This is a genomic window from Lishizhenia tianjinensis, from assembly GCF_900116425.1.
Classification (GTDB): Bacteria; Bacteroidota; Bacteroidia; order Flavobacteriales_D; family Crocinitomicaceae; genus Lishizhenia; species Lishizhenia tianjinensis.
This window is the reverse complement of the sequence record NZ_FPAS01000001.1, coordinates 980,416-1,038,086: the sequence shown is the minus strand read 5'-3', so window position 1 is coordinate 1,038,086 and position 57,671 is coordinate 980,416. Positions and strand designations below refer to the sequence as shown.

The following is a 57,671-nucleotide window of genomic DNA, read 5'->3' as shown; positions in this document are numbered from 1 at the left end:
CAATATTGAAAAACTCTTCTCGTTCTACTCTAGGAACTAAGCGTATAATGGCGTATTCAAACTTCTCTTTACTTTGCATCTTTTGCTTCTTTAACGAGTTGGTCTAACATTCCTAATTTCGCGTTTAAATACTTAAGATAGGCAGCTCTCATTTCGTCGGGTGAAAGTGCAACGGCATCGTCTTCTAACCAGTATTCTGGAATGGATGCAATGATGTTTTCTAACGCTTCTGGGGTGAATTTTTCACCTATCATTTGCGCCGCATCCTCCAAGTGCTTGGCTTTGGCCAAAAGAACATGATCCTTTATTAATGGGAAGGTGCGTGTTAAATGATTCTCCCAGGTATCCCAATTGTGATGGAAGTAAAAACTCGCGCCATTATCTATCACCCACAATTCATTTTTCCACTCCAATAAATTGGTGTTTTTGGCAGTTCTGTCTATGTTGCTCATCAAACTGTCTAGCAATACAATTTTTGAGGCTGTAGGTGAATCTATCTCAGAAACAAGTGGGTCGTATGTGATGGCTCCGGATAAGAAATGTAAACCTAGGTTCAGTCCTACACTAAATTTTAGTAAATCCTGTATTTCTTCGTCGGGTTCGGTTTGACTAAAGGTGTCTTCCAAATTCATAAATACAAGTTCGGGTACTTTTAGTCCTAATAAACGGGCTAGTTCACCACCAATTAATTCGGCAATCAAAGCTTTTTTACCCTGACCAGCTCCCGTAAATTTTAAGACGTATAAAAAGTCGTCATCGGCTCTAACCAAACCTGGCATAGATCCTCCTTCGCGCAAAGGAGCGATGTATTGTACCACATCAACCGTTCTTATATCTAAAGAATTCATGGGGTGAAGATAGTAAAAATCAACTTTTGTTTTCTTTTCCTAAACGTGTTGCGATTATGCTAATAATGAAAAGTTGAAAGGCGTGGTAAAGCATAATTGGAAGTAAAACTATGCCCATGGCGTAAGTACTTGGAAATAGGATTTTTGAAAAAATAGTACCGTGTACTAATGATTTTTTAGAGGCACAAAACTGAGCGGTAATTTTATCCTCTTGTGAGAAGTTAAGTTTTTTGGAGAGAAAGCCGGATATAAAATATACACCATAAAAAAGGGCTAGTACTCCTAAAGCTACAAAGATTAAATCAAGAATTTTTACCGTGCTGAAAACCTTTTCTTGAAAGGAGTCTGAATAACTTTTGTAAATGATAAGTAGGATGACGGATTTGTCAAAAGTAGCTAGTTTTTTTGTGTGTTTTAGTGCGAATTGTCCCCAAAACCTGTGCATGAATACACCCAATATTACTGGAAGTAAAATTTCCTTCAAGAGCTTGATGTAGATATCTCCAAGTTCAAAATCTGAGCTTCCTTTCGAAAGGAAAAATCCCATCCATAAGGGGGTGATAACAATTCCTATCAAACCTGAAATACTTGCGTTAAATATAGCTGCGGGCACATTTCCCTTCGCCATGGATACCATTACCACCGAAGAGGAAACGGTAGAAGGCAAAGCGGCCAAAAAGAAAAAAGGTAGCCAAAAGGAAGTTTCACTTGTGGTTTCTGAAAAAGGGTGAAATGCTAAAACGAACAAAGGGAAGAGTAGGAAGGTGACCAATTGAATGAGGAGGTGTAATTTCCAGTTGGTCAAATCACTTTTTAATTTTTCCGGACTCAATTTTAAACCATAAAAGAAGAAAATGAGTGCTATACCTATGCTCGAAATTGTATCCAAGGGTAGGGGGCTAGATTTGCTTCCCCAAAAGGGAAAAAGGTAAGCCAATGAAATGGTGATCAATATGGCAAAAACAAAACGATCAATTTTAAACATCAGATATAAATTTCAGGGCCAAATTAAAGCTTTGAACTAAGATAACAAGATAGCTGAAGAGAAAAGTGTTTTCACTACTCAATACTCATTCTCAAAACTGTTCTTTTGCTGCTCCCTTCCAAGCGACTTGGATGGTCCTGCTATCCGCTACTAGTAGTCAAAATCTAAATAAAGTTGTAGCAAGCTCATCAAGCACTTCCGCTGGTCGTACTTTCTTTGCGCAACAACTAAATTTAGCTATTGGCTAGCTAACCGCTGCTATCAGTAGCAGATTTTGTTCTTGGTTATAGTAGCCGTTGATAGTGATGGTGTACTTAAAAGATCAAATCCGTACTTTTTAAGCTAAGGATAATTCAATTCTCCTAAAGGAAAGTGGTAGGGTCGTTTAAATTTATGTTCAATGAAAATCCTCAATACTCCCTACTCACACTCCAAACTCTTTTTTTTGCGCTTAATTTATTAGGCCAAAAAAAAAGGCTTCCAAATTGGAAGCCTTCTTGTGATCCCGCAGGGATTATTGTCATGATTCTTAATTAGGATTTATTACCCAAGCATAAAAGCCTTTGAGCAGTTGTCACTGCTATTGACTTTTTTATTTTCCAATTTATTTGAACAGGTTTCAAAACGTCATAAAATAAAAAAGCCTCTCACTATCGTGAAAGGCTTTCTTTTGTGATCCCGCAGGGATTCGAACCCTGGACCCATACATTAAAAGTGTATTGCTCTACCAGCTGAGCTACGGAATCTTAAGTCTTTTTGCAATCTCACTAACCGCGTTTGGTGTAGTGTTTTTGTGTTGTGATTGCGGGTGCAAATATAGAGAGTTTTTTCCTTTAAACAAGGGCGAATTGAACTTTTTTTGGAACTTTTTTTAAATCATTTTTGAATGCCTTGAAAATGAGCTGCTAGGAAAGTGAAATAATTTTAAATTTACGCCGCAATGGTAGAACAAAACGTAATTCTTATCGGATTTATGGGGGTAGGTAAAACTTCCCTGGGAAAGAAATTGGCGCGAAAATTAGAACTTGATTTCGTAGATACGGATGAAATCATTGAACAAAGAGAAGGCAAAACCATCTCAGTTATTTTCGAGCAGCAGGGAGAAGGGTACTTTAGAAATCTTGAGTTGAATTTAATAGATGAGCTTTTGAAGGAAAAAGGCAAGTCAGAGTCAAAGGTGATTTCTGTTGGAGGAGGGTTGCCTATTTATAATGGACTTTCTGATAAGCTCAATGCTTTAGGAGTGACCATATATCTACAACGTCCAGCTAAGGAGTTGTTCAATCGTTTGGTCAATGCAAAAGAGCAAAGACCTTTGGTGAAAAAACTCAAGGAAGATGAATTACTGTCCTATATAGAAAATACCTTAGAAATTAGAGAGCCTGTTTACAAGCAAGCGCATTTCGTTCTAGACAGAACGCAACAAGAGGTAAATACAATACTTAAAATACTAGAGGAGGCTTAAACCAAGTAAGCGTTCAATTCACCTTGCTCATCTCTTACTTCCACACGTTCTTGTAAAGTAGTAGAAAGTGTCAACCCCACAAAATCACATTTAATTGGGTAACGTCTATGCCTTCTGTCTACTAATGCAACGGTTTTAATAGTCTTGGTAGGTTGTTCTAATAATTTAACCAAGGCATATTGCATCGTTTTACCAGAGTTTACCACATCATCAATCAAGATCACGCAAGCATCATTGATGTTTTCCATGGCAAGTGTACTTTCTACCTTGTGATCGAAAGGGTAATCTTTGTTTAAGCTTAATTTGAAGTATTCAAACTTTTGATCGCTGTTGTTTTGAAGTACAGCAAGGATTTTTTCAGCTATACGCGCACCTTGACCTTCAATACCTGCAAGATAAATGGTCTCTTCCTCGAAATGGTTTTCCAATATTTGGTGCGCAATTCTATTGATCTTTTGTTCAATTTGAGTGTGAGATAAAACCAGTGTTTCCATATATCTTGCTTTAGGTTACAAATATAAATTTACTTTGAATTCTTTGTGCGACTTCCTTCATTTTTGTGATTAAATTTTTACTTTCGGAGGGAAAATTATCAACGATTAATCATCGAAATTGGTCATTTCATATATTAAGTGTAGAAAAGCGTATTATTTTGTATGTCATCTGCATTTTATACTTATTTTGACGATATTTGTTGGTTTTGAAAAATAAAGTGAACGTTTAGTGTAACAGGCTGTACATTTTTTCGTTCTACCAGTATATATATGAAATTAATTTTTGCCTTATTGACCATATTCATGGGTGTTCTTGCTTTCGGGCAAGGGGAAATTTCTGTGTTTATTGTTGGTTCTGTTTCTGACTTTGAAACAGGTAAAAACCTTGGAGGTGCGAAAGTCACACTTTACGTTGGAGGAAGTTCGGTTGGTTCATATACAACAGCTTCTAATGGAAAGTATGAATGTGAGATTTTAGCAGGTAAAGTTTACAAAATTGAGTATTCCAAAGCCGGATATGTTTCCAAAAGTATTCAAATAGATTTAACAGGTATCGATCCTGAAGATGTACAAGCGGGTAATAGAATTCCAGATACTAAAGTTCCTATTGAAATTTTTAAAGAAAAGTCAAATGTAGATTTTTCATTTCTAAAAAGTCAACCCGTTGCAGAGTTCCATTATGATCGTGGATTATATCAACTAAAGTATAATACGAAAAAAGCAAGTCAAGTTAAAAAGAAAATTGATGACCTTTTAAATCAAGCGGAAGCAAAAGCAAAAGACGACGAGGCAAAATATTCTACATTAATAGCACAAGGTGATAAACTGTACGATGAAGAAAGGTATGAAGAGGCCTTGGTGAAATACGAAGAAGCTATTTCTATTAAACCGGAAGAGGCTCATCCTAACGAAAGAATAGTAACCATAGAAGATTTGTTGGCAGCTATGCGTCGTAAGAAATTAGAAGAGGAGCAATCCAATGCAGCCTACAATAATCTAATTACTGCGGCTCAAAATTTATTAGATAAAGGAGAGTATGATAATGCTATCGACAAGTACTATGAAGCTTCTGAGTTAAAACCGGGAGATGATTACGCGCAAAATCAAATCGATAAAATTTACGACCTCAAAAAGAAGGCGGAAAACAAACGCTTGTACGATGAAGCTATAAAATTAGCCGACATGTACCTGAAGCAAAACTCTTCCAAAGCCGCGCTCGAAAAATACCAAGAAGCAAGTTTATTAGATCCGTCACAACAATATCCTAAAGATCAAATGAAAGCCTTAATGGCGGATGTTGAAGCACAAAAGCAAGCCCTATTAAACAAGCAAAAATACGAAACGGTTATTGCGGCTGCTGATAAGTTGTTTGTTGATAAGTCTTGGTTGGAGGCTAAAGCAAAATACCAGGAAGCCCTTACTTTAATAGATAATGATACCCATGCTAATTCTAGGTTGAAGGAAATTGACACTATTCTTAAGGAACTAGAAGAAGCAAAAGCGAAAGAAGAAGCGTATAAAAAGCTAATAGCAGAAGCAGATGCAGCCCTTGGGAAAAAGGAGTTGGATGCGGCAACGGCCAAATACCAGGAAGCATTGGGTATAAAGGCTGAGGATGAATACGCCAAAGCTAAAATCGTCGAGATCGAAGAAATGAAAAAAGCGGCGGAAGAAGCTGCAAAACAGAAAGAAATTGATGAAAACTTTGCTGCCCTCATAGCGGAAGGGGAAAATCTTCAATCCGAAAATAAATTGGCCGAAGCAAAGGCTAAATATGTAGCTGCTAAAGAAGTAAAGGCCGATCCTTTAGCTGATCAAAAAATTGCAGCTGTGGATGCTTTAATAGCTCAAGCAAGTGCCGAAGCGGAAAAAGAAGCGCAAATTCAAAGTTTGTTGAAGTCGGGTAATGAAAAATTAGGTGCTAAAAAATATAATGAAGCTATCGCTGATTTTGATAATGTATTGAATTTAGACGCAGCCAATGAAGAAGCGAAAACAAAAAAAGAAGAAGCGCAAGCTGCTTTAAAAGCTCAGGAAAATGCTGCTGCTCAAGCGGAGCAAATCGCTGCGTTGAAATCTGAAGGACAAACCGCTCTTACGAATAAGAAATACCAAGTAGCTATAGATAAATACAACCAGGTTCTGGCTATAGATGGAACAGACGAGGAAGCAAAATCGAAAGTTGAAGAAGCAAGTTCTGCTTTGAAAGCACAACAAGAGCAGGAGGCTGCAGAGAAAGCTTATCAGGATAAAATTCAAGCGGCAGATCAGGCAAGAGATAATGAAAAGTTGGATGAAGCCCTTGCTTTGTACACAGAGGCAAAGACAATGAAACCGTCAGAGACTTATCCAATAGACGAAATCGCTAAAATAGAAGCGAAAAAGAAAGAGTTGGCCGCTGCTGCAGATCAGGCAAAAATTGATGCGAGTTACCAAGAGAAAATTACGGCGGCTAGCACAGCCAAGGATAAAGAACAGTATGATTTAGCGTTGATCTTGTTTAAGGAAGCGCAAGAATTAAAACCAACTGAAACGCTTCCTCAACAGGAAATAGAGGCTATCAATGCTTTGTTAGAAGCTCAGCAGAAAGATAAAGATGCAGCAGCTGTTAAAGCGGCCTATGATGCAAAAATAACAGAAGCAGATGCTGTATTAGCACAAAAAGACTACGAAAAAGCGAAGGCTTTGTACAAGGAGGCAAAAGCAATTAAGTCAGATGAAAGCTATCCTGATGAACAGTTAACAAAAATAACTGAGTTAGAGCAGGAAGCAAGCAGAGCCCAAGAAGCCGTCGAGTTGCAAGCAAACTATGAGGCGAAAATGAAAGAGGCTTATGCCGCAAAAGAAAATGAACAATACCAAACAGCCATAGATTTATTTAAGGAGGCTATTGCTTTAAAGGGAGATGAAACAGAGCCCCAAAATCAGGTAAATGAGATTACAGCATTGTTGGCCAACCAAGATGCGGCAGCGCAACAAGCAGCAACTGATGAGGCGTATGCGAGTAAAATTAAACAGGCGGATGAAGCCTTTAAAGCAAAGGAATACCAAGAGGCAATTACTTTGTATAGTGCTGCGCAAGAAATAAAGTCAGATGAAAAGTATCCGAAAGAGCAAATAGAGAAGAGTCAACAAGAAATTGCTGCTATCGAAGCTCAAAATGCGAATGCGGCTCAGCAAGAGAAGTTCAACGCAAAATTCCAGGAAGGGATAACTGCCAAAGAGAGTGGAGATTATCAAATGGCCATTTCTAAATTCCAAGAAGCGCAAGCTATTTTACCGGAAGATAAATCTGCTCAAAAGGAAATTGATGCCATCAACAAGATGTTGACCGAGCAGAATGATGCTGAAAAAGAGGCGCAGGAAGCTTACCAAGAAGCTTTGGCAAAAGCCGATAAATTAAGAGATGAGGGAAGCTTTCAAAAAGCGATCGATGCTTATACTACTGCCAAAGAATTAAATGGATCGGATAATTACCCTCAGGAGGAAATCAATAAATTAAAGGCTAAAATTGCTGCATTGGAGGCGGAAAAAGGGGCTGCAGAAATTGAAAAGAAATACCAAGAGAAATTTACAGCAGCAAATAAAGCCAGAGACAAAGAACAATTTGATTTGGCGCTCATGCTTTACGGAGAAGCGCAAGAATTGAAACCCAATGCTGCTGAGCCAAAAGCGGAGATAAAGGCCATTAATGATATCTTGAAGGCGCGTAAAAATGCAGAATCTTTAGAGGAGCAAAAAGTGGCTTACCAGACAAAAATTATGGAGGCTGATAATGCTAAAAACAGCGAGAATTATCAGCAAGCGATAACCTTGTACGAAGAGGCAAGTGCCCTAGATGCTACCCAAGAATATCCAAAGCAACAAATAGAAAATGTTAATGCTTTAATTAAAGCGAAAGAAAACGAGCAAGCGGCTGCGGAAACACAGAAAGCCTTTCAAAATGCAATGGATAAAGCCAACGCATTATTCGATAACAAAGAGTATGAGGCGAGTGTAGATGCCTACCAAGAAGCGTTAACGATTAAGGAAGATGCTTACGCTAAAAGTCAAATAGAAAAGGCTAAAGCAGCAATCTTGGCCCAAGCTTCTGATGCAGAACAAAAAGCCCTGAACAGTGCTATTAATAATGCAGATGTAGCTTTCAAGAACAAGGAATTTGAGCGCGCAATTAATCTTTATAGGGAGGTTTTAAACCTTGATCCTGAAAACCAAAAGGCAAAGGATAGAATCGCAGAAGCGCAGCAAATTATTGACAATCAAGCGGCAAAAGAGTTGGCAAATAAGGAGCTGACTGAAAAATACAAAAAGGCAATAGGTAAGGCTGATGCTTTGTATAATGAAGGAAATTTATCTGATGCTAAATTAAAGTACCAAGAAGCGTTGACGGTAAAAAAAGGTGACCGTTACGCGCAGGGAAGGGTAGATGAAATTGAGAACACACTCAGAGATCAAGTAGCTGAAGAGAAAGAGGCAAATTACCGAAAATTGATTTCAACAGCCGATAACTATTTCAAACAAGAGAATTGGGAGAAAGCAAGAGAATTATACACTCGAGCGAATTCATTGAATCCAAGAGATGGTTACCCTAAAAAACAATTGGAAGCCATTGAAGCCAAACTCAACCCTGTTGTAGAAAATTCTGGTTCCTTGGAAAGTTTAGGAAAGGAAGAGGATATCTCCATAGAAGAAGGGGCTAGACTTTTATTGGAAGCCGAAAGACAAAGAGAGCAAAACAGAAGGAATGAATTAAGTGCTGAGGTGGAGAAAACAGAAGCTTTACCAAATGAACTTGCGACAAAAGATGCTGAAGAAAGACAACAAACTTTAGAGGAAGCAGAAGCCTTGCAAGAAGATTTAAAGGAGGATGCAGATCAAGCGGAGCAGCGAAGACAAGAGGGAATAGAATTGGTTAAGCAACGCGAGGAGGACATCCAAAATAAACAGGCTCAAGAAAAGGTATTTGCGGATGCAGAAAATTTAAGAACACAAGAAGACATAGATGCTACGAAAACTGAAGTCTCAGAAGCTGCTAAAGCAAAAGAAAAAGACTTACAGGATTTAACGCTTCAATTCGAAAAAGAGGCAGAATTGGCGAAGTCTCAAGCGGCCATGGAGCAAGCCCAATATGAGGATAGAACGCAAATCACGTATGATTTTATCCAAGATGAATTGGCTGATCAGGCAGAGAATGGAGATGCGCAAGCAGAGGTAATTGCTGCTCAGAAATTGTTAGAGAAGGTAAATGAACAAGAGCTTACGCAATACGAAAACTCTGTAGATCAACAGGCTATTTTAGACGCGAAAGCTTTAGTTGCAGAGGAACAAGCACGTATCGCACAAGCGGAAAGTGAAAAAGAAGCGGCTGCACAAAATCAAGTACTGGAAAGAACGAATACTCTGGCAGAAAATGCTCAGGAACAAAAGGCAGAAAAGGATAGAGAAGGTGAGCTCTTGCGTCAAGAAGTTATCAGTGAGGTAGATCAACAAAAAGAGGCTTTGGCACAAAAACAAGGTGTGGATGTAAAAAACGAAAAGCAAGAAGAGTTGAATACTGAAAGGTTCATAGAAGGTACCAAAAATGCAGTTGTAGATAAGGCGAAAGAACAAGAGGCGCTGCACCAAGGAAAACAACAATTGGTGGAGGATAAAGAAGATGCTGTGGAAAGAGCTAACGCTTTAAAAATGGAAGAGGATAAGCGTGCTGAAGCTCAAACTACTCAGAAATTAGAGGCTCAGAATAATCAAAGCGAATTAAACAGTGCCAAGCAAAATGAAAATGCAAACAGAATAAATGACGAAGTAACACAGGCGGTGGATATGACAGCTAATGCATCTAAAGAACGTTCGGATGCCGCGAAGTCAAGTACTCAATCGGCACAGACATATTTAGATGGTTTAGAAAACAACTCAGCGAAGTTTAACGAAACCGTGGCCAACGCCTTGGGTGAGGAGTTCCCTGAAGGTGTTACACAACAATCATTCGTTCGTAGAGATAGTGAAGGTTTACCAGTTAAAATTGTTACTCGAAGAATAGTTGTGCAAAACGGAAGAGGAGATGTTTACATGAGAATTCAAACTACCTATGGAACTTCATATTCTAAAAATGGTGCACAAATCACGAGTATAGTTTGGGATAAAGAAACAGACAATGGTAAACTGGTTAAACACTTCTAGTATACTGGCTTTCGCGCTAGTTCTAGTATCATCTTGTTCTTCCTCATCCAAGGAAGAGAAGTCAATATTGAATACGAAAGACAATTCCTTTTCTACGCAGGTTAGTATACAAGAAATTCAAGGGTATACGCAAGGTTCAACCTTTCAAATTAAAACCAGTGATGATAGTCTGCTTTTATCAACCTATGAAATTGAAAGTCTTTTTACAGGTTTTGATGCGGAGCTTTCAGGCTACATGGAAGAATCTTTAATATCTAAAGTGAATGCTTCATCAAAGGGAATGAAGATACCCGAAAATGCCTACTTTACACATTGTTTTAATAAGAGCCTGGAGGTGTTTAAAACCACGAATGGTGCTTTCGACCCTTCGGTTTTTCCAATGGTAAAAGCTTGGGGGTTTTTCAAGGATTCGAATTTAGTTTTGAGTCAACAAGAAGTGGACAGTTGTTTACAATTCATTTCTTTTGAACCGAATAAACTGTATCGTTTTACGGGAGATAGTTTGTTGAAAAAAGATACGCGTTTTTGTTTTGACTTCAATGCAATTGCACAAGGCTATTCAGTAGATGTGGTGGCCGATTTCTTAGATGCCAAAGGTCAAACCAATTACTTTATTGAAATAGGAGGAGAACTTAAAACAAAAGGAGTAAACAACGAAGGTAAACCTTGGTTTATAGGTATAGATGTTCCGCTAGAAAATAATGATGGATTAAATAAACGCAGCTTGGAAAATGCCATAGCGGTTGATAATAAAGCTTTGGCTACCTCTGGTAATTACAGGAAATATTATGTGGTGGATGGGCGTAAATATTCACATACGATAGACCCAAAAACGGGGTATTCTGTAAAACACAATTTATTAAGTGCAACGGTTATGGCTGATGACTGCGCAAGCGCGGATGCCTATGCTACTGCCTTTATGGTTATGGGGAAAGATGCAACCATGGAGTTTGTTGCCAACCACCCAGAATTGAACCTAGAAGTTTATTTACTATTTCAAAATGAAGAAGGTTTATTAGAGCGTGCCTACACCTCGGGTATTGCCTCATGTCTTCAATATTAAAAGCCTCAACACATGGATTTAGCCGCTATTTTTAGTTTAGATGGAATTGTTGCTCTTGTGAGTTTAACTTTTCTAGAAATTGTTTTAGGGATAGATAATATCATTTTTATCTCCATTGCCGCAGATGGTTTGGAAGGGAAAGAAAAGAAAAGAGCAACGAATATAGGTTTACTCTTGGCCATGGTGATGCGTATCGCCCTACTTTTTGGTATACAATATCTCATCATGATGAATGATGCTTGGTTTACCATAGACTGGTCTTTTCTTCATGTAGATGTAACTGGTCAAGCCGTAGTTCTTCTAGGCGGAGGATTGTTCTTGTTGTATAAATCAACCAAAGAAATTCATGAAAAAGTAGACCATAAAGGTGAAGAAGAGCACGAACTTAAAAAGAAGAAGTCATCGTCTTTAGGGAAAGCAATTACTCAAATAACCTTAATTAACGTAGTGTTTAGTTTCGATTCTATTCTTACTGCGGTAGGTATGACCAATGGATTAGAAGGTGCCTTAGTATTAATGATTATCGCCGTTGTTTTATCTGTAGGGGTAATGATGCTATTTGCAGCTCCAGTTGGGAACTTTGTAAGCAAACACCCTTCACTTCAAATCTTAGGATTAGCCTTTTTAATTCTCATCGGGTTTATGTTGATCGTAGAATCGGCTCACCTTTCGAATGCTATCGTCTTCCACCAACATATAGGTGCCGTTCCAAAGGGATACTTGTACTTTGCTATCGTCTTTGCCTTAGCAGTAGAATTCCTGAACATGAAAATGCGTAAAAACAAATCAAAGTAGTGGATCTTAAAGAAGCTCAAATTTATTTTCCTTTAAAAGAAGAGGAGGATGCTCACGATAAGTGGGAAGAAATATTATTTGAACACAAGCAGTTCTTTTTAACGCGACCAGCCATACCTAAAGTGTTCAGAAGTAAACTCAAGAAAATTCAACAACAGTATGAAGCTTTTGAGTCTATAACAGGGGATAGTTTTAAAGCGCAGGAAATAAGCTATGGTGAATTTCCCTTTTCGGATGTAGTGCAAGAATGCTTTCAACAAATGTTTCGTTACAGGGGACAGTTCAAACAGGATGTTTTGCGCTGTCAACAGGTGAAGGATATTTCAAAGGTCATAGAAAAGTGGTTGGAGCTTGAACTTGAACATGCCCAAAAATGGTTTTTTGAATATCCCGAAGATTTAGATACTCCCATCGTTTCAAAGGAACCAGATCCTATGATTTTACTCGGTGCGCTTCGCCAATGGGATGAGAATGAGCAGAAGTCGTTTAGCTTACTAAAAAAGGACTTCGAAGTACTGCCCAAAGCCTTGAAAGATGAGATGAAAAGGTTATCTTTGCTCCTTAAATTAAATGGATGAAAGACGTATTTGAAGGTTTAAAAGAGAAGTTGCAAGATCAAGAATGGCCAGCGGTTTACTTTTTTAAATTTGTTTGTCCAAACGACAATGAAACGGTGGCGAAAGTTGTCGCTCATTTCAATGAAGAATCAGAAATAGAATATCACAATTCACGTACAGGAAAATATGTATCTGTAAGCGTGAAGGAATTAATGTTGGATGTAGATTCCATCATAGATATTTATCAAAAAGTAGCAACGATTAAAGGAGTAATAGCACTATGATGTATTTAATGAAAGTAGACCTCCAAAACATGGCGGTGAAAGGTTTGTGGATCACCTTCGGAGTTTTGGTTTTTATCATTGTTTACCGTTTGGTATTACGCTATATGAAAAAAGATATAGCTGATTTATCTTCGTTCATCATTTTGCATCCCCTAGAAGTTAATCCAGCTAAAGGAGTTGTGGAATTTTATTTCACCATGGAAGAGGATCAAAGCGTTAATTTCTCAGTTTTTGATAAGGAAGGAAATTTAGTTAAAGAGTTTTTTAATGAAATGAAAAAGGCGGGTCCGCATATTATTGCTTTTGATACCACTACAGTATCAGACGGAAAATATTCTTTCAATGTGAAAACCGAAAAGCAACATACCATGAAGTTTTTTGAGATTCAAAATAATTTCTAACTTTAGAAGAAAGACCCGATGAAAAAGTTATTGCTCGTCCTAAGTGTATTAATGATGTCTGTCAGCGGCATAAAAGCCCAAGAATTTGACGGAGGTCCACATTCATTTCAGGCAGGAATATCTTTTCCAAACGCACTCTCAAATTTTGCTTTTAAAGAAATCATGCAAGGGTTAATCTGCTTGGATGCAGGCTATCAATATGCATTGAAAAATAAGGTCTACATAGGTGGTGGTTTGCGCTATCAATTCTTTACCATTAACGAGTTTAAAACACCCAATAATTTAGATGGTGGCTTGCACATTGCCGGACCCTATGCTAAAGTTGGTTACGAAAAATACTACGGTAGAATAGGGGTTGATTATGGTTTAAAAACTTCCTACAACATCAACCGTTTGGCCAGTACAGCCTCTAATTACACCTTTGATGCGATTGCCTTTGAACCTACTTTTGGTTTAAGCTTAACCTCTTCTCCTACAACGAGCTACAGGTTAGTGGTTTCCTACGTAAATTATGGTTTCGCTTTTAAACCGCACATGCTCAATGAGGAAGTATTGGCAGGTAGAAAAGCCGAAGAGTTAAGACGAGGTTCCTCTGCATTCACAATTGGTTTTGGATATTCACTTTATTTTTAAGATATGAAAGTACTGCTGTTTTTAGTGATGAGTATAGCTTTATTGGCTTGTGGCAACGCCAAAAAATCTGCAAGTGAAAAAATGTCTACACCGAAAGCAATTTTAGGTGAAATAGATCAAAATGCACCTACAGCTCAAATCAATAGTGTGAGAATAGAAGGGAATTTAATGTTCCTAGAAGTGAGTTATTCTGGGGGATGTGAAGAACAAGCTTTTACTTTGATAGGCAGTAATATGATCATGAAATCTTTGCCTCCTAAACGTGGTATACGTTTGCAAAGAGACCCTAAAGGTGATGCGTGTAGAGAATTAGTGTCTAAATCTTTAGTCTTTGATATTTCAAATTTAGCCTACAAACAAGAAGCGGGGAGCGAAATTGTTTTACTTCTCGATGGATACAAAGAAGAGGTTAAATACACCTTTACTCAAGAGTAGCATTTCTGGCTTCTCGGGCTAAGTAACTGTCAAATTTTGCGGGGTGTTTGACCCTAATTTCTATTTTTTCATTGGTTTTCGGATGTATAAATTCTAAGGCAATCGCCGAAAGAAAAAGTCCTTTGTGTCCAATCGTATTCCCAGGTTTACCATAGATTTTATCTCCGGCTATCGGATGTCCTAGGCGAGATAAATGTATACGCAATTGATGGGTTCTTCCCGTTAAAGGAGAAAGTTCTAATAAACTCAAATGTCCATTCAACTTAGAAGGTGAGATGCTCAAAGTTTTAAGGTGACTTTCTGCTTTTTTACCTTCTATAGGTGTGTTTAGTATACCCTTCGTATTGAAGTAACCCTGAACTACTGCATGGTAGTGTTTCTGAATTTCTTTTTTTGCCAGCATTTCTCCCAAAGCAATACGAGCTCCATGTGTTTTTGCTATGATTAATAGACCAGAAGTAGGGGCATCTAAACGGTGTACAGGCAAGGGCCAATTTAGTGCATCTGTTTCTTGGGAGCTGCTTAAATTATGGGGCAAAGCATTGTGTATGGTTTTGTACTGATTTCCCGAAACAGGAAAACCTGCGGGTTTGAAGACTACAGCAAGGTATTCATCTTCAAATAAAACTTCCAAACCCAATGGGAAAATTTTGGGTGGTGTTACCTGTTCTTCTAACAATTCAAATAAATCACCTTGCTTCACATACGTCCCAGACAGGGCTATGTTTTTATTGTGAAGCAGTAACTTTTTCTTCAGGGCTTTTTTTACTGCTTTGCGAGATTGTAATTGCGGGAATTTTAGGGCCAAATAGTCGGATACACGAATGTTTTCAAGTTCTTCCGTTACTGTATGTGTACCGATAATTATTTCCATAGCGCATCAAATGTACATATTTTATAGGCTTGTATTTTCAGTTCAATTTTAGAGGAGAGAAAAAAGAAGACTTTGCCAAAGAAGGGACTTTTATTTCCTATGTTAAATGCTTATTTCTTTTAAACTTGTATTTTTAAATAAAGGCGAAGGTGGATACGAAAGAATTGAAAGCAAGTTTACAGCAAAAAATGTTGGAAACCGTTGAGCAACAGTTAAAAAGTGCTTTGGAAAGAATGGATGAAGCTTTGGAGGCTGTTCAAAGTGAAACCAAGAGCACCGCTGGAGACAAGCACGAAACGGGTAGAGCCATGGCGCAATTAGAACAGGAAAAGGCGGGTAAAATCATTCAAACCATCAAGCAAAGCAAAAATAGAGTTCAAGGTTTACCCTTAGACAATATGGAAACCGTTGGTTTGGGGGCTGTAGTAGAGACCCAAAAGGGTGCATTCTACATTTCTTTAGCCATGGGTAAATTAGAAGTTGCTGGAAAAACTTACTTCGCTGTTTCACCCACTGCACCTATTGTTCAAGCCATGTTGGGTTTGAAAGCTGGAGATAGCTTTGTATTTAACGGTATTACACAAAACATAGAAAAGATATTTTAAGATGAACGATCAAATTACCTGTCCAAATTGTGGAACTTCTTTCCATGCAGAACAAGCATTAACCCTAGAAATAGAGGAGAAATTAAGGAGAGAACTCCAGGAGAAGAATAATGAGGTTGCTCAGAAAATAAAGGCACGTGAAGAAGCACTTTTAAAACATCAACAAGAAATAAAGGAACAGGAACTCAAGCTGGAAGAATTCAAGAAGAAAGAAAAGGAATACCAGCAGAAACGTGTTGCCGAATTGTTAGAGCAAGAAAAGAAGAAAATTGAAGCTGCCTTGAGTGCTGAGATTTCTTCTAAAAACGCTAAAGAATTGGAGTTGATCAAAGAAAAGCTCAACAAGAAGGATGAGGAATTGTTGGCGGCTCAAAAGAAAGAACTCGAACTGAAAATTCAAAAACAAGAGATAGAAGAGCAAAAGAAACGTCTGGATTTAGAGGTGCAACAAAAGATTTTAGATTCTAGAAAGAAAATAGAAGAGGAAATTGCACAGCGCAAGGATGAAGAAAATGCCTTAAAAATAAAAGAGTACCAGAAGCAAATGGAAGACCAAGCCAAGCTGATAGAAGAGATGAAGCGTAAGGCACAACAGGGGTCTATGCAGTTGCAAGGTGAGGTACAAGAACTAGAAATTGAGGAGCAATTGGCTACCACCTTTCCCTTTGATGTGATTACCGAAGTAAGTAAAGGTATCAAAGGTGCAGATTGTATTCAGGAAGTGCGCGATAACCAAGGTAAAACGGCAGGTAAAATTGTTTATGAAAGTAAACGTACAAAGAACTGGGCCAATGACTGGGTGGACAAACTAAAGTTAGACCAAAGAAATGAAGGAGCAGATGTGGCTATTTTAATTACGCAAGTGATGCCTAAAGAAATGACACAGTTTGGTTTCTATAATGGTATATGGGTATGTCAATTCCACGAATTTAAAGCCTTGGCGGCCGTAATTAGAGATGGTTTGTTGAAGACTTCTTTGGTGAAAGCCTCTCAAGAAAACCAAGGAGATAAAATGAACTTGCTCTACAACTACATGATTTCTCCAGAATTTAAACACCAGATAGAGGCAATTGTGGAAGGTTTTAGCTCTATGAAAAGTGAACTCGACAGGGAAAAACGTGCCATGCAACGTATCTGGAAAGAACGCGAAAAACAGATAGATAAAGTGGTAAACTCTACTATAGAAATGTACGGTTCAGTAAGAGGAATTGCCGGAGGTGCGGTCCAGGAAATAAAAGGACTAGAACTCTAACGCTTCGTACGTACAAATAGGATAACTCCAAGAAGTATTATAAGTATACCGATAAGAATGATCAATTGTCCATTGTATTTGGGTAAGAGGTCATTCTTTTCTTTTTTAGGAAGCTCAACAACGGGTGCCTTTACACTGTCTTTTTCTATTTGTTTCTCCTTGAGTAATTCATAGTTAAATCTCCCCGGTTGTATTTTTCCAAAGATCTTTCTGAAGCTAGGAAGGATGTAGTGTTTTTCATCCATTACACTTTTAACTTCTTTAATTTTAGAGGAAACTGACTTGTTTCTGTTGTAGTAGTACCTGCTCAAAGAATAGGCAATGTAGGCGTTGCTTTCTGTGAAATTATCAAGTAGGAAATCACCAAATTCCTCATAAGCCTCAGAGACGATCTCATTGCTTTGTCGGTTTAAATGAACTACAAAGAGTCGTAACGCTTCATCTAAATCATGAGCGATGGCAATGTTTTCTTCCTTACTTCTTTCTTCTCTTTTTAAACGAATGATTTCTGGAAACATTTTGCTGGTGTTGCTATCCCAAACACCTTGTTTTAATAACATCATGGCTCTGGCCACATCTAAACGATAGCTCAACACGCGGTTAAAATCATCTCCTTTTTCAAAAAGTATGGATTTATGAAGTGCATCATACGCCTCATTTCGTAAAAAACTCTCCTGAAATAGGTGAAGTTTTTCCGGGTTGCTTACCGTATCGTAATGCGTACGTAGAATAAAACTTAACGATAATTCGTATTGATGAAGTAAAACGAGTTGTATTCCATAAGTTAAGCTGTCTTGTCCCGTCCACTCTGATTGAGGCTTATCCTTTAAAGCTCTAATTTCGGCATCTAAATCTTCGGAGATGTGAATATTTCTCTCAAAGGGCTCAAATTTAAAATCGGGTGTTTTTTGTTCCCTCGAAATTTCAAAAGCGAGTAGTGGTAGGGTAAGAAGTAGAAATAATGATGTAGTAAATATTTTGCTCATTCTGTTTCTTAATCGTCTAATCCGCCATTTAGAAAGGCGTATTGCAGTATGTTAGCACCCATTTTAAGGGCTTCAATTCGTTTTTCTTCAGAGTCGTTGTGTACACTTTGATCTTCCCATCCATCACCTAAATCGGTTTCATAGGTGTATAAACAAGCCACTCTTCCCTCAATAATTATAGCAAAAGCTTGTGCGCGCTTTCCGTCGTGTTCGTGAATTTTAGGTAAACCATCAAAAGTGTATTTCTGCTTAAAGATGGCATGGTCATTAGGCAGCTCTACAAGTGGATTATTGGGGAAAACCTTTTGTATCTCTAAACGAATGAATTTATCCATTCCGTAGTTGTCGTCTATATGTAAGAAACCACCACCCATTAAGTAATTGCGCAGGTTTTCTGCCTCTGCTGTAGAAAACACAACGTTTCCATGCCCGGTCATGTTAACGTAGGGGTAGTTAAAAAGATCTGTCGACCCTACCTCCACATAAGGAACTTCAGTAGAGATATTGGTCCCCAATTCTGTATTACAAAATTCAATTAAATTAGGAAGTGCAGTGGGGTTGGCGTAATAATCTCCACCTCCGTTGTATTTCAAAACTGCTAATTGATAACTCGCCGTTTCGGATGCACTGGTAAGTGCAAGAAGTGCAACAATCAATAATAAGGGTTTGAGGATTTTCATGCCGTTTCTTTTCTTCTAAAATAAGGAGATAAATTAAGAATTCATATCTAACCAAAGTCGAGCAACGGTAACTGCGTAAAGTCCAGCAGTTTCTGTTCTTAACCTGTTTTCTCCTAAAGTGATGGGTGTATAGCCCTTCTCTTTGGCTAAAGCCAATTCTTGCTCAGAAAAATCGCCTTCCGGACCAATAATAATAGGACAACTCTGCGCTTTAAAGGAAGTGAAAATATTGGTTTTCGTATCTTCATAGCAATGCGCAATTAATCCATTAGGATGTGCATTTATGAAGTCTTTTGTCTTCACCAAATCTTCTAAAATAGGTAAGTGCACACGTTTCGATTGTTTCATGGCACTCACGAATATCTTTTCAAACCTATCGAGTTTAACCTTGTTGCGTTCAGCATTATCGGTTAAGAGTAAACTTACTTTTGTAACACCAATTTCCGTTGCCTTCTCCAAGAAATATTCTATTCTATCGTTATTCTTGGTTGGAGCGATAGCTATGTGTATTTCTTCGGCAGGAAGAGGGAACTCTTCAAAACGGAGTATATCTACCTCTGTAGCTTTGGGGTTATTATCTGTAATCGCTGCTACAGCCACTAATCCTTTTCCATTGAGCAACTGAATTTCATCTCCATTTTTCATGCGCAAGACACGAGAAATATGTTTGGATTCCTCAATAGGTAAGGTAAAACGCGTATTCTCTTTCGTTAATTCTGGAAGGTAAAACTGTCTCATTAGTGCAAGAGTCTGTAAATTAATTCTTTGTAAAGTTCTCCATCTGTTGCCTGTCCACGATTGATACCTTTAAATTTTAAATCAAATTCTTGAAGTATGGCAATGTTCTTGGCTGTTTTTTTCACAGGAAATATTTTGGTGGCTTGTCGTGTTTTGCGCACAATGAAAGGATTCATTTTTAAACCTGTGGCTATTTCTTGATCTGTATTGTTTTTTGAAAAATGCATGTACATGAGTTGTTTAAACAACTCAAATAAAGTACTTACTACCACTACACCCGCTGTTGCTTTAGGGTTCTGATCAAAGTATTTTACGATTTCCAAGGCCTTTTTAACCTGACGTTCTTGTACAGCGCTTTTCAATTCCCAAACATTGTAGTCTTTAGAAATACCAATGTTTTCCTCTATGTGTATGTCAGAAATTTGCGTCCCTTTTTCAAGAACGATAGAAAGTTTGTCTACCTCTTTGGTGATTTTAGACAAGTCGTTTCCGGTGGCATTGGCCAAAAGGTTGAGTGCTTTGTCTGTAATACTAAATCCTTGTTGCTTCACAAAATCTTGTATCCAAGCATTCAGGTTCCAGTCTTTGACTTTTTCACTCAAGAATACCACTCCTTTTTTGTTGGCTTCTTTTAAGAATTTCTTTCTTCCATCAACTTTCTTGTATTTGTGGGCTATTACAAAAACAGTAGTAGGAACAGGGTTTTGCAGGTAAGCATCTACCATGTCCCAATCTTTCATGTCTTGCGCCTCTTTTAACACTACCAGCTGACGTTCGGCCATCATGGGATAGGTCTTGGCTTGAGAAACCAAGGCTACCGGATCACAATCCTTACCGTAGAGTATGGTTTGGTTGAAATCTCTTTCACTTTCATCCAAAGCATTCTCTATAATGGCTTGGGTAATTAAGTCGATAAAATAAGGTTCTTCCCCATGTAAAATGTACACGGGGGCAAAGTCTTTCTGCTTAACCTTCTTTATGATTTCAACTTCACTCATTGAGCTTATTTAATGTATCTAAAGTCTTGTCCGTTTTGCAAAGTTTTCACCGCTTCTAAAATCAAACGTATGGTATTTTCTACGTCATCTTTGTGGCACATTTCAACCGTAGTGTGCATGTAGCGCAAAGGCAAAGAAATCAATGAACTTGGTACACCTTCATTGCTGTAGGCAAAAGCGTCTGTATCAGTCCCTGTTGCTCGAGATGCTGCTGCACGCTGGAAAGGAATCTTATTGTCGTTTGCAGCGCTAATGATGTGTTTTAATAAGTTGTTTTGTACGGCAGGACCGTAGGTTAAAACAGGACCTTTACCACCTGCTTGGTCTCCATGCACCTTTTTGTCTATCATAGGAGTTTGCGTATCATGACAAACATCAGTAACGATGGCAACATCTGGTTTAATCTTTTGAGCAATCATTTGAGCTCCACGTAGGCCGACTTCTTCCTGAACGGCATTTACGATGTATAAACCAAAGTCTAATTGGTGATTTTCTTCTTTCAACAAACGTGCAACTTCAGCAATCATAAATCCTCCGATTCTATTGTCTAAAGCTCTTCCCACAAATTTCTTTTCATTTAAAATTGTGAATTCATCGTCGAAAGTAACTACACAGCCAACGTGTACACCCAAAGCTTCCACTTCTTCTGCTGATTCACATCCACAATCTAGTGTAATGTTTTTCATAGAAGGCGTTTCTTCTTTTTCGTGACGAGTATGAATAGCTGGCCATCCAAAAACAGCCTTTACTATACCTTTGTCTGTATGAATATTTACGCGTTTCGAAGGGGCTATCATATGATCAGAACCACCGTTTCTTCTCAAATAGATAAATCCTTCTTTGGTGATGTAGTGCACAAACCATGAGATTTCATCGGCATGGGCTTCGATTACCACTTTGTATTTAGCCTCAGGGTTTATAACCCCAACCACTGTTCCGTAGTTATCTGTAAAGTATTCGTCTATGTATGGCTTAACGTAGTTTAACCAAAGTTTTTGTCCTTCAGCTTCAAAGCCAGTTGGTGATGTATTGTTTAAGTATTTCGTAAGAAAATCAAGTGATTTTTCTGTAATGATCTCTTTTTTTGCCATAATATTTTGCTTTCGATTCCCTGTAATTTTTGCAATAGGTAAAAATAGTTTTTTCTAGAGATTATAAGGAGTGGAGCAGGGGTAAATCTGGATTTGAAATGGAAAAAATAAGTCACTTTTACTCCATTGAAAGGGAAAACGAACAAAATCAAAGAAAAATACGCGCAAAACACAAGATTTTAAGTAGTCTAACGTTAACAGTAGTAGAACGCTTAAAACAACTTTGTATGATAATTTTCTTGGCTTTTTTAGTGATGGTGATGGTGATTTCGAGGGTGGTAAAATATGTAGAGAAACTACAAGAAGCGAAGGAGAGTCAAGCTTAAAACTGTCTAATATTCAAATCCTTATTCTTGCGTAAATAATAACGAATTATCGTTCGAGCATCTCTGTCTTCGTGCTGGCGTTCGATGGCCTCTTTCCACACTTCTATTCCTTTACTCATGTGAAAGAAAGGTAGGTATCCATAACCTATGTAAATGCCATTTTCTATCAGTACTATACTGTTTTCTCCCTTTTTTCTTCCCTTTTCTATGATGAAGAAGTTTTCATTGTCAAAGGCCATAGAGTCTATAAAGCTATTCACTCTGGCGTTGTAGGTTAAAGTGGGTTCTTTTTGTATACAAGCGCCAAAACACTGTTTGGTGTGGTAGCTAAAACAAGCGTGTTGGGTAGGGTAAATACCGAGTAGTTTTTGACATAACACATGCTTGCTAGCTATGTCTTCCAAAAACTTTTTACTATCTGCTCTCGAAGTAAAAGTTGTAATCGGTGGATCTGTATTTTTATTTAAAGTATCGACGTACAAGTTGATGTAACCCGCATTGTCTGTATACGAAAATAGGCCATGAGAAAAATTGGATCTTCTCAATGCTCGGTTGTAGATGGGTTTGTATTGTTTTATTAAGGCAGATTCATACAGTAAGGAAATCATTTCAGACCCCGTCAATTCGTATTCTATGCGCGCAATATTTTCACGCATTTCTATGGCACGTTTGGTTTTACTGTTCTTCAAATGCTGCTTGATGCGGGTAAGGATGTGTTTACTTTTCCCTATATAGATCAAACGGTTGGTGTCATCGTAGAATCTATATACCCCTGTTTTGTTAGGGATATCTTCCAAATGACTCAAATCTAAATTTGGGTGGAGTACAGTAGGATTTATCTCAGAGGTAATGAAAGTGTTGAGTTCATTGCTGTCTTTGGCGTAAAGAATTTTAAACAATTCGACTGTAGCCATGGCATCCCCTGCAGCTCTGTGTCTGCCCACCAGTTCTATGCCTAAATCATTGGTAAGTTTACCCAAACTGTAAGAATCATGTCCAGGCAATAAAATGCGAGAAGCTCTTACTGTACACATGTGTGGGTAACGAAAATCATAGCCTAAAGATTTGTATTCACCCCGTAAAACACCATAGTCAAATCCAACATTATGGGCTACAAATACACAATCTTCTAAGAATTCGATAATGTCCTTAGCTATTTCATAAAACCTGGGTGCGTTTTCTACCATTTCATCATTAATACCCGTTAATTGGGTAATGAACTTTGGAATGGGCATTTCGGGGTTAACCAAAGTGGTGTATTCATCAATGATTTTATCACCATCACATTTATAGATAGCAATTTCGGTAATCTTCGATTTTTTCGGACTACCGCCAGTTGTTTCTAGATCTGTAATGGCAAATTTCATGTGGCGCAAAATTAATGAACTCTCCTTATTTAGAAGTCTGTAATGCTGTTTTTTAAAAGGAAAGATTTGAACACGACATTTTTGAAAGGGTTTTTCTCTTCAAGTATATCTATAGACACAACTAGAATACTTACTTTTGTGCAAAATATTTTAATTATGGCAAGTGTTAAGAACCTAAAAAGAGATTTCAATTACGCAATCTTTGATATAGTAGAAGAAGGATTTAGTCAACAATTATGGGATGAGTCTAAAACTGAAAAGACGAACGAAATTATTGATGAAGCTGTAGATTTCAGAAATGAAATGATCGCTAAAATCAACGCTTCTTCAACAAAAGCTGAGTTCAAACAAATCAGAGCTGAGATTTCTGATAAAGTTGAAGCTTTAGCTACAAAGTTGATGTAAGAAATTACGGAGAGATATAAAGAGGGGAGTGTTTAGCTCCCCTTTTTTTATAGACTTAATTTAGAAAGTATACTTTCCAAGCGTTTCAATCTTTCATCCACATTGTGTTGCGTTTCTAAAATTTGAAAAGCGATCACCTTGTTTCCATCCACTAATTCTTCTTTAAAGTAAAGTTCATTTTCCTTCTCTACCAGTTTTACGTTATAATGGAATTCTTTACCTTTTTGAACAAGGCAACTTTCTTTAGGATTGAAATTCCCTGCGTTTACTTCCTTATAAATACTGCAGAGTTGGGCTGTTTCTTGCACACCCAGAACTTTTTTATTGGTGGCTAAAGGCCAAGTTAATTCTACCTTTTGCAGACTTAGTTTGTTGTTCTTCAAGATCAAATAAGGAAAAGTCTTTGGTTTTGCCGGAGATTTTATAGGCTTGTTGTCCAAAACAAGTTCCTCGGCTTGTTTAAATCCGTGAATTTCATTTACTGTTAGGTCTTCATTGATTAATCGACCCAAATCTAATTTGAAGTGATTTGCTAATTTTATTAGAGATTCAATTTTTGGTTCAGCACGCATTTCTTCATAAGCACCAATAGAAGGACGTGAAAGCCCCAGTAAATCTGCCATTGCTTGCTGGTTTAAGTTTTTAACCTTACGTATCTTTTTGATGTTTTTTCCAATCTTTGAAATCATAATCTTGAAAAATTAGCTAATAATTTTAGCAATTGTAAAAAATATTAGTATATTTACTTCGTGAATCTAAAAATATTATCATGAATATACAAAGTATTACGGTAGAAAATGGTCCTGGGCCTTAGTGTTTCTTTCAGAAAAACGCGATAACATGGATTAATTTCTATTTTTATAACACATAAACTTAAACACTATACAATGGCAAAGGACTATGAAAAGGTGAGAGCCTATTTGCAAGAATTGGATTACATGATTGTAAAAGAAGATAAAGAAGATGAAGTTTTCGTCATAGAAAGCGAAATCGACGGAATAAAGAATCTTGTAATCGGTTGTGCCGACCCAATTTTAATCATGGAACAATACATTTTCGAGATACCAAATGGAGACACGGACGTATTCAAGAAATTGTTGATCAAGAACAGAGATATTGTACATGGAGCTTTTGTTTTAGCAGAAGATGGAAAGCGAGTTTTGTTTAGAGATACCCTTCAATTAGAAAATTTAGATTTGAATGAATTAGAAGGATCAATCAACGCACTTTCCTTATTACTGAGTGAGTACTCAGATGAAATTATAGAATTTTCAAAACATTAATACACAGAAAAAATGAACATTTTTAAGAGATTATTTAATATAGGTAAAGCTGAGGCGCATTCAGCAATAGATAGTTTAGAAGACCCAATCAAAATGACAGAGCAGGGGATTAGAGACTTGAAAAAAGATTTGGAAAAAGCATTACAAGCTTTAGCAGAAGTGAAAGCACTTTCTATTAGAGCAAAGAATGATGCTGAGACGCAAGTACAAAAAGCGGAAGACTACGAAAAGAAAGCCATGTTGATTCTTCAAAAAGCGAAAGCTGGTTCTATGGATGCTGCAGAAGCAGATAGATTGGCAAGTGAAGCTTTGGTTCGTAAGGAAGAAACTATGAAGTTGGCGAATCAGTCAAAAACAGATAGAGAGAAGTTTGAAGCACACGTTTCTAAGTTAGATGGAAATGTAAAGAGTTTGAGATCTAGTATTGCAAAATACGAGAACGAGTTGAAAACCTTGAAAGCGAGAGCGAAGGTGAGTAGCGCAACGAAAAACATCAACAAACAATTGGCAAACATCGATTCTTCTTCTACAGTTTCTATGTTAGAAAGAATGAAGGAAAAGGTAGCGCAAGAAGAAGCTTTGGCTGAATCTTATGCTGATATTGCCAACGAAAGTAGATCTATCGATGAAGAATTAGACAAAGCTATCGATGAAGGAGCAAATGAAAGTAAAGCCTCTGAGTCTTTAGAAGCTTTGAAGAAAAAAATGGGAATGTAATCCTTCAAGGGAGGTGAAATATCCTCCCTTACCTTTCTACTATTACTCACTGAACCACTGGATAAATTACTAACTGTAAAACCATAAAATGCTTGAATTATTAAACATGTCGTTTAATGGAGCAAACTTCTTTGCTAGTTTCCTCCTCGTACTCGTCGTGCTCTATTGGATCACCGTTATCATGGGTGTACTCGATTTAAACTTCCTAGATGTTGATGTTGAAATAGACATGGATGCAGATGTTGAAATTGAGGTAGACGCCGAAACAGGTGTGGCTTCTTCAGGAGATTTGTCTTGGCTTATGTTCATCCTTCGTTTCCTAAATATAGGAAGAGTACCTCTCATGTTATGGTTTAGTTTCTTTACCTTAAGTCTGTGGTTTGTTCAAGTAAGCGTTAATGAGATTTTTGGTATAGAAAGCTTTCTGTTTGGATTGCTTACCCTTATACCTTGTATTATTGGTTGTGCCATCCTTGCCAAATTTCTAACTTTTCCTTTTGTAAAGATGTTCGCCTCTTTGGAGAAAGAATCTATGTCGAAAGACTTAACGGGTTCTGTAGGAAAAGTAACCTTGATAGATACTGAAGGAAAACACGGTCAGGCCAAAGTAGAAAACAACCAGAATGTACATACCATTTATATAGAAACTAAGCGTGGATCTTCGCTTATCAAAGGAGATAGCATCCTTGTTATTTCCTTCAATAAAGATCAAAACACATATTTAGTAGAACCCTATGCTAATGCCTAATATTAGCTTTAATTAAAAACTTATGTTAATTAGTATCCTAGAACAAGGGATGGTGGTTGCCATTATTGCAGCTGTTATCTTCCTGGGCATCCTCGTTATGCTCGCAAAGTGGTATAAAAAACCACAACAAGGTCAAGTACTTGTAAGAACTGGTGGAGGTGTAAGAGTCTCTAAAACCGGTATGTTTGTTATCCCTGTATTGCACAGCTTGGAGATCATGGACATCTCTGTGAAAAGTATCGTAATTGCTCGACAAGGTAAAGAAGGTTTGGTATGTAAGGATAACTTACGTGCAGATATAAAAGTAACCTTCTTCCTTAAAGTAAACGGAGATGAAGAAAAAGTAAGAGAAGTAGCGCAGTCTATAGGTTGTAAAAGAGCTTCTCACCCAGAAACGTTAATTCAATTATTCGATGCTAAATTCTCTGATGCCTTAAAAACGGTAGGTAAGAAGTTTGATTTCGTTGAATTATACGAGAAGCGTGATGAATTCAGGTTAGAGATTGCAGCAGCAATTAAGCAAGACTTAAATGGATATACCTTAGAAGATACAGCGATTGATTACCTGGAGCAAACACCGGTAACACACCTCGATGAAAAGAACATTTTGGATGCAGAAGGTATCAAGAAGATTACAGATTTAACTGCAGCGCAAAAGATCAAGGCTAACAAGATCATGCGTGAAGAACAAAAGGTAATCAAACAACAAGATGTTGAGGCACGTGAAGCAATTTTAGAATTGGAAAGACAATTAGCCGAGAAAGAAGAATCTCAGCGTAAAGAGGTGTCTACTATTCGTGCCCGTGAACAAGCTGAAATTGATAAGGTGCGTTCTGAAGAACACAAGAAATCTGAATTTGCGCGTATTGCCGCAGAAGAAGAAATTCAAGTGGCAGAAGAAAACAAGTTACGTCAGGTAATTGTTGCCGCGAAGAACAAAGAACGTACAGAAGCCATAGAAACGGAGCGTGTAGAAAAAGACAGAGCTTTAGAAGCGAACGAAAGAGAACGCGTGGTTACTTTGGCACAGATAGAAAAAGAAAAATCTATCGAAGAAGAAAAGAAAAACATCCAAGAGGTTATACGTGATAGAGTAGCCATTCAGAAAACGGTTGTTGAAGAAGAAGAAAAAATCAAAGATACCCAAGCACTTGCTGAAGCGGATAGAAACAAACGTGTGGCGGTTACGGCTGCTGAACAAGCTGCAGAGGAAAACTTAGTGCAACGTATCAAAGCTGCTGAGGCTGCAAAACAAGCTGCAGAATTCAACGCAAAACGCATGTTGATTGAAGCGGAAGCAGAACAACAGAGTGCGGCACAAAAAGCCGAGGCAATTAAGATAATGGCAGATGCCAAAGCTTCTGAATTTGCTTCTACTGGTTTGGCTGAGGCGCAAGTAATGTCGGCTAAAGCAGATGCCAGAGAAAAACAAGGGGATGCAGAAGCACACGTTACAGAAGTTCAATCTTTAGCGGAAGCAAAAGGTATAGAAGCGAAAGGATTGGCAACGGCTGAAGCTGAATTGAAAGTTGGTAAAGCTAGAGTTGAAGTGGATAGAGAGCGTGGTATGACAGAAGCGCAAGTGATGTTAGAACAAGCTACTGCCAAAGAGAAAGACGGATTGGCTGCAGTTACCGTAGAGCGTGAAAGATACACAGCAGACGCTGAAGGTATCTTGAAGAAAGCGGAAGCCATGAAAGAATTAGATACGGTTGGTAAAGAACACGAAGAATTCAAACTGAAATTGGACAAAGACAAGCAAGTTGAAATGGCGCAAATTGACGTTCAAAAAGACATTGCCATGGCACAAGCTAGCGTATTGAGTGAAGCACTTAAGAATGCTAAGATTGATATCGTTGGGGGTGACCAAAGTTTCTTTGACAAGATTACAAGTTCTATTACTACAGGGAAACGTGTGGATAGATTGATAGAGAATTCTGAAGTGTTGGAAGGAATTAAAGATAACTTCTTTCACGACTTCGAAGGAGATACGATAATGGACAAGATCCGCAACTTAATTAGCTCTTCTGGGTTAACTACTGAAGATGCGAAAAACCTTACCATTACTGCCTTGTTGACAAAAATGATGGTAGAAACAAATGGAGATACTAAGAAAAGCGCGCTTAGAGATTTAATGTCTAAGGTGCAGAACTTAGGGTTAGGAGAAAGTACCCTAGAGCACCTAGGGCTCAATCCTAACTAGTTCTAGTTTATGTGGAAAGGGGAGCAAATACGTTCCCCTTTTTTAACCCTAAATTTTCATTTGAATGAACAATGAAGAACAAACCAATCTAGACGGTGGAACCTACGAAATCATCCGCTCGCGATTAAACAAGCAAGGGGAGGAGTTGGCGCAACGACTAGAGCATTTAAATACAGATAGAAAAGCAGTTTTCGGAGCTATAGAAAATAAACTGCTTTCTGCAGATAAAATTTCTACAGACAACAATTGTATCGCCAGAGATATGGTTAGTTTGGGTGGAAACCGCATGCTTTTCGGCTTCAATGTACACATAGGTCTACGCGAGGAAGTAAAGATAGAAGACGTCTTTGCCTTTTATCATTTCGATGATGAAAAACATAACTTTAGAAGAGATACTTTGGCACTTTTAGAAGATGAAAAATTCTTCGAAGATTTTGCCAATTTATATAAATACTACAAGGAAACCACTTTTGTTCAATTTGCAGAAATCAATGGTTTTCTCTACTTCGTGTTTCAAACCGGGAAGAACATTAGCGATATCAAAACTTTTAAGTGGAAGATAACGCCAGACTGTTTGGTCTATTATGGTAACCGATCGGATAGTGAATACAAATTTCCAAACCGCTACGAGTTTAAGTGGAAGAAAGCCAAAAGAGATATGCAGCGCAAAGGTACGCACGGTCATATTTCTTTAGAGGATTTGGTCTTTGTAGAAACAACAGGAGGTGATTTAACCGTTAAGGTAGAAGATAATACAGACACGGGGAAAGGTATATATGCCGAACCTGTAGATCAAGCTGATCAAACCTTGGATGATGTAGATTTACAATACGCTGTCATCGGAAACCTTGTGGTGATGAAAATAAAACCCTATAAGGAGGAGAAATACAGGTATTTGGTCTACAACGTGAAGATACAAGAGGTAGTGCGCATAGATGCCATAGAAGATGCTTGTGTACTTCTCCCAGATGATCATGGTATCATTTTCCCGAAAGGCTATTACTTGCAAACGGGAGAATTCAAGTTGTTTGATAATCCTTTGGATGGGATGTTGTTTGAGCGTAAAATAAACTCACCAAATGGAGAAGATTTTATGTATGTGTTCTACAACCAACAAAGTGGAATTTACATTTTACTTTCTTACAATTTGATTGCGCAGAGTGTGTTAACGCCTATCATCTGTAACGGTTTCTCTCTTTTCGAAAACGGAGAACTTGTTTACTTTAGAGCAGAGGAGGAGCAACAGAAACACCACAGTGTACAAGTGTGGCAAACGCCCTTTTTAGATGTTAACGTACAGCAAAATACTGGGAATGATAGTTACTTGGCCAAGCTAGGGAACAAAACCATTGTTCGTACCATGGCCGAATGTAAGGAGCTAATCAAACTCTTGAACAAGGAAGATAGCTTTGGCGGTTTATATGTGGATATCACCAAAAAAACACAAGATATCTTAGATACGCAACATTGGTTGATGCACGAGGAAGCCCACAAGATTGGTGAACCTATCGATCAAATTCGTCAAACAGCCTCTAAGGCTATAGATGAGTTTGAGAAAGTAAGAAGCATTAAGCAACAAACGGCTCAAAGTATAGCGGAGACTTCCCATAAGGCGCAGGAGATTCTTAAAAATTCCAAATACTTTAGAGGGAAAACCATTACTTCTTATGTAGATAATTTGGCCGAATTACGCGGAATCAAAGGTCAAGTTGTAGCCTTAAAAGATTTACGTTATGCTAACTTAGCAGAGATAGAGGCTCTAGAAGCAGATATCACCCAGCAAACAGAAGAATTATCTAAGAATTGTATTTCCTTCTTAATTCGTCCAGAAGCCTTGGATGTGTATGAGGAGAAAGTAGAGGAAATCAACGGTGAAATTTCTGGTTTAACCAAAAGTTTCGACGCTAAGAACTTAGAAGATAAAATCATTTCTACGGCGAAGAAATTAGAAATGTTGATAGAGATAGTAGGTAATCTTCGCATAGAGGATGTTACTAAATCAACTCAAATCATAGATCAAATTTCAGCTGTTTATGCCAAGTTCAATACTTGTTCGGCAAGTTTAAAGAACAAGAAAAAGGAATTGCTTTTAGTAGAAGGAAAGGCAGAGTTTGCAGCGCAATTGACTTTGATTTCTCAATCTGTGGTGAATTTCTTAGACCTAAGTTCTACAGAAGAAAAAGCAGATGAATACATGAATAAACTCATGGTTCAATTAGAAGAACTAGAGAGCAAATTTGTAGATTTTGATGAATTTGTAGATCAGGTGGGGGAAAAGCGTGAGTCTATTTATGAAGCTTTTGAAAACCGTAAAATCTATCTTCAAGAACAACGAGGGAGAAGAACTACAAAACTGGAAGAAGGTGCAAAACGACTTCTTAAAACAGTAGAGAACAAACTCAAAACCTTTAAAGAAGAAGCCGAAATTCAAGCTTACTATGCCTCAGATTTGATGGTGGAGAAGGTGAGAAATACAGTAGATGATTTAATTGAACTCGGAGATACAGTAAAAGCCGATGATGTTGCGGCTCAATTAAAGTCTTTGAAGGAAAATGCCTTAAGATCATTAAAGGATAAAAAAGAACTTTTTGCCAATGGAGATGATGTAATCCAATTTGGAAATCATCAATTCTTAACGAATAAGCAGAAATTAGGTTTAACCCTTATACAAAGGGGCGAGGCCATGTTCTATCATATAACAGGTACAAATTTCTTTAAGGAGGTAGAAGATGAGGTTCTAAACGGACACAAAGCCATATGGAATTCATCCCTTATTTCTGAAAATGATAAAGTCTACAGGGGTGCATACTTGGCTTATCTCATGTTCAAAAACTTTGGAACGGCCGAATTGGTGAAATTAACAGAGGAGGAATTGCTTGAAAAAGTGAGAACCTTTATGTCGCCCCGCTACAAAGAAAACTACATCAAAGGTGTGCATGATGCTGATGCTTTGTTGTATTTGCAAGCCTTTATTAAGCAGGGTGAATTGAATCCGAACATTTTCGTGAACCAAGAGGTTAGAGCTCTGGCGCGTGTGGCTTGGATGAGTATGAAGGCTGACTTCAAAGGTGAGTTGGAAGCCCTTATTCAAGTGAATCGCTTGGTGAATGAAGTTTTGGATACACATACTTTTACGCAGGTAGAAGATGAGTTATTTGCTCTACTTTCAGACATCCTTCCTAAGAAATACTTGTCTTTAACAAAAGACGTTGCAGCTTACCTGACACAAGAATTACTCTACGATGATCACTTTGTAATTAGTTCTAAGGCTTATGAGGATTACGGTCATTTAGTGAAGAAAAGGAAGTCGTTGATATTGGATAATGTAGAGCAAGATAAACTCTTTCATTATTATCAGATGCTTCAAAACGCGCTAGAAAACCTGGGGTATAACCATGCCGCGGAGTTGAGTTCCTTGATGCTTTCTAAAAACATAGGAGAAGAAAATGTTATTCCTGTACCAACGATTGAAATAGATGGTTTAAAAGGAGATCATTCTACTATAGTTGGAGGAAAGGCTCAAGTGAATTTGGCCGATTTATTTCCACAAATTGAAAACTTTATAGCGGTTTACCAACGTGATTTTGAAAGTTTACAACACCGTAAAAAAGAGTTGGTAGATACCTATTCCAAGGAATTGCGTTTAAATGAGTTGGAGCCTAAAGTGATGAATTCTTTTGTGCGTAACCAATTGATTAACGAAGTGTATTTGCCTATCGTGGGTGATAATCTTGCCAAGCAAATTGGAGCAGTAGGGGCAAACAAGCGTACGGATTTGATGGGTATGCTTTTATTGGTTTCTCCTCCAGGATATGGTAAAACAACTTTGATGGAATACATCGCCAACAGATTAGGTTTGATTTTTATGAAGATCAACGGTCCATCTATTGGTCATGAAGTTACAAGCTTAGACCCAAAACAAGCCGATTCTACAGCTGCGGCTCAAGAGCTAAGAAAGTTGAATTTGGCCTTTGAAATGGGAGATAACGTAATGATTTATTTGGATGATATTCAACATTGTAGTCCTGTGTTTTTACAAAAGTTTATTTCTTTAGCAGATGGACAACGTAAGATAGAAGGTGTATTTGAAGGTCAGCCCAAAACCTATGATTTTAGAGGGAAAAAGGTAGCCGTAATTATGGCCGGGAACCCCTATACAGAGAGTGGAGGGAAATTCCAAATTCCAGACATGTTAGCCAACCGTGCAGATATTTACAATTTGGGAGATATCGTGGGTGGACATGGAAATGCCTTTGCATCGAGTTTCATAGAAAACAGTTTAAGTTCACATCCTTTGTTAAACCAAATCAAAAACAATGTTTACGAAGATGTAAAACAGTTTGTGAGTTTGGCAGAAGGGAAGGATAAAGAATTGGTGGAGTTTAAAGGACAATATTCTGCTCAAGTCGTGGAAGAAAATGTGAGTCTTTTCGAGAAGATGATCAAGGTAAGAGATGTGGTCATGAAAGTGAACGAACTCTACATACAATCCGCCAATCAAGATGAGGTGTATAGGAGGGAGCCCGCTTTTAAATTGCAAGGTTCTTACCGTAACATGAACAAGATCGTGGAGAAGTTGAACACACTTATGAACGAGGAAGAGTTGTTGACCTTGTTACAATCTCACTACGAAAATGAGTCGCAAACCTTAACGGCAGATGCTGAAGCGAACTTATTAAAGTTTAAGTCCACTTTTGGATGGTTAAACGAGCAAGAAGCTGAGCGTTGGGAGGAAATCGTACGAGAATTTCAAAAACGACAAAAGACCAAAGGTTACGGGGATGATTCATCGGCACAAATGATGGTACAACTGCAAGAAATTGCCGAGAACCTCAAGGCATTGGCCCCCGATAAAACAGAAGCTTTGGATGGCTTTATTTACACCCTCCACCAAGGTATGGACAGAATAGCCCAGAACTTGAGGGAGCACATGGATAAAGAGTAAATAATATCTTTTTAAAACAAACGGGCCGATTCAACATTGAATCGGCCCGTTTTATCTTTAAGTTTTAAAATTCCACTTTGAGCTTCCTGGGCATTGTATTTATACCAGCGTTAATTATATAAGTTGTTTCATTTAGCCTTTCGTAATTGGATAGATTGAAAAAAGGTAAGTCTCCATAGTCGCGTTTGAAAATTTCTATTGTGTTTTCCTCATTTTTATTTAAATCAACCTTTTTTAAGACCAAAGCATAGTTGTTGTAATACAATATATTCAATATTCCATTGTTGAAATGGCATAAAACATTTGAATAAGGAATATTAACATCACTTACAAAACGGTCAAATATGTTTATACTTTCTATTTGGCGATCTGTATTTAATTTAAGAATGATAAAGTTACTATGATCACAGATTACAAACTTCTGATTAGTATAGTCGTATTCAAAATCGAATTTTTTGTATTCTCCAATGAGAATTATGGAACCGTTTCCACATTTTATGGCTGTTAAAAGGCTGCAGAGTTCGTATGTTTTTCCTTGAGCTTTAGGAATACTTTCGATTTCATAACGCGTTCGAATTCCAGTGCTAAGGTCGTATTCAAGAATGATGGAACCAAACAGTTTTTCAGAATCTACAAGGAAAGAGGTAAATCCAAATAATAATATCTTGTCGTTGTTAAATTCAATTTCAAATTCAGCTAGATGATACTGTGATTTCAACATATCTAAAGGAAAGTCAACTTTCTCAGAGGTCGTTAAATTGTAATTTTTTAAGTTGAAATTAATTGTATTGTTTTCGGTTCTTCGCTCTAATAGGTTAAGGGCATTTTTATATACAATTGCTTTGTAAATTTTAAAATCGGCTATACCCAATGGAACAATATATTGGTCTATTTTTGTTACTAAACCTGTATAATCAAAACGGTGTATTTCAACTTGGGTATTGGATTCATTTATGATGGATGTTCCAACTATAAATAGGTTTTCATCATCATAGAGGTACTGAATTTCTGTAAAACATTGCTCATCCATGGTTTGTACGTTAAACAGACGCTTTTCCTTTATACATCGTAAAAAAGGGTCGTATACCCTTATTAAAATACTTTTTAAATGTTCAGATTGATTTAAGTCCTCTTCAATGATCACGAATTTATCTTTGAATTGAACAAACTTCAATGATGAATTCTTTGCATAGGTAATTTTTATTTGATTTATGGTTTTCCCATTTAATCTTTTTTGAATGTAGTTTATTTCACCAACAGGAATATTGAGTTTGTAGTTTTTTTCTGATTGAAGAAAAAACTCATAGTTACCGATTACCGCAATGGGTTTTTCTTCCGTTACATTTTCCAGGATAGTAATGTTTGTGCCAAGCACTTCATAGCTTTGGCCGCTAGATTCAAATGGTATAAGAAATAATATGGAAAACAGAATAAAAGAAAAATACTTCATCAAATTAAGCTAGTTAGAATAGTGAATATAGCGTATTACAGTAGTGAAATCATCTTTGAATTATTAAAAAAATAGGTTCTTCATTTAAGTAGTATAGAGAGCTTGCGGTTTTGAGAATAGGATTTACTTTAATTCTGTACCGTCAATAATTTGTGGCTTCTGGATAATTAAGGAATGTAGTGAATTCAACTTCTCAATATTTGGTAAGAAGCTTTGAGATTCGTACTTCGTTTTGCTTGTTTTTAATTGATTAACATGCTCTTTTATTTAATTTTGAGATTCAATTGTAAAATATATCTATCTCCATTTTTACTCCTATACCCAGTATTATGCGCCTTGTCAAAAGGAATTCTAGCGTAAATACTTTGGGTTAGAAATTCATGGCCTCTTATTTTTCCAAGGTTGGAAATTTTATTGTTCACTAGATCAAGAGCCGTGATTTCTATATGTCGTGGTCCCATATCTCTATGGTTTGGATCTTCGTAATTGCTGTGAACAAAATATATTTTGTTGTTTTTAAATGTTAGTAGAGGGTAATCCAATTTTGGGTAATTTCCTCCGTGAGTGACGTAATAATCATAATTGTCCGGATTAGGATAATTATAGATATCTATAGTATTCAAATAAGAAATGCTTAAATCTGTATTGAGTTCAAAAACAAATAAATCTCCGGGTAAATCTTTGCTAAAACGATAATCATTAAAATAAGCGTTGGGTCCATTTATCGTTCCTAAACGTTTATTTATTTGATAGGATGCTACAATGTAAGTCTTACCCTCTGAAGATTGGAAAATTTCACGAAAGTGTAGATCAAAGAAAGAGGTGTCCATATTTTCTGTGAAATAAGTCCATTTTTTAGACATCACATCTCGGTCATACTCATGCATAAAAGTCTTTTTGTTTAAACCAGGAATTTGTCCTTGATGATGAAAAATATCCTGTGTGGTCAAATCATAAGCATAAATGGAATATAAGTTTCTGGTTAAATCATTTGTTGGTCTGTAGAAGAAAATGAATTTCATAAGGTTTCCTTCAAATATCACTCTGTAATCAAAATGATGTATGGGGGCAAAGTTTAGACTGTTAAACGTGATTTGTTTTGAGCCTATTTTTGAGTTTAAATCGGTAGTATGTAGTTCTACATGAGAAATGTCGTTTTGACGATGAAGGTAAAATATGGGTACACGCAGTTTGTTTGAGGTAATAGCAATGTTGTTAGGGTCTAATTGCATTAGAAAATTTTCTTTGCTCTCGATATTTAAATTCAACGCTTCGAAAATTCCATCTTCCACTTTTATAAGATCAATTTTTTCATTTGAATATTGACTTTTAATGTATAGAAAGTTTAATTCCTTCCTTTGAATTACAGCTAGGGAGAAAGGACTTTTGCGGTATTTCATAAATTCATCCTCTGCAACAGTGTGTTCGAAAAGGAGTTGTGGTTCAAATGATTCAAGAGTTTCTAAATCAATTTTTTCTACCCATACACGTCTTGTATGAGTTTGAATATCTTCATCTGGAATGAAATGATAAAGTTCATTGTTTATAATCTTGTATTGATCTCTTAGAGGCTCTTTAAATTTTCGATAACCTTGATATTCGAGTCTTTTATAACAGTTTTCTACCTCCAGTTGAATATAGACACTACGTTCTATTCCACCTTTAATGTTGTATTTTTCTAGGCGCATTTGTTGATTGTGATAACTGTCCTTACTGGTATACACATAGTAATAATCACCAATTTGTCCAATAAAGTTACCCGTTCGCAAATCACCTACATCATAAAGGGCAACATTGTATTCATAAGCTAAACTGTCTTTTAATTCTTGAGCGGATAGGTTTGCCGGTAGATAAAAAAGTAAATTAAGAAATAGTAGTTTAACAATGTTTTTCATTATTTATGGGGATTGTTAGGTCTAAAATAGTCTTTTCTCAAGTGAGATTTAAAATAGGTGGATAAAAAAACACAACCCTTAAGGAGTTGAGTTTATATCTTCAATATTATTAAAGTTAAATAGGGCCGATTCATTTTTGAATCGGCCCGTTTTTAATTTTATATCAACACTTAAAACGCTACCATCAATACATTATGGTTTTTCAAATCATATATAGATAAGGCAAATTCATCCTCAGATAGCTGTGTGTACACACCAAAGTTTGTTTTACTCTTATGTTCCTTTTTGTTGAAGATGAGTTCTGTTTCAATGTTTTCAGAACTCAAATCTAGTTTAGTTAACATAAAATCTCCGTTACTTTCATAAACCAGTGAGACTTCTTCATTATTAAGGTGCGAGAATATTTCTGTATCTTTTAGTTGCGTAGAACGCGTGTTTCTAGGGACAGTTTTCATCCATTCTACTTCTCCTGCTTCATTAAATTTAGAAATGATTAAATCAGCATGAAGGTGATGGGGTTTGTAATAATCATAACTTGATTTGTCTACTGTTTCATAGTAATTGTAGTGTTCTCCTAGCGTTATCGTTGATCCGTCCTCTAGTTTCCATGTGTTTAATTGACGGTAAGAAAAGTATCTTCCTTCGTTTACTTTACCTTGTTTGAGTAAGTCAAAAGCAGTATACATTTCCTTGGCATCACCTGATATCTTTTCACTTGTATTGGTGTGAAGTACATTTTCAGTGTTGATGTCAATTGCAATAGAGAAAACTTTTCCAAATTGAAAACTTTCATAGTCATCTAAGGTATATCCATGAATCTTAAGCGTATTATCGTCAAGCCTATAATCAAAATCGCTAACACCTTCTTTTAATGCGCTGAAATCTAAATTTACACTTGTTTTTTGGTTGTCTTTTAGGTTATACCCTATGTACTTCAATTCGAGAATTTGACCGTTAGTATTTTTAACCATTTGAATAAAACTCAAAATGTCATTTTCAATTTTTACCTTTTGTATAGAAACTTTTCCTGCGACTGTATATTGGTCAAGTTTCTTTAATTCTAAATCGTTTCCAATGACCTTAATACCTATAGAATTGTTACCACCTCCTTTTTGTTCAACGGTTTTAATAAAAAGATACTCGTTTATAACTTCTGTGTGAAAATCTCTTTTCTCCCAGTCGCTGGTAAGTTTTGCTACAGGAATAACCTTTTTTTCAATCAAGTTTTCGTCGTAGAAGGTGAGAATGTAATCTTGTTTATCAGTTTTATTGTTTTCCCAGTCCAGAACCTCAACCAAATATTTTCCAAATTGTTTAAAGGTAGACCAGGCATCATAACGTTTGTAGAGGTCTGTTTTACCTGGCAGCTTTATGCTTTCAACATTTTTCCCATTTTGTTTTTTAACCAACTTATTGATAGAACCATTTTCTATGTGCTCAAAAGAATATCCATTGATAACTGCAAAATATTCTCCTTTTAAAACATCTTGTTTTTCAGATTTTTCAAAATTAGTATTTAAAACTGTCTTAGTTTGAGCGTTTAAACTACTCATTCCTAGCAAAAGGGATGACAGAGATAGCGTGATTAGTTTTTTCATTGTTTAATTTTAAGTTCCTACTAATTTAATAGTTTCTATCAAACAAAAAAGCCAACCCTTGAGATAGAGTTGGCTTCATTTAAGGATTTAATCTACTTAAAAAGTAATGTGTATTGATTGTTCTTTGGACAACTTGGTTCCTTGAATTACTCGTTCATTATGCTTAGGGTAATGAGTAGTTGTCATAAAGTAGTCATATCCAATAATTTTTTTTGTTTCCAACAACAATTCACTTTCAGTCTTTAGAGATGTAATATCAATTGTTCTCGCTTGTAAACCTTCTCTATCAAGGTAACAAAGTTTTAAAATATCTCCCTCTAAGTTATTATGAACTCCAAAAGCACTATACCCTGTGTATTGTCTAACTTGAAACGAAGTTTTTTTTATGATTTCACCTTTTTCATCAAGCAAATAGACAAAAATATTTTGCATGGTATTCATTGAGAAATTAGTTGCCAATTGAAGGATGTTTCCATTCTCTAAAAAGTGAGTTTGAATAATTCTATGTGTACGGAGACTTTTGTACTCTCCTTTGTCTATAGCTTTTTGATGAGTGCTTTTAAAAGCATCTATTTCAGGTTCTATAATAAATTCTGGTGAGAGTTCATTGGTAGTGTGAGAAATGAGTTTCTTGGTATTTATATCGTATATCTGCGTGAAGTATTCATCTAAAATTTGATCACCTTTTTCTACTTTGCTAAATCCAAAAATGTAAAGTTTATTGTTGTGAACTTTGGCTACGATATTACTCTTTTTTTCATCTAAATCAGAAAAGTCTAAGTCGAAATCAGTATCACGACCCTTTTCTAAATCGAGTTGGTAACATACTCCCTCTAATTCTTCATCCCCTTTTGTTGTTGAAATTGCGTATGTGATGTCTGGTTCATCAGAACTAACGTAAGTTGTAGCTCCTGTGAAAGTACCATCTTCATCTGTGTTGATTACTATTATGTCTTCTGTTTCTAAGTTTTGATCTACAAATAAATAGCTTATCGATTTTAAGGCTCCGCTTTCATATTTGGAAATTTTAAGTAGTAATTTACTCTCGTACTTTTCGTAAGATAAAAGGAAGCGTGCGCCTTCTTTAAATTTTGTAGTATAGATTTCACCTAATTCTACACTGTTTAAATTTTGGTTGAAAGCCTCTGCATAAATGGTGTATGTAGAATTTTTTTCATCATATCTTGGAACCAACTCTACAATATTTTCACCTACGGTTACAAAGTTGGTTACCTCAAACTTTTTTCTTTTGAAATATTTGTTTTTATCCTCTAGTTTAACGGTCTTTAAAACTTGACCATCTTCCTTTTTGTTCAAAAGCGTATGCATGGCAATAGGGAAAAAGTAAAATACGAATCCAGATTTCCCTTGTGCGTATTGTTTCCCGTTTATTGTCCCGAAATTTTTGGTTCCTCTTCCAGTTTTGTATTCGTTGACTTCTACATCAATGCCTAATGCAGATCCTTTTTCTTGTCCAAAGAGACTTGCAGTGGTTAATAGTGCGGTTAATCCTAGTACTAGTATTTTTTTCATTTTTATAATTTAGGTTCGCCACGAATATAAGAGTTTCTTAATTTACACATTCGTTAAAACAAAAAAACACAACCCTAGAGAGTTGTGTTTTCAAATTTTCTTGTTTTCGATTAATTATCAAAATCAATGATAAGTGCATTTGCACTAACAAAACCTCTACACGAGATAGCAATTTTGTTTTTTTCTAATTCTATGAATTCATCATAGTGAGGAAGAACGTGTTTGCTTTCTTTATCGTCAAATACTACCGATGTTTCCACCTCTTCATTTTTAATATCTACAAGACTAGCAATGATGTAATAGTCAAATTGATAAATTAAATGAAGCTGACCATCTTTAAGTCTCTGGTAAATAGCACCGTTTCCATCTTCTGTAGAATGCATGTGTCTATCCAAATGCTTGGTCCAAATGATTTTCCCTTCCTTATTTGTTTTAATCAATACGATTCCTTTTCTAATATATCTTCTTTCAACACCTGTTGAAGCAACATTTTGAGTATAGGTTAAGTAATGTTCAGCTACTGTTAGGGTAGTAGCATCATCAAGTAAGTAAGATTCAAGTATTTTATAATTTAAATGGTCGTAATTTCTTCCATTTTTTGCTTTGTTTAGGTCTTCCTCATTGTAAAGATTTTCAATAAATTCCTTACCTAATACTTGTTCATCATAGTTGATTAATTTTTGATTCTCTATAGAATATTTAGCATGAAATACCTTACCTGCAGTTCCATGAGCTATTTGGTCATGTGTAAAACCAGTTAAATAAAGTTGATCACCTTGTAGAGTAGTGTATATTGTAGATAAATCTTTAGGAAGACCTAATTCAAGTACAGTTGTGTGATCTCCATCTAAACTATATTGTTTAAAACTACAAGCAGAACTATTACCTGTCTTCTCATTAAATATTTGGTGAGTTGCAGTTAAGAAGTTCTCATAAATTTCGATGTTGCTGATAAAAGCTGAACTGTTTTCATCTACATCTATGGTGTATTTATCTAGTTCAATTTTTTCTAAATCTTGATTTAAGGCAGTAATTGTAAGTTCTTGCTGGCTTGAAGAAATTCTAGCGTATTGTACAAATATTAGGTGACCTTCTTTTTCAAAGTATTTCACTTTTGATCCCTTTGTATTTTTCGGAACAGAAGCCATTTGTAATGTTTTGACTACTTCAAGATCTGTATTAATAGCAGTAACATAATAGTCACTCGTTTTCCCGTTGGGGTTTTTGATGATTTCCAATATATGGTCTCCTAATGTTGTGAACTTTTGTCCATTGGTTGAGATTCTTTTATATTCTCCAGCGTTAAAGGGAAATTTTACCTTAAGTACACGTTGGCTGTTGACGTATTTCGAGATTTTTAGAATATTACCATTTTGATGCGCCCAAAAATTGGCTTTCCCTATGGTTAAACTGTTGCTTCCTTTTTGAGGGATGCTTATGTCTGTATCATTCACCAATTCAAAAGTGGCTCCTAATCCAGATTTTGCTTGCGCCAAAAGTGAACCATTAATGAGGATGCTAAGCGCTAAAATCGATAATAATTTATTCATGAGTGATTTTTTAGTAAGGCCGCGAAAATAGTGTTTATCCTTTGTTATGAAAGGGAAAGAAATATTTATGAACAAAAAAACACAACCCTCATGAGTTGTGCTTCTTCTGCTAAAACTAAAATCATCTATTTAATACCTCTTGCTTTTTTAATCGCTTCGTAGGCATCGTTTATTTGTTGGAATTTTTCTTTGGCTCCTTTTTGATATTCATCTCCCATTTGGGCAACTTTATCGGGGTGGAACTTGATGGCCATTTTACGGTAGGCCTTCTTTACTTCATCGTCCGTTGCAGCCTTGGTAATTCCTAAAATTTTATAATCGCTGTCTGTATCTTTTTGGAACATGTTTTTAACTGAAGTGTAATCACTGGTTCCCACGCCTAATAGACGAGAAATGCGGTTAATCAAATCACTTTCAGCCTGACCAACATTTCCATCCGCTTTGGCAATTCCAAAAAGGTAGTGAATCAATTGAGTACGCATTGCGGGCTGCATACGCATGTTGATGTCTCTACAAATTTCATCTATGGGTATGGTAGGTGTATCCAAAAACTGCTTTAAGGTTTGTAAATGCGTTTTGTTAAACTGGTTTCCAAATTGACGCGAGAAAAAACTCTTTACATAATTCAATTCTACCTTCAAGACTTTACCATCTGCTTTCATAACAGCCGCTGAGAGGGCAATTAACATGGTAGGGAAGTCGTACTGTTGACTTTGCCTTTGGTAATAATTAAAGATGTCTTGAGGGTTTCCGTACGTACCTCCACCGGCACCCGCTCTGTTAAAAGCACCTTGGAATTCACCGTTTTGAAAAGCGCTGAGTTGCTTTTTAATGACAGGATAAACATCGGCGATGGCTCCCACAAAGAATCCGAAAATCGCCCAGCCTATGCTGTAACCAAAAAATAAAAAACCTAATGCTGCTAAAATGAATTTATAATATCCTGTTCCCATAGTGTATGAAAAAGGGGCGCCGAAACGCCCCTTCGAGTGTTATATTAATTCTACGCTTCGCTTAACGAAATCGTTTAATTTTTCTCCCTTTAATAAGCCTTGTGCTAATAAAGCGAGATCTGCCAATTGTTTAGCTTTGTTTTCTTTTACAGAACTATCAGCCTCTCCCAAAATGTCAGAAATCTTAGGGTGGTTGCTGTTAATAACCATGTTGTAGGTTTCAGGGAAAGCACCCATAAATCCAGCTCCACCGTATTTCTGTTGTTCCATCATTCTACGGATGAATTCTGGTTGAGTTAATACTACTGGTGCGTCAGTTTCTGACATACTTTCGAATTGAACTTTGAATTTGTCTTTGTCTACAACTCCTTCAAAAACTGGCTTCAATGCTTCTTCATCCTCCTTCGAAAGTTTAGATGGCATTTCATCTCCTTTAGCAATTAACTTGTCTAAAGTGTCCGCATCTACACGTGCAAAGCTTACATTTTCGAATTTGCTTTCTATGTTAGAAACCCAGTGAGACACAAGTGGTCCGTCTAATTCTAAAACTTCGTAACCTCTATCTTTCGCTGCCTGAACAAAGCTGTATTGCTCGTCTTTGTTGTTGGTGTATAAGAAAACTGTTTTACCGTCTTTATCTGTTTGAAGGTCTTTAACTTTTTCTTTAAACTCTTCAATAGTGTAGTACTTATCGTCTGTAGATTTCACCATAGAGAAAGCTTTTGCTTTGTCGGCAAACTTCTCGTCAGACAATGTTCCGTACTCAATAAAGATGCGTAAATCTTCGTATTTGCTTTCGAAATCTTCTCTATCCTTGTTGAACATCTCACGTAACTTATCGGCTACTTTTTTAGTGATGTGAGTAGAGATTTTCTTCACGTTACCATCACTTTGTAAGTAAGAACGAGATACGTTTAATGGAATGTCTGGAGAATCAATAACTCCGTGTAATAAAGTCAAGAACTCAGGAACGATTTCTTCAACGCTATCTGTAATAAATACCTGGTTAGAGTACAAGTTAATTTTGTTGCGTTGTACTTCTACGTTTTCTTTAATCTTAGGGAAGTAAAGAATACCAGTTAAGTTGAAGGGGTAATCTACATTTAAGTGAATGTGGAACAAAGGCTGGTCAAAGCTCATTGGGTACAATTCACGGTAGAAGGTTCCGTAGTCTTCATCTGTTAAATCTGCTGGTTTTTTCGTCCATGCAGGAACAGGGTTGTTTACTTGGTTGGGAACCTCGTAACTAACTTGTTTTACTTTATCGTTTTCGTCTTTTTCTCCAGATGGATCATCTTTGTACTTTGTTTCTGTTCCAAAGATTACTGGGATAGGTAAGAATTTACAGTACTTGTCTAAAATTCCCTGAATTCTGTTCTTTTCTAAAAATTCTTTCGATTCTTCAGAAATGTGAAGAACGATTTCTGTTCCTCTGTCTGCTTTATCAATTTCTGTAATCGTATAAGAGGGATCTCCGTTAGATTCCCATTGAACAGCTTGTGCTCCTTCGTAGCGCGCCAAAGTCTTGATTTGAACTTTATCTGCAACCATAAAGGCAGAGTAGAACCCTAAACCGAAGTGACCAATAATGTTCTCAGCTCCTTCTTTTCCTTCGTATTTCTGAACAAATTCTTCTGCTCCAGAGAAAGCAATTTGATTGATGTATTTATCAATCTCCTCAGCAGTCATACCTATTCCATTGTCTTTAATGGTTAAGGTTTTTGCAGCTTCGTCTAAAATTACTTCAACTTGTAAGTCACCCATTTCTCCCGTGAACTCACCATTGCTAGCAAAGAACTTTAATTTTTGAGAGGCATCAACTGCGTTCGATACTAACTCTCTTAAGAATATCTCGTGATCCGAATACAAGAATTTTTTAATGATGGGAAAGATGTTTTCCGTTTGTACATTAATATTACCCGTTTTCATATATTTTGATTTGCGTTTTGTTTGGCTGCTATAAGTCAATCTTTATGCCAGTGGATAAGGGCTGACAGAATGACTGAAAATTACATTATAGTGCGACAAATTGTAAATTGAAAGGGTGAAAGAACTGACAGAAGGATGTATTTAGAATTGTAAATTCTTTTCCAAATCTGATGAAAAACTTTTTGCTTTCATTTTGAACCTGAGTATCTTAGGGTAGTAAATTATGTGATAATGAAAAAACTACTACTCTTAAGCATGTTTATCCCTGTATTTCTTTGGGCACAAAAAGATAGCATTCAGGAATTAGAGGGCGTTGATATTACTGCCTTTCAGCAGGTGAAATTGCCAACTTTAGAGGATGAATATGTACTCGATTACCTTTTTGATGAGCAGGAGATCGTGTTGTTATCTAAATTGAAATTGAATTATATAATTCGAAGGGTGGATGCTGATTTTAAAGAATTGGAACGTATAGAATTAAAGCAAAAGCCAGAGCGATTTTATACCGATTGCATGGGCTACCATCACCTGTTAACCACGGATTCAGCGTATCAAATTTACTTTGGTAATGAGGGGATAAACTTTCTGTATCCCATGTTAAAAGACAAGTTCTTGAGTTTACTCTCTAATTGTGTGGGAACTACAGAAAAAGGGTTGGTTTATGAAACGTTTATGAATAAAAATCAAACCCACATGTTTATTGAGTTTGATACCATTAACGACGTTAATAATTTACTCTATATCTCCAACGACATGGAAAATTACTTCAGTCTGCTGGAGGATCAAATTCGTCATGAGTTGGAGTGGGCAGCCAATATTAATAACCTTTCTGCCATGAGTATTAATTTCAACCATATGGTGTTGTCGAAAGAAGGCTATGTTCCTTTCTTTAATATAGACACAGGGTTTGTAATTTTAGACCACAGACAGAATATAGGTATTAAGGGGAATTTTTTTCAGAGCAAGGAGATTTTCGACATCGTTTATCACCACAAAGAAAGTTGGGCAGATCATATCATACAAGCCGAAAATGGAGATATATTTTATGCAAAGTTATTGGATGGCGGTTTGTTAATGATACAAGACCTGGGACATAACTTTCAAGAAGGAGGGAAGATAACTAACGTGAACAAGCACACCTTTCCCCAACAATTGAAAATCAAGGATGGCTACCTCTATTATCTCGCCCGAGAACATAAAGAAGATAGCTACATTAAGTTGTGGAAAGTAAAAGTCTAAAATTCTTTTTCAAATTCTTTTCCTTCTTATCTTAGCCTCAACTATGGCAAGGAAAAAGCAGAAATACTATGTGGTTTGGGAAGGACATGAACCCGGGATATATACTTCATGGGCAGATTGTAAACTTCAAATTGAAGGCTACCCGAACGCCAAGTATAAAAGCTTCTTAACCAAAGATGAGGCAGAGCATGCATTTGCAGGAACTTACGAAGAGGTAAAGGGTAAAAAAGCGAGTTCGACTATCAGCAGGGAGGATATGCTCAAACACGGGGTGGAATTAAACTCATTGTGTGTGGATGCAGCTTGTGCAGGTAATCCAGGTAAAATGGAATACAGAGGAGTGTATACCAAAACGGGCGAACAGCTTTTTATCAAAGGTCCTTATTTAGACGGTACTAACAACGTTGGTGAATTTTTAGCATTGGTGCACGGTTTGGCTTTATTGAAGCAAAAGGGGAGTACCATGCCCATTTATTCCGACTCAAAAATTGCTATTTCTTGGATCAGGCAAAAAACGTGTAAAACCAAGTTGGCCAAGACAGAAATGAACCAACAATTACATCAATTAATTGCACGAGCTGAACATTGGCTAAGAAGCAATCAGTACACGACAGAAATTAGAAAATGGGAAACCAAAGTATGGGGTGAGATACCTGCAGATTTTGGGAGGAAGTAGCATGGAAAGTTTATGGAACTTATATGGTGAAAAGAAGGTCCTTTCGTTGCATATATTCCCTCTCATGTATGAATGGGAAGACAAAGATTATGTTAATTTTAGAACCAGAGAATAATTTTAATAAACTTTAATGAAAACAGCGGTTCTTATTCAAGCAAGGTTAGGTTCAACCCGATTGCCAGGGAAAATGACATTAGCTTTTGATCAGGAAGCGGGAATCTTTGAAATTCTTCTTCAAAAACTTGTGCAAATTGAAGATTTACCTATTTATTTAGTAACTTCTCAACGATCAGAGAATGATGAATTAGAAGAAATAGCTAACGCTTACGGGGTTGGTGTGTTTCGAGGAAGTGAAGAGGATGTATTGGATAGGTTTATTAAAGCTGCTGATCAATTTGATGTGGAGAGAGTAGTAAGGGTTTGTGCCGATAACCCTTTTTTAAGTGTTCCAAAGCTTAAAGAACTTATAGCTTTGTCGAATGCCAACCTTGATGCAGACTATTGTTCGTTTGCCATTGGAGGGAAAGCTGTAATCCTTCATCATCTCGGTTTGTTTTGTGAAGTGGTGAAGACATCGGCTTTAAAAAAAGCGTATAGATTAACCCAGGATACTTTGTATCTAGAGCATGTGACCAATTTTATTTATACGCATCTCGATATATTTAAGGTGTGTTTACATGAGTTAGGAGAAGATTATATTGCTCATCAACACATTAGATTAACTGTTGATACTTTAAACGATTTTAACCTTGCAGCTCGTATTTTTAAAGCGGTAAAAGACAAAGAGTTTAAGGATGCATTATCCTTATTACAGTTTATTGATCAAAATGAGGAATGGACCTCTGTTATGAAAAATGAGATTGTTAAAAACACGAAATAATTATGAAAAATAAAGGTACCTATGTAATCGGAGAAATTGGCCAAAATCACAATGGTTCAGTTGATTTAGCCAAATTACTTGTAGAAATAGCTGCGCGACCAGTAGTAGATAATTTGTTTGGGACAGAATTAAAACCTATGGATGCGGTGAAACTAACAAAGAGAGATTTGAATTATGAACTTTCGGATTCTCAAATGAGAAGACCTTATAACACACCGAATTCCTTTGGCGCAACCTATGGTGAACATAGAGAGTTTTTAGAGTTAAATGATGAACAACACTTTGAGGTGTATAAACATGCTAAACAGCACGGCTTAGACTTTGTTGAAACACTATGCGCAATTAGCTGTTTATCTATGTTGAAATATTTCACTCCAGATAGATTAAAAGTAGCCAGTAGAGATTTGACAAATTTACCCCTTTTAAATGCCTTAGCCGAAACAAAAATCCCCATTATAATCAGTACGGGGATGGCTGGTAAAAAGGAGTTGGATGAGGCTTTGGATGTTATATCAAAACATCATCAGGATATTTCTATTTTACACTGTGTTTCCGAATATCCGACCCAATATCAAAATGTAAACTTAAATACTATTAAATTCCTACAAAAAGAATACAGTCAGTTCAAAATTGGTTATTCGGACCATACTATAGGGATATCTACCCCTATTGCTGCAGTAGCCATGGGAGCCGAAATTATTGAAAAACATATTACATTAGACCGAAAGCTGAAGGGAACTGATCAGGCTGGTTCATTGGCAATAGACGGAATGTACCGTATGATGCGGGACATTAGAAACTTAGAGAAATCTTTTGGGGTTGAAGATATACATATAGAACCAAACGTTGAAGCCGCAAAGAATAAGTTAGAAAGGTCTATTGCTTCGAACAAGGATTTGAAAAAAGGTGATGTAATAACTGAGGCTGATATTCATTTATTGAGTCCAGGGGATGGTTTGAAATGGAGTGAAATGGATAAGTTAATAGGTAAGGAAATCATAGAAGATGTTCCTAAAAATGAAATTATCTATTTAAGTAAAGTAAAGTAGAATGGCATTACCAAAGTTAGTTCTTACAGATATTGATGGAGTCTGGACCGATGGGGGAATGTATTACGATCAAGGAGAAAATGAATTGAAAAAGTTTAATACCGGTGATAGCGCCGGTGTTCTTTTCTTGAAATTATCAAATATACCAGTTGGAATCGTTACAGGAGAAAACACTCAAATTGTAAAAAGAAGAGCAGTTAAACTAAAGATCGATCATTTATTCTTAGGAGTGAAAAATAAAGTTGAGGTGATTGAGCATCTACTTCAAAAGTTGAATTTGGAGTGGAAAGATGTTGCGTACATCGGAGACGATATTAATGATATAATAGTACTTCAAAAAGCGGGATTTTCGGCAACTCCATCAAATGCTCCTGACTATGTTCAAAAACATGCAGATTTAACCTTGCCAGTAAAGGGTGGAGATGGTGCTTTTCGGGCTTTTGTAGAGTATCTTTTAAAACGTGAGAATTCTTTAGATTTAGTAATAGAGAAATATTTGGCTTCTTAATAAAATGTCTGAAAAGATTAATTATCAAACCTTTCAAGAGGTAATAGATTTCTACAATAAAACGGAACAGGTATTTTTAGATGTAGAAAATAAGCTAGGTGTTAATTTATGGTTTTTAGAGAATTTTAGAGTTTATTTTGCCTATAGAAATAGTAAATTGAATTCAAGTTCAACCAGCGGTTCTAGTGGTAATAAAATAAGTTTGTTAACAGAACTTAAAGCGCTCATTCAAAATTTTACTTTAAAACATCATACCAGTGAAATAGCCATTTTTGCTTATCCAAGTTCTGTGCGAAGATATTTCGGTGATTTGGTAGATAGTTTCGATTTGATTGGTATGCGTCGTATTTTCCAAGAAAGTGTAAATCTAAAGGAAGGTAGTATAAATCAAAATACAGATGCTATTTTCTTACGTTATTTGATTTCCTTTGGATTTATTAAAGACGTGATCTACTTTAATAGGCACTTCACGAAATTATCTAAACAACTCCAAAACCTGTCAACCACTGCTGATGAACAGTTGATAACAAGTATTTTCTGTAAATCAAAATCTACCTTATTACTGCATTTTCTTTATTTCAGAGCTTATTGTAAATTTTTCAAAAAATCGTCTTTAAAAGCAGTCTGTTTGATTAACGAAAATAGTCCTTCCCTAAAAGTAATTCAATATGCCATAAAAAAATATGGCATCAAGTCGTTTGCTGTGCAACATGGCTCTATTCATGAGTTGCATCCAAGTTATATGTTTGGTTTGTACCATACACCACCAATATTACCTGATATGACTTTTGTTTGGGGGCAAAGGGATAAGACTCTTTTGATTACTAAAGGTGGTTACGTTTCCTCTAGCGTAGAAATAGTTGGACGCATAGATGGTGAGGTAACTCCTGAAATACAACATCCCGAGCTTGATTTGACTAAGAAAATAATAGTATTTGCAACGCAACCTCAACGAGATGAGGAGCTGCGAAAGAAAACCTTTTATGATGTTGCGAGTACTTTTGAGGATTTTATTGATGAATATCAACTCGTAATTCGTCCTCATCCAAATGAAAAAGATGATACTTTTTTTAAAGACATCTATGACGGAAATTATCTGATTGATAGAGTAACACCCTTGAAAAAACATTTTGAATTATGTGAGGGGATTATAACTAGTTTCTCAACTGTAGGTGTTGAGTTTGTTCCATACTATAAAAAAATGCTTATTCTGGACTACTACATGCAGGATGTTATGAAGTACATAGAAAAGGGGGTAGGGATACAAATTCTTAATAAGGATATGCTGAAACACAATTTGGAGTGTTGGGAAGAAATTCAAGTTGACCGAAAAGCGCAAGAAATGTATGTGAATGAAACACTTTATCAGATAGATAGTTCTTCTCAATTAAAGTTAATCAACAAGATTATTGAAAATCGTCTTAAATAATTATTTACTTAAAGCTTTTTTAAAGGATTGAGAATTGTAAATATAGTAAAAGAAGAAACCTGAAATTATAACACTGCCTATAATGGAGCTTTGAGTATTTATAAGTTTAAAATGATTAAGAAATACAGCCAGTACACATAGACCTATAATGGTGATCAATTGGAATAAGTTTAGGCGAGTGAATGGAGAATACCCAAACTTACGCTTTAGAAAATAGTAGCGAATAAGGTTTAGGAATAGGGTACTAAAACCGGTTGATATTGCCGCACCAATAATGTTGAATTCTTTTATCAACAGATAATTTAATACAATGTTTACTACTAAACTTATGAGTAACGAAAAAGTGTTGAATTTGAAGAACTTGGAGAAGCTTATTAAAGAAGCATTAATTCCAGTTACGGCATTGATAAAAGTACCTAATCCAAAAAAAGTAAGAACCAAAAGACCCTCATCAATGATGGGAAATAGCTCTGATATCCAATTGAAATTAAAAAGAAGCAGGAAGTAAATTAAACCGGAAACAAATATTCCAAAAAAAGATGAATCTCTGTAAATACCTTCTATTTCATTGTTTTTAGTATCTGTCCAATTGTTGCTTACTATCGTTATTAAAATTTGATGGAGAGGTCTAAGGGGAATAAGGATTAGAGATGCAAAAAATGTAATTGATTTATACTTTCCTGCTAATATATCACCGTTAAAGACTAAGTAACCTAACATTAATAAGTCAAGATTTTTAATCATTTCATTACCAAAACCATTAAAAAAAGTGTACAAGCCATAATGGATATATTCCCTAATTTTTAAACCAGAAGTACGCTCTAAAAAAAGGTTTAATTTCATGGTTTTAGAGACTTGAAAATAAATCAATGCGACTAAATTAACCAAAATGTAGCTCGCCAAATATAAGCCTAGAAATCCTGTGAAGTTTAAGTCTGTGAAGTGATAAATTACTAGAAAAAGGCTTTGAAGTACTCTTAATAAAACTTCTACAAAGAAGAAAGATGCGGGCGTTTTATACTGAATAACTAACAATGATGTGATTATTCTTAACATAGTAGTGAAGAATATCAAACCACAGACGAAAAATACAAAAAAGAATGGTGAAACATCATCAATGCGATAAGAGTGCATTAATTGTGATTGGAAGATAATTACCAGTAATGTTATTATTCCCGTACTGAGTATAAAACTTAAGGCAATAAAACGGAGAAATCCTTCAACTTCACTGTTGTTGTAAAGAGGGAAGTATTTCGTTATAACGGAAGGGAGACCTAGTTGCGAGAACTGACTCCCCATGGCTACCAAGGTTAATAGGATTGTAAGCACACCCCATTGTTGTTCTCCCAAAAGATTTGGAAAAAGAAGAGAAACATTTATACCTCCTATTAGTGTACCTAAATAAAGATAAATACTTCCCTTCAGGGTGTGTTTCAGAACTATGCCCATTTTTTATCCTTAAGATCTTTGATAAAGAAAAATACAATCAAAAGAAGTAAGAAAAGGGAAAGCACAAAAGAAACCGTATTTACTGTATCAAAACTCGGTACCTCAAACTTCATTACTAATTCTTTCGCTCCTGCTGGTAAAAATACACCGCGCAACAAGTAGTTTGTTTTCTCTATGTCTACCTGCTTTCCGTCTAGGTAGGCATTCCATCCATCTGGGTAGTATATTTCAGAGAATACCGCGAATTGATCTCCACTCGTGTTGATGGCGTAGTGTAATTCATTTGGAGCATAAGAGGTCATTGTAATTGTTCCTTCTCCAGTTATCTTTTTATCCTTAACTTTTTCGTAGGTAGAAGGGGTAATAATAGCTTCTGTACGCGGCATGAAGTTATCTACTACTTCTTGTGTTACCAATACCTCAAAAGAGTTGGTTGTATCCATCTCTAAAGTGAAATTAGGTACCCAGTTTCCTCTACCATTTATATCTGCTACAAAGCTAGAGGCTTGACCAGTTTGTAAGGTCGTTTGAATGTTGATGTTCATAGAATCGCCCTTGTTTACGTATTGAATTTTTTCAGCACCGTAAACCAAAGCATCTGTAACTACTTCATTGTTTACCACCAAGGTTCCATTTCCTTTGTTGGTGATTTTAACTTCTTTCCCCAAAGCTCTAATTTCTTCTTCAGGTGTTTCTTCAACTTGGAATTCAGATACCAACCAAGCATTACCCAAAGCATTAGGGTTAGGCTGCGCTTGGTACTCTCCCGTTTGTTGGTTTTGTTGAATGAAATACTTCACGTTAAACATATCGAAAATCTTGTAATTTCCTTGAGATAATTGGAAGTTGTAGATGTTCTGTATGTTTCTCAATTTTGCTCCGTGATAACCTCCCATAGATTTGTGGAAATAGGAAGCTCTCGATGAATTTGTTCCTCCACTTGGCTCGTAAACTCTGTAGTTCGTGTGAGCATTCAAGGCTGCAAATTTCTTTCCTTCTATATAATTGGCATAACCTTTCTCTCTGCGCAAGTCTTTGTCCTCTGCCTTTTTTGCAGCTTCGTCTATAACCTTCTGTAATTCTGGGTTCTGCGCAATTTCATTTTGCATGATTTGCTGATCAGCACGGTTAGGGTAGAAGGGGTTCACTTTTTCAAACTCGGGCATCCAGAATTTCATTTCACCTCTTTCTTTCTCACTGTTTAGGTAAATTCTATCCACGGGTACTAAGTCAGCCAAAATAACTATTGCCAAAGCTCCAATAAGCAATTCTGTTTTAATTTCCCATTTTAGGAAAGCAAAGATGATGAAAGCAGCAACCAACAAGAAACCAAAAGATCTTAAGTAACTCATTTTAGCTATATCGGCTCTAAAATCAACCACGGCATCAAAGCTCTTGCTCTGGTTTTCTACCACGTTTTGGATAAAAGCTTGTTTTTGTTGTGGATTGTTTAAATCAACTCCATATTGCTCTTTGGCTTGGGCTACGGGTATGCTCTCTATTTGCGAACGTACATTGGCCTCCATGCCGTATAAAAATTCACTTTCTCTTTCACTTAGGTAATCATCTCCAGTACCTGCAAAGGCAAAGATTAAAAGCAACAAGGCACTCGCTCCAGATACGATGTAGAAAGTTTTCATTTGAGCCTTAATGGCTTCTCTTTCTTGTATCAACTTTTGTAAGAACAATACACCTAAAAGAGGTACACATATCTCAACTATGGCTAAAATAATGGTAACCGCTCTAAATTTGTTGTAACCTGGAATGTTGTCAATAAAGAACTCTGTGAGTCCCATGTAGTTTTTACCCCACGACAACATTAAACAAAGTATCGTAGCCGCCAACAATGCCCACTTGATTCTATCCTTCACAAAAACTAGGGCCAATAATGCCAAGAAAACTACGATAATACCTAAGTAAACCGGACCCGTTACTATGGGCTGATCTCCCCAGTACATCATTTGTTTTGAAAGTTCTGGAGCGTCGTTTCTGTATTCTTTACTTTTTAATTTATCCTTGAACGGACTATTTCCTATTACTGCAGTTCCACCACCGTTGATGTAAGGCGAAATCAAGGTCATCGATTCTCCTATTCCGTAACTCCACTGTGTTATATAGTCTTTGTCTAATCCTTTCGATTGGTTGTTCGCCGCTGTGGTTCCGTCTGGATTTATTTTTATATCGTTCGCTCCACGAATGGTGTATTTTGCATAGTCGTTGGTAAAACTAATGTTACCATAGTTAATTCCTAAAGCAAAACCGTAGGCCACAAGCACACCTAACGTAGCAAAACCGAAACGTTTAAAATTGCTTTGTTTTCCAAAAGCACGCACCAATTCTACTATTCCCATGAATATCAAGACTATTCCTAGGTAGTAAGTGATTTGTAAGTGGTTGGCAGAAATTTCCATTCCCATAAATAGGGCAGAAAGTAAAATACCCCATTTCAAATTGTTCCTGAAGGCCATATAAAAGGCACCAATTACTGGAGGTGCTAAAGCAATGGCCATGGCTTTGGAGTTGTGACCCGCTTGTAATATAATGATGTAGTAAGACGAAAAAGCAAAAGCCAATGCGCCTAAAATAGCAACCCATTTGTTGGTTCTAAAACACAACAACATAATGTAAAACCCTGTAAGGTAGGTTAAGAAAATTCCCGCAGGCGACCCTAACCAGAGACCTAATATACGTTTTACTTGCGTAAGCATATTTCCTTCGTATGCCGTTGAAATTTGATAGGTAGGCATTCCTCCAAACATAGAGTTGGTCCACAAAGGTTCTTCACCGTTTTCGGCCCTGTATTCTACCGTTTCGTGAGACATTCCTATGAATTGCTCGATGTCGTGTTGCTTCAATCCATTGCCTCCAAATTGTGGAGAGAAATACGCCAAGGTGATAACGAAAAATAAACCAAGGGCAAAGAAATGTACCCAATTGCGTTTAAAGAATTCAGTAATGTTGAATTTCATAACTTGATTTTATGCGTGTTTTAGAAGCGTTGAAGATAATAATTTTAGTAGGGAAGTAAAGCGATTGTATACCTTTTATTAACAAGGCTGCATTTTTTAAAGGCTTTACTTGGCTACCCGGGCGCGCTATCCATTATAATCCTCTTCCTTTGCCGCTTTCAACTAAAGTATTTTTCAGGTTACCACCTTCAAATCCTAAGTTTCAATGTGGCAAACTCTTGCGGGTTGCCATTGCTATCGCTGGTAGAATTCTTTGTCCCAGTAGTGTTCCAACTCTGGGTTTAAACCCCATATCCTCTATGAACATTAGTACAAGTATACTTTTGAGAAATGAAGTTATTCGAGTCTTTTCTCGGGTATGTTTTTACAATGCCCTTTCCATTTTAGGGGGGGAAGGAGTAGATTTTGGTAAAGCTTTTTAGTTGGGGGTAAAAGTTAGTCAATGGCATGTAGGGCAGTAGAAAGCTCTATTTACCATGTACGTTGTTACCGGCTTTTTTCTTTAATTTATTCTAACAATTTGTCTCCTTCAGAAACGGATTGTTCAAAAGCATTCTCAAGTCGAGTTTGAAACTCCGTTTTCTTTTCTATTTCTTTCAATTTGCTCAATATTTGACGATGTGGTAAATCATATATTGCGGGCATAGAAAATAGTTGGATTAGGTAGTCCCGACTAATAGATTTATTTTCTTCTAAAATCTCTATATAGTAATCAAAGTATTTGTCGAAATGGACAAACAACATATCCCAAGCAACCCCAAAGTTTTGATTTTCTCTCGTTTCCATCAATTCAAATGTCCAATCGCAACTTGCATCATAGGAGCAAAGAAATTGTTCTAATTCTTCCTTGGTTAATTTGTCGCAGTTGTCACTTGCGTTCATGATAGCGTTAAAATTGCACTTCTCACAGGTCATTGTTTCGACAACATCGACTTCCTCTATGGTTTTCTTGGTTTCATTATCTTTATCATTTGATTCAGATGTACAGCTGATCAATCCAAGAACAATTGTTAGGTAAAGGAGTTTCTTCATTTTTCTCAATTGCATGTAACATTCTGTGTATGAATCGTATCCTGAAGGGCGTGCTTTATACACCTTGTTGTGGTTTAATTTTTTTTAAATCTTTGCCTTTTGTAGTTTATCATTCAAAAATCTTGTATCCTTAATTCCTGTGTGAGAAATATTGAAGGTTATCAAATTAAGTTCGTTAACGTTCTCAGATATTTTTGTCAATGGATTTCCTTGTAATCCCAAATAATAAAGTTTCTTCAAAGAACTAATCTTGGCTGGAATTTCTTTGATTCTATTTCTCCCTAAACTTAAACTCTCTAAATTTTCAAGTTCAAAAATAAACTCTGGTATTTCTCTAAGTTGATTATCTACAATTCTCAGAGATTTGAGGTTATTGAGTTGAACTAATTCCTTTGGCAATTTTTTCAATTGATTCTTATCTAAACTTAGTTCTTTTAGCTTTTCTAGATTTCCTAATTCCTTAGGTAGTTTTGAAATCGAATTATCGTTTAACCAAAGGCTTTCAAGTTCGCTTAGCAGACCTAACTCTTTTGGTACTTTACTTATTAAATTATAACTAGAGCATAAGGTCTTTAAATTCTTCAACAATGATATTTCCTTTGGGATAACTTTCAAATTACCTCTCATATAATCAAGTCTGGTCAAATGTGTTAGATGCCACACTGCTTTAGGTAATTTTGAAAGCCCATGGAAACTTAAGTCAAGAAATTTAATTGATTTAAAAAGGTCTTCTCTATCATTGTTGAGACAGGCTACTTTAAATAAAACCTTCTTAAACATTTGATTGAAAAGTTCATTGTTATCTTCTGATAAAGAAATCATTTGATTAAAATTCCTATCAATTTCAGAATAATCGTTTGTTGTTATAATATTTAAAACTTCTTCTCTTGTCATTTTCTAATGAACCACAACGGTTAGTATATGAAAAGTAGGCGATTACGAAGCACTGAAATTTAGGTTAAGCACAAAGATTGATAAGAGCCAGAAACCTTTATTTTAATACTATTTCGCCTATTTTTTATATACATTGTTGTAGCTAGTTATTTTTAGAACTATTAATGTGAATTATATTCGGATTTTCTCCGTCGCTATTTCGTTTGGAACGCCCGTAAAGTCCGATTGTAACGTCATCAGGTGAATTCATTTCTAATTCTGAAGGATTGACATAAGTGTACATTCCATAACCATGTCCAGAAACGACCCAACCTTCTGTTTGATTTAGTGATATAACGTTAAAATCTCCAGCAGGTCCACCTGCGTGAACTGGTCCGAATTCTTTCATTAGTCTTATCGATTCATTTTCAATGTTGTCAATTTGGTTTATATCGTCAAATATTATGTATGTTCCATTCTCAAATAATACCCAATCCTTAAATTTTGGATTTATAGCGAGCTTAACATTGTCCAAGAATGATTTCGTATCCAATTCGTTTTGTTCTATTTTAATTTTTGATTCTTTATCCTTGTTTTTATTTCCGCAACTAGCCAAAATCAAAGAGTTCAGAATTATTATAATTATTATTCGCATTTGCTGATTTAATTAGCTACAACAAGTGTATAAACACACCTTTTTCAATTTTAATTAATTAAAAACCGCCAGAATTCTTGAGAATAGTGGTGGTTGTAAGTCTATCTGTTTAAAGCTAGTTATTTTTTTGAATTTCTGTAGGTGGAAAGTTGGCTTTTCTTAGTTAGAAGTGTGAGGTTTTGATTTATAAAGTGCGCTTTATCTGTGTCTTCGGGAGTCTATGCGTATTGTTTTTATACCGCAATTATTGGTAAATAAACTCCATTTAATATGTCCATCGTTGATTGAATTATTCAACACGAAATGAAAGGTGGGAATGTATGATAAATGTTGTGTTTTGGGTGAGGGAAGGTGATAATTGGGGCGTTTTGAAAAAAGAGATTTTCAAAACACCTTAAACAAAAAAAAACCGACTCATTTGAGTCGGTTTTTGCTGGCGGAGAAGGAGGGATTCGAACCCCCGATACCTCTCAGTATGCCGGTTTTCAAGACCGGTGCATTCAACCGCTCTGCCACTTCTCCGCGGCGAAAGTACTCATCTTTTTTCTATTGACAAGTGCTTTTTGGGAGTTTTTTTGAAGAAATTTCGAGGCTTTTTAGTTCTGGTTTGAAAAAGAGGAAGTTAGGGGCAAAAAAAAAGAGGAGCAAT

48 protein-coding genes and 2 tRNA genes (1 of these 50 running past the window's edge) are annotated in these 57,671 nt (G+C 36.4%); 24 read left to right on the top strand and 26 right to left on the bottom strand.

The window, feature by feature from the left end; all coding sequences use genetic code 11:
- From BM327_RS04850 to BM327_RS04835, 4 genes are all read right to left on the bottom strand, one after another.
- Positions 1-79: the 5' portion of a DUF3037 domain-containing protein gene (locus tag BM327_RS04850; RefSeq protein WP_090247012.1), read on the bottom strand. The gene continues 305 nt to the left of window position 1, outside the view; 79 of the gene's 384 nt are visible here — the first part of the coding sequence; the start codon lies at positions 77-79; its stop codon lies off the left edge, out of view.
- Positions 69-848 carry a HipA family kinase gene (locus BM327_RS04845; RefSeq protein WP_090247008.1) on the bottom strand — a complete coding sequence of 260 codons (780 nt, stop codon included), beginning with the start codon at positions 846-848 and terminating at the stop codon, positions 69-71. The genes BM327_RS04850 and BM327_RS04845 overlap by 11 nt, the downstream gene beginning before the upstream one ends.
- Before the next feature lie 19 nt (positions 849-867).
- Positions 868-1,833: a bile acid:sodium symporter family protein gene (locus BM327_RS04840; protein ID WP_211664707.1), complete on the bottom strand. Its 966-nt coding sequence runs from the start codon at positions 1,831-1,833 to the stop codon at positions 868-870.
- Between the two features lie 673 nt (positions 1,834-2,506).
- A tRNA-Lys gene (locus tag BM327_RS04835) sits at positions 2,507-2,579 on the bottom strand.
- 194 nt (positions 2,580-2,773) lie between these two features.
- On the opposite strand from BM327_RS04835, the gene BM327_RS04830 reads away from it, so the two are divergent.
- Positions 2,774-3,298, top strand: a complete 525-nt coding sequence (locus BM327_RS04830; RefSeq protein ID WP_090247002.1) for a shikimate kinase — start codon at positions 2,774-2,776, stop codon at positions 3,296-3,298.
- Here the strand turns inward: BM327_RS04830 and BM327_RS04825 are convergent.
- Positions 3,295-3,792, bottom strand: coding sequence for a phosphoribosyltransferase family protein (locus BM327_RS04825; RefSeq protein ID WP_090246999.1), 498 nt, complete (start codon positions 3,790-3,792; stop codon positions 3,295-3,297). The genes BM327_RS04830 and BM327_RS04825 overlap by 4 nt on opposite strands.
- A 270-nt stretch (positions 3,793-4,062) precedes the next feature.
- Between BM327_RS04825 and BM327_RS04820 the strand changes: the two genes are divergently transcribed.
- The 8 genes from BM327_RS04820 to BM327_RS04785 are packed head-to-tail and all read left to right on the top strand — an operon-like array spanning position 4,063 to position 14,137.
- Positions 4,063-9,969 (top strand): carboxypeptidase regulatory-like domain-containing protein, encoded by a 5,907-nt coding sequence (locus BM327_RS04820; protein WP_090246996.1) that lies wholly within the window; start codon positions 4,063-4,065, stop codon positions 9,967-9,969.
- Positions 9,944-11,032 carry an FAD:protein FMN transferase gene (locus BM327_RS04815; protein WP_090246993.1) on the top strand — a complete coding sequence of 363 codons (1,089 nt, stop codon included), beginning with the start codon at positions 9,944-9,946 and terminating at the stop codon, positions 11,030-11,032. Before BM327_RS04820 ends, BM327_RS04815 begins: the two co-directional genes overlap by 26 nt.
- Positions 11,033-11,044: 12 nt before the next feature.
- A complete protein-coding gene (locus BM327_RS04810) occupies positions 11,045-11,827 on the top strand; it encodes a TerC family protein (RefSeq protein WP_090246989.1) in 783 nt (260 codons plus the stop codon).
- A complete protein-coding gene (locus BM327_RS04805; protein WP_090246987.1) occupies positions 11,827-12,405 on the top strand; it encodes a hypothetical protein in 579 nt (192 codons plus the stop codon). Before BM327_RS04810 ends, BM327_RS04805 begins: the two co-directional genes overlap by 1 nt.
- A complete protein-coding gene (locus BM327_RS04800; protein ID WP_090246984.1) occupies positions 12,402-12,668 on the top strand; it encodes a DUF493 family protein in 267 nt (88 codons plus the stop codon). The genes BM327_RS04805 and BM327_RS04800 overlap by 4 nt, the downstream gene beginning before the upstream one ends.
- Before the next feature lie 8 nt (positions 12,669-12,676).
- Positions 12,677-13,069 carry a T9SS type A sorting domain-containing protein gene (locus BM327_RS04795; protein ID WP_139230256.1) on the top strand — a complete coding sequence of 131 codons (393 nt, stop codon included), beginning with the start codon at positions 12,677-12,679 and terminating at the stop codon, positions 13,067-13,069.
- Positions 13,070-13,087: 18 nt separating this feature from the next.
- Positions 13,088-13,702: a hypothetical protein gene (locus tag BM327_RS04790; protein WP_139230255.1), complete on the top strand. Its 615-nt coding sequence runs from the start codon at positions 13,088-13,090 to the stop codon at positions 13,700-13,702.
- Between the two features lie 3 nt (positions 13,703-13,705).
- Positions 13,706-14,137: a hypothetical protein gene (locus BM327_RS04785; protein ID WP_139230254.1), complete on the top strand. Its 432-nt coding sequence runs from the start codon at positions 13,706-13,708 to the stop codon at positions 14,135-14,137.
- On the opposite strand, the gene BM327_RS04780 is transcribed toward BM327_RS04785, so the two are convergent.
- Positions 14,124-15,011, bottom strand: coding sequence for an RluA family pseudouridine synthase (locus tag BM327_RS04780; protein WP_090246974.1), 888 nt, complete (start codon positions 15,009-15,011; stop codon positions 14,124-14,126). The genes BM327_RS04785 and BM327_RS04780 overlap by 14 nt on opposite strands.
- A 149-nt stretch (positions 15,012-15,160) precedes the next feature.
- Here BM327_RS04780 and BM327_RS04775 point away from each other — a divergent pair, with 149 nt between their 5' ends.
- Positions 15,161-15,616, top strand: coding sequence for a hypothetical protein (locus BM327_RS04775; protein ID WP_090246971.1), 456 nt, complete (start codon positions 15,161-15,163; stop codon positions 15,614-15,616).
- 1 nt (position 15,617) lies between these two features.
- A complete protein-coding gene (locus tag BM327_RS04770) occupies positions 15,618-16,868 on the top strand; it encodes a DUF2130 domain-containing protein (RefSeq protein WP_090246968.1) in 1,251 nt (416 codons plus the stop codon).
- Here BM327_RS04770 and BM327_RS04765 read toward each other — a convergent pair.
- The 5 genes from BM327_RS04765 to BM327_RS04745 are packed head-to-tail and all read right to left on the bottom strand — an operon-like array spanning position 16,865 to position 21,361.
- Entirely contained in the window at positions 16,865-17,854 is a 990-nt protein-coding gene (locus BM327_RS04765; protein ID WP_090246965.1) for a hypothetical protein, read from the bottom strand. The genes BM327_RS04770 and BM327_RS04765 overlap by 4 nt on opposite strands.
- A gap of 8 nt (positions 17,855-17,862) precedes the next feature.
- Positions 17,863-18,534, bottom strand: a complete 672-nt coding sequence (locus BM327_RS04760) for a DUF4159 domain-containing protein (protein ID WP_090246961.1) — start codon at positions 18,532-18,534, stop codon at positions 17,863-17,865.
- A 33-nt stretch (positions 18,535-18,567) separates the two neighbouring features.
- Positions 18,568-19,272 (bottom strand): RsmE family RNA methyltransferase, encoded by a 705-nt coding sequence (locus tag BM327_RS04755; protein ID WP_090246956.1) that lies wholly within the window; start codon positions 19,270-19,272, stop codon positions 18,568-18,570.
- Positions 19,272-20,270 carry a DNA polymerase III subunit delta gene (gene holA, locus BM327_RS04750; RefSeq protein WP_090246953.1) on the bottom strand — a complete coding sequence of 333 codons (999 nt, stop codon included), beginning with the start codon at positions 20,268-20,270 and terminating at the stop codon, positions 19,272-19,274. Before holA ends, BM327_RS04755 begins: the two co-directional genes overlap by 1 nt.
- Before the next feature lie 5 nt (positions 20,271-20,275).
- Positions 20,276-21,361, bottom strand: coding sequence for a M42 family metallopeptidase (locus BM327_RS04745; protein WP_090246950.1), 1,086 nt, complete (start codon positions 21,359-21,361; stop codon positions 20,276-20,278).
- A 98-nt stretch (positions 21,362-21,459) separates the two neighbouring features.
- Here BM327_RS04745 and BM327_RS04740 point away from each other — a divergent pair, with 98 nt between their 5' ends.
- Positions 21,460-21,687 carry a hypothetical protein gene (locus BM327_RS04740; protein ID WP_090246947.1) on the top strand — a complete coding sequence of 76 codons (228 nt, stop codon included), beginning with the start codon at positions 21,460-21,462 and terminating at the stop codon, positions 21,685-21,687.
- On the opposite strand, the gene BM327_RS04735 is transcribed toward BM327_RS04740, so the two are convergent.
- Positions 21,684-23,054 carry an exonuclease domain-containing protein gene (locus BM327_RS04735; RefSeq protein ID WP_090246944.1) on the bottom strand — a complete coding sequence of 457 codons (1,371 nt, stop codon included), beginning with the start codon at positions 23,052-23,054 and terminating at the stop codon, positions 21,684-21,686. The genes BM327_RS04740 and BM327_RS04735 overlap by 4 nt on opposite strands.
- 156 nt (positions 23,055-23,210) lie before the next feature.
- Here BM327_RS04735 and BM327_RS04730 point away from each other — a divergent pair, with 156 nt between their 5' ends.
- Positions 23,211-23,459, top strand: coding sequence for a hypothetical protein (locus BM327_RS04730; protein ID WP_090246942.1), 249 nt, complete (start codon positions 23,211-23,213; stop codon positions 23,457-23,459).
- A 47-nt stretch (positions 23,460-23,506) separates the two neighbouring features.
- On the opposite strand, the gene BM327_RS04725 is transcribed toward BM327_RS04730, so the two are convergent.
- Positions 23,507-24,148, bottom strand: coding sequence for a helix-turn-helix domain-containing protein (locus BM327_RS04725; RefSeq protein ID WP_090246939.1), 642 nt, complete (start codon positions 24,146-24,148; stop codon positions 23,507-23,509).
- Positions 24,149-24,346: 198 nt separating this feature from the next.
- Here BM327_RS04725 and BM327_RS04720 point away from each other — a divergent pair, with 198 nt between their 5' ends.
- The 5 genes from BM327_RS04720 (at position 24,347) to BM327_RS04700 (ending at position 33,355) form a co-directional block, all read left to right on the top strand.
- Positions 24,347-24,742, top strand: a complete 396-nt coding sequence (locus tag BM327_RS04720) for a type III secretion system chaperone family protein (protein WP_090246936.1) — start codon at positions 24,347-24,349, stop codon at positions 24,740-24,742.
- 12 nt (positions 24,743-24,754) lie between these two features.
- Positions 24,755-25,459 carry a PspA/IM30 family protein gene (locus tag BM327_RS04715; protein WP_090246933.1) on the top strand — a complete coding sequence of 235 codons (705 nt, stop codon included), beginning with the start codon at positions 24,755-24,757 and terminating at the stop codon, positions 25,457-25,459.
- A gap of 88 nt (positions 25,460-25,547) precedes the next feature.
- Positions 25,548-26,207, top strand: a complete 660-nt coding sequence (locus BM327_RS04710) for an OB-fold-containig protein (RefSeq protein ID WP_090246930.1) — start codon at positions 25,548-25,550, stop codon at positions 26,205-26,207.
- Positions 26,208-26,229: 22 nt separating this feature from the next.
- Complete coding sequence (locus BM327_RS04705) at positions 26,230-28,410, top strand: flotillin family protein (protein ID WP_211664706.1); 2,181 nt, start codon at positions 26,230-26,232, stop codon at positions 28,408-28,410.
- A gap of 64 nt (positions 28,411-28,474) precedes the next feature.
- Positions 28,475-33,355, top strand: coding sequence for a DNA repair ATPase (locus BM327_RS04700; protein WP_090246927.1), 4,881 nt, complete (start codon positions 28,475-28,477; stop codon positions 33,353-33,355).
- Positions 33,356-33,419: 64 nt separating this feature from the next.
- Here BM327_RS04700 and BM327_RS04695 read toward each other — a convergent pair whose 3' ends face one another.
- The 7 genes from BM327_RS04695 to htpG all read right to left on the bottom strand — a co-directional run bounded on the left by BM327_RS04695 (position 33,420) and on the right by htpG (position 44,263).
- Positions 33,420-34,730: a hypothetical protein gene (locus BM327_RS04695; RefSeq protein ID WP_090246925.1), complete on the bottom strand. Its 1,311-nt coding sequence runs from the start codon at positions 34,728-34,730 to the stop codon at positions 33,420-33,422.
- A 338-nt stretch (positions 34,731-35,068) separates the two neighbouring features.
- Entirely contained in the window at positions 35,069-36,700 is a 1,632-nt protein-coding gene (locus BM327_RS04690) for a hypothetical protein (protein ID WP_090246922.1), read from the bottom strand.
- A gap of 170 nt (positions 36,701-36,870) precedes the next feature.
- A complete protein-coding gene (locus BM327_RS04685) occupies positions 36,871-38,298 on the bottom strand; it encodes a hypothetical protein (RefSeq protein ID WP_139230253.1) in 1,428 nt (475 codons plus the stop codon).
- 96 nt (positions 38,299-38,394) lie between these two features.
- Complete coding sequence (locus BM327_RS04680) at positions 38,395-39,831, bottom strand: hypothetical protein (protein ID WP_090246917.1); 1,437 nt, start codon at positions 39,829-39,831, stop codon at positions 38,395-38,397.
- A gap of 110 nt (positions 39,832-39,941) precedes the next feature.
- Positions 39,942-41,381, bottom strand: coding sequence for a hypothetical protein (locus BM327_RS04675; RefSeq protein WP_090246915.1), 1,440 nt, complete (start codon positions 41,379-41,381; stop codon positions 39,942-39,944).
- Between the two features lie 125 nt (positions 41,382-41,506).
- Positions 41,507-42,334: a TerB family tellurite resistance protein gene (locus BM327_RS04670; RefSeq protein ID WP_090246912.1), complete on the bottom strand. Its 828-nt coding sequence runs from the start codon at positions 42,332-42,334 to the stop codon at positions 41,507-41,509.
- Between the two features lie 39 nt (positions 42,335-42,373).
- Positions 42,374-44,263, bottom strand: coding sequence for a molecular chaperone HtpG (gene htpG / locus BM327_RS04665; RefSeq protein ID WP_090246910.1), 1,890 nt, complete (start codon positions 44,261-44,263; stop codon positions 42,374-42,376).
- 231 nt (positions 44,264-44,494) lie between these two features.
- On the opposite strand from htpG, the gene BM327_RS04660 reads away from it, so the two are divergent.
- The 6 genes from BM327_RS04660 to BM327_RS04635 all read left to right on the top strand — a co-directional run bounded on the left by BM327_RS04660 (position 44,495) and on the right by BM327_RS04635 (position 50,044).
- Entirely contained in the window at positions 44,495-45,502 is a 1,008-nt protein-coding gene (locus BM327_RS04660) for a hypothetical protein (protein ID WP_090246907.1), read from the top strand.
- 43 nt (positions 45,503-45,545) lie between these two features.
- Positions 45,546-46,178 carry a ribonuclease H1 domain-containing protein gene (locus tag BM327_RS04655; RefSeq protein ID WP_090246906.1) on the top strand — a complete coding sequence of 211 codons (633 nt, stop codon included), beginning with the start codon at positions 45,546-45,548 and terminating at the stop codon, positions 46,176-46,178.
- 130 nt (positions 46,179-46,308) lie between these two features.
- Positions 46,309-47,058: a cytidylyltransferase domain-containing protein gene (locus tag BM327_RS04650; RefSeq protein WP_090246902.1), complete on the top strand. Its 750-nt coding sequence runs from the start codon at positions 46,309-46,311 to the stop codon at positions 47,056-47,058.
- A gap of 2 nt (positions 47,059-47,060) precedes the next feature.
- The gene (locus BM327_RS04645) at positions 47,061-48,107 is read left to right on the top strand and encodes an N-acetylneuraminate synthase family protein (RefSeq protein ID WP_090246900.1); all 1,047 of its coding nucleotides are present in this window, start codon (positions 47,061-47,063) and stop codon (positions 48,105-48,107) included.
- Between the two features lies 1 nt (position 48,108).
- On the top strand, positions 48,109-48,615 hold the full coding sequence (locus BM327_RS04640) for a KdsC family phosphatase (RefSeq protein WP_090246896.1): 507 nt from the start codon (positions 48,109-48,111) through the stop codon (positions 48,613-48,615).
- A gap of 4 nt (positions 48,616-48,619) precedes the next feature.
- Positions 48,620-50,044 (top strand): hypothetical protein, encoded by a 1,425-nt coding sequence (locus tag BM327_RS04635; RefSeq protein ID WP_090246894.1) that lies wholly within the window; start codon positions 48,620-48,622, stop codon positions 50,042-50,044.
- On the opposite strand, the gene BM327_RS04630 is transcribed toward BM327_RS04635, so the two are convergent.
- The 6 genes from BM327_RS04630 to BM327_RS04605 all read right to left on the bottom strand — a co-directional run bounded on the left by BM327_RS04630 (position 50,045) and on the right by BM327_RS04605 (position 57,544).
- Entirely contained in the window at positions 50,045-51,493 is a 1,449-nt protein-coding gene (locus BM327_RS04630) for a lipopolysaccharide biosynthesis protein (RefSeq protein WP_090246890.1), read from the bottom strand.
- A complete protein-coding gene (locus BM327_RS04625; protein ID WP_090246887.1) occupies positions 51,484-54,462 on the bottom strand; it encodes a YfhO family protein in 2,979 nt (992 codons plus the stop codon). The genes BM327_RS04630 and BM327_RS04625 overlap by 10 nt, the downstream gene beginning before the upstream one ends.
- A gap of 507 nt (positions 54,463-54,969) precedes the next feature.
- Positions 54,970-55,557, bottom strand: a complete 588-nt coding sequence (locus BM327_RS04620; protein ID WP_139230252.1) for a hypothetical protein — start codon at positions 55,555-55,557, stop codon at positions 54,970-54,972.
- A 21-nt stretch (positions 55,558-55,578) separates the two neighbouring features.
- Positions 55,579-56,388, bottom strand: a complete 810-nt coding sequence (locus tag BM327_RS04615) for a leucine-rich repeat domain-containing protein (protein WP_090246881.1) — start codon at positions 56,386-56,388, stop codon at positions 55,579-55,581.
- 142 nt (positions 56,389-56,530) lie between these two features.
- Positions 56,531-57,022, bottom strand: coding sequence for a hypothetical protein (locus BM327_RS04610; RefSeq protein WP_090246878.1), 492 nt, complete (start codon positions 57,020-57,022; stop codon positions 56,531-56,533).
- A 434-nt stretch (positions 57,023-57,456) separates the two neighbouring features.
- Positions 57,457-57,544 (bottom strand) — tRNA-Ser (locus BM327_RS04605).
- Between the last annotated feature and the right edge of the window lie 127 nt (positions 57,545-57,671).

Coding starts and splice junctions, on each gene's coding strand:
- BM327_RS04845 (WP_090247008.1), bottom strand. CDS start 848: ATGAATTCTTTAGATATAAGAACGGTTGATGTGGTACAATACATCGCT.
- BM327_RS04840 (WP_211664707.1), bottom strand. CDS start 1,833: ATGTTTAAAATTGATCGTTTTGTTTTTGCCATATTGATCACCATTTCA.
- BM327_RS04830 (WP_090247002.1), top strand. CDS start 2,774: ATGGTAGAACAAAACGTAATTCTTATCGGATTTATGGGGGTAGGTAAA.
- BM327_RS04825 (WP_090246999.1), bottom strand. CDS start 3,792: ATGGAAACACTGGTTTTATCTCACACTCAAATTGAACAAAAGATCAAT.
- BM327_RS04820 (WP_090246996.1), top strand. CDS start 4,063: ATGAAATTAATTTTTGCCTTATTGACCATATTCATGGGTGTTCTTGCT.
- BM327_RS04815 (WP_090246993.1), top strand. CDS start 9,944: ATGGTAAACTGGTTAAACACTTCTAGTATACTGGCTTTCGCGCTAGTT.
- BM327_RS04810 (WP_090246989.1), top strand. CDS start 11,045: ATGGATTTAGCCGCTATTTTTAGTTTAGATGGAATTGTTGCTCTTGTG.
- BM327_RS04800 (WP_090246984.1), top strand. CDS start 12,402: ATGAAAGACGTATTTGAAGGTTTAAAAGAGAAGTTGCAAGATCAAGAA.
- BM327_RS04795 (WP_139230256.1), top strand. CDS start 12,677: ATGAAAGTAGACCTCCAAAACATGGCGGTGAAAGGTTTGTGGATCACC.
- BM327_RS04790 (WP_139230255.1), top strand. CDS start 13,088: ATGAAAAAGTTATTGCTCGTCCTAAGTGTATTAATGATGTCTGTCAGC.
- BM327_RS04785 (WP_139230254.1), top strand. CDS start 13,706: ATGAAAGTACTGCTGTTTTTAGTGATGAGTATAGCTTTATTGGCTTGT.
- BM327_RS04780 (WP_090246974.1), bottom strand. CDS start 15,011: ATGGAAATAATTATCGGTACACATACAGTAACGGAAGAACTTGAAAAC.
- BM327_RS04770 (WP_090246968.1), top strand. CDS start 15,618: ATGAACGATCAAATTACCTGTCCAAATTGTGGAACTTCTTTCCATGCA.
- BM327_RS04765 (WP_090246965.1), bottom strand. CDS start 17,854: ATGAGCAAAATATTTACTACATCATTATTTCTACTTCTTACCCTACCA.
- BM327_RS04760 (WP_090246961.1), bottom strand. CDS start 18,534: ATGAAAATCCTCAAACCCTTATTATTGATTGTTGCACTTCTTGCACTT.
- BM327_RS04755 (WP_090246956.1), bottom strand. CDS start 19,272: ATGAGACAGTTTTACCTTCCAGAATTAACGAAAGAGAATACGCGTTTT.
- holA (WP_090246953.1), bottom strand. CDS start 20,270: ATGAGTGAAGTTGAAATCATAAAGAAGGTTAAGCAGAAAGACTTTGCC.
- BM327_RS04745 (WP_090246950.1), bottom strand. CDS start 21,361: ATGGCAAAAAAAGAGATCATTACAGAAAAATCACTTGATTTTCTTACG.
- BM327_RS04740 (WP_090246947.1), top strand. CDS start 21,460: ATGGAAAAAATAAGTCACTTTTACTCCATTGAAAGGGAAAACGAACAA.
- BM327_RS04735 (WP_090246944.1), bottom strand. CDS start 23,054: ATGAAATTTGCCATTACAGATCTAGAAACAACTGGCGGTAGTCCGAAA.
- BM327_RS04730 (WP_090246942.1), top strand. CDS start 23,211: ATGGCAAGTGTTAAGAACCTAAAAAGAGATTTCAATTACGCAATCTTT.
- BM327_RS04725 (WP_090246939.1), bottom strand. CDS start 24,148: ATGATTTCAAAGATTGGAAAAAACATCAAAAAGATACGTAAGGTTAAA.
- BM327_RS04720 (WP_090246936.1), top strand. CDS start 24,347: ATGGCAAAGGACTATGAAAAGGTGAGAGCCTATTTGCAAGAATTGGAT.
- BM327_RS04715 (WP_090246933.1), top strand. CDS start 24,755: ATGAACATTTTTAAGAGATTATTTAATATAGGTAAAGCTGAGGCGCAT.
- BM327_RS04710 (WP_090246930.1), top strand. CDS start 25,548: ATGCTTGAATTATTAAACATGTCGTTTAATGGAGCAAACTTCTTTGCT.
- BM327_RS04705 (WP_211664706.1), top strand. CDS start 26,230: ATGTTAATTAGTATCCTAGAACAAGGGATGGTGGTTGCCATTATTGCA.
- BM327_RS04700 (WP_090246927.1), top strand. CDS start 28,475: ATGAACAATGAAGAACAAACCAATCTAGACGGTGGAACCTACGAAATC.
- BM327_RS04690 (WP_090246922.1), bottom strand. CDS start 36,700: ATGAAAAACATTGTTAAACTACTATTTCTTAATTTACTTTTTTATCTA.
- BM327_RS04685 (WP_139230253.1), bottom strand. CDS start 38,298: ATGAAAAAACTAATCACGCTATCTCTGTCATCCCTTTTGCTAGGAATG.
- BM327_RS04680 (WP_090246917.1), bottom strand. CDS start 39,831: ATGAAAAAAATACTAGTACTAGGATTAACCGCACTATTAACCACTGCA.
- BM327_RS04675 (WP_090246915.1), bottom strand. CDS start 41,381: ATGAATAAATTATTATCGATTTTAGCGCTTAGCATCCTCATTAATGGT.
- BM327_RS04670 (WP_090246912.1), bottom strand. CDS start 42,334: ATGGGAACAGGATATTATAAATTCATTTTAGCAGCATTAGGTTTTTTA.
- htpG (WP_090246910.1), bottom strand. CDS start 44,263: ATGAAAACGGGTAATATTAATGTACAAACGGAAAACATCTTTCCCATC.
- BM327_RS04660 (WP_090246907.1), top strand. CDS start 44,495: ATGAAAAAACTACTACTCTTAAGCATGTTTATCCCTGTATTTCTTTGG.
- BM327_RS04655 (WP_090246906.1), top strand. CDS start 45,546: ATGGCAAGGAAAAAGCAGAAATACTATGTGGTTTGGGAAGGACATGAA.
- BM327_RS04650 (WP_090246902.1), top strand. CDS start 46,309: ATGAAAACAGCGGTTCTTATTCAAGCAAGGTTAGGTTCAACCCGATTG.
- BM327_RS04645 (WP_090246900.1), top strand. CDS start 47,061: ATGAAAAATAAAGGTACCTATGTAATCGGAGAAATTGGCCAAAATCAC.
- BM327_RS04640 (WP_090246896.1), top strand. CDS start 48,109: ATGGCATTACCAAAGTTAGTTCTTACAGATATTGATGGAGTCTGGACC.
- BM327_RS04635 (WP_090246894.1), top strand. CDS start 48,620: ATGTCTGAAAAGATTAATTATCAAACCTTTCAAGAGGTAATAGATTTC.
- BM327_RS04630 (WP_090246890.1), bottom strand. CDS start 51,493: ATGGGCATAGTTCTGAAACACACCCTGAAGGGAAGTATTTATCTTTAT.
- BM327_RS04625 (WP_090246887.1), bottom strand. CDS start 54,462: ATGAAATTCAACATTACTGAATTCTTTAAACGCAATTGGGTACATTTC.
- BM327_RS04615 (WP_090246881.1), bottom strand. CDS start 56,388: ATGACAAGAGAAGAAGTTTTAAATATTATAACAACAAACGATTATTCT.
- BM327_RS04610 (WP_090246878.1), bottom strand. CDS start 57,022: ATGCGAATAATAATTATAATAATTCTGAACTCTTTGATTTTGGCTAGT.